Origin of the sequence: Microbacterium sp. MRS-1 (assembly GCF_000585455.1) — a bacterium.
Taxonomy (GTDB): Bacteria; Actinomycetota; Actinomycetes; order Actinomycetales; family Microbacteriaceae; genus Microbacterium; species Microbacterium laevaniformans.
Genome location: NZ_JAUF01000001.1, coordinates 1 through 42,389, shown reverse-complemented (window position 1 = coordinate 42,389; position 42,389 = coordinate 1). Strand labels below are relative to the sequence as shown.

The window sequence follows — 42,389 nt, the reverse complement described above, 5'->3', positions numbered from 1 at the left end:
TGTCGCGTCACCGTTCAAGACTCACCCACCGAGGAGCGGAACCTCTTGATCAACACGCCCTAGTATGTTCACCTCGCCGGTGTCCTGCGCCACACCCGGCGCCGCGGTCTGCCCCGTGCCGGCGGGCATCGCGATCGCGGACCGGTGGATGCCCGTGTTCAGACTCACCAAGTTGACGACCACGACTGCGACCCCGGCGAGCAGGACGATGACGACCGCCCCGGCGATCAGAGCGACAAGACGTCGCCGGTTGCGGCGGACACGGGCGGAACGAACGACACGACGCGACACCCACCGATCATGCAGACATGAACCTGTGAGGAAGTCGAATGTTTCCGGCACTGGACGGGCTGGCTCCAATCGGCACCCGATCAGCGCGCCGTCAGCGCGTCCTGGCCCGCATCCATCGATCGAACGCGTACACCACGGCGTCGCCCCCGGTGATCGTGCCCTCCAGGCGGGCGGGCGCGATGATCCGCAGGAAGGCGTCGAGCAGTTCGGCGGGCGCGACGATCAGGATGTGGGTGCGGCTGAGCAGGAGGGGTGTGAGGTACTCGGTGAAGTAGTCGCCGGCCTCCTTCATTTCGTTGAGCGAGTTCTGGATGCGGGTTCCCTCGACGGTGGTCGTGATGACCTCGTCGGGGAGGTGGTGCAGGCCCGACATGAGGGTCTTCGCGGTCACATCCGACGGTATCCGGTCGGCCACGATGATGAGGTCCGGTGAGATGCGGCCGGCAAGAGCCTTGATCGCGGCCTCGCCGGCTCCCTCGGCGAGGAGGGCGAGCATCCCGAAGTCACTCATCGCGCGTCCTCCTCGTGATCGCCCGCAGGGCGCTGCCGCGCGTCGGTCGCCCGTTCCCCTCGTCATCGCCGATCGGAGCTGGATCTTCCGACCGCCATGACAGCCCGCGCACCCCGGGCTCGAGCGACAGGCGCGTCACGATGCCGTCGAGGAGCGTGGCGGCGTGGCCTTCGACGAGCAGTTCAGCCTCGAGCTCCTCGATCTCCTGCCCCTTCCCGCCGCTGTCGTCGAGGTGGCTCGTCATGCCGTGCACGACGACGTCGGGCGAGTCGAGAGCGGCGGACAGGCGGGCGCGCAGTTCGGCTTCCCTCCGCTCCACGACCCGGACGGTCAGCCTGTACGCACCCACCGTCTCGCTCTTGGCTGCGGGGGCGCGGTCGACGAGTCGGCCGAGCGGGCGCAGCAGCAGGTGGATCGCCAGCACGAGGCCGGTCGTGGCGAGGGCGGGGATGACGTGTCCTCCCGCGGCCTGGCAGCCGACCGCGGCGGAGCACCAGAGGGTGGCGGCGGTGTTCAGCCCCTGCACGGTGAACCCTTGCCGGAGGATCACCCCGCCACCGAGGAAGCCGACGCCGGAGACGACGTAGGCGGTGATCTGCAAGGACGCCTGGGGCACGCCGACTTGGATGCCGTAGAGGACGAACGCGGCGGCGCCGAGGGCGACGAGCGCTTGGGTGCGCAGACCCGCGGTGCGGGACCGGTACTGCCGTTCCAGTCCGATGAGCATGCCGCACCCGCCGGCGAGGAGGAGGCGGAGGATGAAGTCGAGGTTGGTCAGCGTCATGGGACGCTCCTTCAGGGTCGTCGAAGTCAGCCCCGACCTGATCCAGGCAGGGCCGGGGGTGACTTCGGAATGATGATGCCGGTGGAGGCCGGGCGGGTCAGCTGCTGCGGGTGCGGCGTTCGCGCTGCCGCCAGTCCTCGGGGATCGCCTCCTCGAGCGCGTCGTCGACGGTGATGACGCCGAGGATGTGCTCAGTGTCGTCGACGACGGGGACAGACAGCAGGTTGTAGTCGGCCATGACGTTGACGACCTCGATGATGTCGTCCGTGGGCACGAGGCTCACCGGCTCGGCCTCCGCCACGTCGCGCAGGAGTGCGGCGGGGTCGGCGCGCAGGAGTGCGACCAGGTCGACCGACCCTGCGAGGCGCCCGGTGTCGTCGACGACGTAGACGACCGCGAGGGACTGCGGCTGCTGTGCGTCCGCGGCGCGGACGGCGCTCCTCGCTTCCTGGACAGTGACGTCCTCGCCGAGGGCGAGGTATTCGACGCCCATGAGGCCGCCGGCTGTCTTGTCCTGGTAGGTCATCAGGCGGAGCACGTCCCGTCTTTGCGTGGGCGGCAGCGCGTCGAGGACCGGCTGGCGGCGTTCTTGCGGAAGGTCGAGGATCGCGTCGACGACGTCGTCGGCGTGCATGCGGCTGAGCACGGCGGCGATGTCGGCCGTGTCGCGGGCTTTCAGGACTTGCGCCTGGTCGTTGTCGTCGAGTTCCTCGATGACGTCGGCCTCGAGCTCGGGGTCGGTGTGCAGGTGCTCGAACAGATCGTCTCGCTCCCGGGATGACGCGTCCTCGATGAGGTCGGCGATCTGCGCGGGCCGCAGACCGCGCAGCCGCTTGAAGCGGGAGCGTGCCGCGGCGGACGGCTCGTGGCCGATGAGCGCCTCGAACGACTTCCAGTCCCGGAAGGCGTGGGCGCCGTGCCCGCGGCGCGAATACCAGGGCCGTGCGTGCACGTCGAGCGCGGCGGCGACCCACCCGCCGGGAATGCTGTCGATCGCGACATCGTAGGCGCGTACCAGCCGGGCGTTGTCGACGTCGATGAGCCGGTGGCCGAGCACCGCCTCTTTGAGGAGGACCTCGCCGTCGCGGCGTTCGAACGGGCGCAGGTCGAGCTTCGCCGTATCGAGCACGACCCGGTCGTCGTCGAGGGCTTCGATGTTCACCGCGGGGACGAACACGGCGGTCGACCCGACCCGGGCCACCAGCCCGGTCACCGCCGGGTAGCCTTCCGGGCCGAGGCGGACGATCACGTCGGCGAGAACGCCGATCTGGTTGCCTTTGGCGTCCTGGATCGGCTGTCGCAGCATGCCCGACAGGAGCGTCCGGGGACGGGTGGTGGTCATGATTGCATCGTTCATCTGTCTCACCGTTCTTTCAAGACCAGCAGTTCAGTGCCCGAGGGCGAGTTGGATGACACGGACGATGACGAGGATCATCGCGATCAGCAGGTAGATGCGCAGCACGCTCAGCCCGAGCCGCCGCCCGGTGGACAGCTTCGGCGGGTTCAGCAGCGCGATAGGAGGCATCCGCCACGAGGCGCGCGCGCTGCGCGGAACCTCGTCCGGGTCGCTGCGCGCGGGGCGACGGACCCGGGCGACTGCGAACCCGACACCGGTCAGCATCGAGAGCACGGCGCCGGCGACGAGGATCATGATGATCTGGTCACCGCTGATGTCCGGGAAGATGACACTCGCCGTCAGCACCAGGGAGAGGATGACGAGCACCGCGATCACGGCGGAGGTGAAGATGTTCAGCCGCCGCCCGTTCACCCATGGGCCGAGCACCTCCTTGTCGTTGCACAGCAGCAGCAGAAAGACGGTGGCCGAGGGCAGCAGCACCCCGGCGAGGACCTGCACCCCGACCGTGATCAGACCCAGCGGGCTGCCCGGGATGACGACGATGATAGCGGAGACGATGAGCAGCCCGGCGAACGCGGCGTAGAAGCCCTTCGCATCCGACACCTTGCGGTGCAGCGAGTGCTTCAACCCGAGCGTGTCGCCGAGTGCGTACGAGGTGGAAAGGCCCACCGCGGCCGCACCGATGATGGATGCGTCGATCAGGGCGATGGCGAACAGGATGCCGGCGACCCGGCCCACATACTTTCCGATGCCGGCGGCGACCCCGCCGGCGTCGGTGAAGTTCCCGAACTCGGGGGTGCCGGCGAACACCGCGGCGGACACCGCGATGAGGATCGTCGCCCCCACGATGACGATCACGATGCCGATCCACAGGTCGGCCTTCTCGTAGTTCATGAACCGCGGCGTGATCCGCTTGTCGATGATGTACGACTGCTGGAAGAACAGCTGCCACGGCGCCACGGTGGTGCCCACGATCCCGATGATCAGCAGCATCACCGTCGACAGCTCGGCGCCGGGCGGGAAGCCGGGGATGAACCCGTGCGCGACCTCCGCTGCGGAGGGGTGTGCCAGGAATGCGAGCGGGACGAGAATGAGGGACCCGAAGATGAGGAACATGCACAGCCGCTCGAACCGGCGGAACGACCCGGTGCTCACGGCGGCGACGATCACGACCGCGGCGATGATCACGCCCGGCACCTCGGGAAGTCCCAGATAGCTCAGCCCCAGGCTGATGCCGATGAACTCGGTGATGATCGTCAGCGCGTTCAGGATGAACAGGTCGATGACACTGAACGCGCCCCAGAACTTCCCGAACCGCTCGAGGATCAGCCGGGCATGCCCGACCCCGGTCACCGCGCCCAGGCGCAGAACCATCTCCTGGTTCACGTAGAGGACCGGCACCAGCAGCAGCAGCACCCACAGCAGTGCGGTGCCGTAGTTCTGCCCCGCCTGCGTATACGTGCCGAACGCGCCGGCGTCGTTATCGCCGACCATGACGATCAGGCCCGGCCCGACGATCGCCACGAGGGTGCGCAGCTTCGCGGACAGCTTCGTGCGGGGCGCCGTGTCATCGAGCTGGATCGTGCCGAACGCGCCCTCGATGTTCCCCACGTGGGCGGAGTCGAGCACCGCGTGCTGCTGCGTCGGTGGAGTGTTGGTGGTCGTCATGATGCATCGCTTTCTCACCCCGAGTCGGGTGGGCATGGAAGCGGACCCCCAGGCACGGTCGATCAACGACCGCACGGAGGGCACGGAAGAAGACGGCAGGCGAAGAGCCCCGCCCAGGTAGCCCGAGTGGGCGTCTAGAGGAAGAAGGGGGGCGTGCGGAACGCCCAACTATCGTGATCGCTCATCGCTCACCTCCCCGATCGGATTCCTCGCACCTTGAGGCTCGTCGATACGACTCAGCCTCTCCACGTAAGACCTTTGGCACTTCGTGACGTCACCCGGGAGCGGGAGCCAATCGGGGCGACCCCTTAAGCCGGGGAAGCCTGTCCTGACCCGGAGCGTCTCTCGACGTATGGGGTCGCTGGCGTGTGTTCACGAAGGAGCCTCAGCTAACGATCGGCGCCTAACGCGTCAAGTGTAGGCCACGGACGGCGCGACTTCGTCCCCGAAGGCCGAATCCGGTGCCCCGAAATTCTGGGAACCACTGAGCGGCGGACACGCAACCCGCAGCTGCGGGGCCGACGGATGGGCCCCTCCCCCCGCTCGGGCCGGCGCTCAGGATTTCCGGTTCTCCAGCTCGTCGAGGATCTTCACCTGGTTGGCGAGGATCGTCATCTGCTGATCCTGCAGATTCGCCAGATACGTCAACGTCCGATGATCCGCCTCCGCCTTCGCATCCTGCTGCGCCTGGATGACGTTCTGACCGACCATGATCACCGGCAGCAGCACCAGCTGCAGGAAGTTCTGCGAGATCCACGCCACCAGCGTGATCATGCTCGGCGCGATGATCCACGCCGGGAAGTAGTGCTTCAAATCTGGATTGATGGACACCAGGATCGCCGGCAGCGACAACAGCGACAACAGCGCGAACAGGTACGCACTCCACATCGAGCCCACACTGTTCGTGATCTTCAACGCCAGGCTGTCGTTGAACCGTGCCACAGCCGACCGCTCTGTGCGCAACAGCTCCCGCGGGTGCTGAACATTCACATTCCGCTGCTGATCACTCATTGCCGCATCGTACGACCCGAACGCCCCGCATACCTTGTGGCCTGCGCGGCTCGCGAGTTATGCGGACCTAGAGTCGTTCCCGATATTGCCCTGGGTGACGGGTCGCCGATCAAGCCGACGACAGCCGCGCGCTGAACGCACGTTGTCAGCTTCCCTGTTGGCGGGTGTGGTTGAGACGGTAGGAGTCGGTGCCGGTTTCGATGATGGTGCCGTGGAAGGTGAGCCGGTCGACGATCGCCGCGCACAGCCGCGGGTCGGTGAAGGTGCGGGTCCATTCGCTGAACGACTGATTCGTCGCGATGGCCACGGACGCCTTCTCTTCACGTTCGGTGAGGACCTGGAACAGGAGCTCGGCGCCGCGTTTGTCGAGTTCCATGTAGCCGAGCTCGTCGATGATGAGCAGGTCCACGCGCCCATAGCGTGCGATCGTCCGGGCCAGTTGCATGTCGTCGGCGGCTTCGACGAGTTCGTTCACGAGCCGGGTGGCGAGGGTGTATTTCACGCGGAATCCTTTCTCCGCGGCGGCGGTGCCGAGCCCGATCAGCAGATGGGACTTCCCCGTGCCGCTATCGCCGATCAGGCAGAGCGGGTCGCCGCGGCGCACCCAGTCTCCGCCGGCGAGGGTGTTGATCGTGGCGGAGGTGACGTTGGGGTTCTGGTCGTAGTCGAAGTCGTCGAGGAACTTCGGCCGCGGGAACCCCGCGGACTGCACGCGGCGGATCGTGGACCGGCGGTCCCGATCGTCGACCTCGGCGAGCAGCAGCTCAGCGAGGAATCCGATGTAGGATAGCTGTCCCTTCTCCGCCGCAGTCGCCGCCTCGGCCAGCACCGCCCGCATGGTCGGCAGCCGCAACCGGCGCAGGGCGCTGTCGACCGCGGCGGCGGCGGCCTCGTCGGTCATCGGGCGCCGGCGGCGCAGGACCGGGGACACAGACGTGGTGGTGGTCATGCGGGGTGTGCTCCTTCAGTCGTTTCATGCGCTGTGGTCTTCGCGATGCGGCGTTTCAGCAACTCGTTGTACCCGGCGACCGAGGGCGCAGGGCGCCGATCTGCGCGTAGCCCGGCGATCACAGCGAGCGGGTCCATCAGACGGCGCTGCGTGAGTGACACGACGTTCGCCGTCACCGTCGATGCGCGTGCCGCATCGGTGCGGACCGTCATCGTGGGGTCAGCCGCCGCGGCACGGCGGGCTTCGATCGCGACGACCTCGGCAAGCACCGACCCGACGTTCAACGCTGCGCGGATCCCGGCGACGACCGCCGCAGCGGGAATGTGGCGGTGCAGGAGGAGCACGTCGATCAGCTCCCGGGTGCCGAGCCCGTCGCCGTTGACCCGGCGCGACGCGTCCCAGAACGCCTCATGCTCGGCCGTGAGCGCACCTGATGCGCGGGCGTGGGCGAGGACGGTGGAGCCGGCGAGAGCGCCGGGTTTGAGTTTGAGGACCTCCAGGTAGTGGTCCAAGACCACGGCCTGACCGTTGCGGACCGCGACGCGTTCGTGCCGAGCGACCAGGCGGTGCCCGTCGAAGATGAGCACCTCCGACGCCCGCAGGATCGCCCGCACCCGCCTCCCGATCAGCGACACGGGCACGGAGTACTTCGCCTGCCGGATCGTGACCAGGGCCGCATGATCGACCATCGGCGACAATGGCTGCCCAGGCTCGAACCCGTCCACCGGCAACGGTGTCAACCGCGGCCGTTCACGTTCCCAGTCCTGCCCCACCGTGGTCAGCCGGCCGGTGATCCGACGGCCGCTATCACGCGCGTCGCAGCGGCGGATGTACTCGTTGAGCTCGTCGAACGACTTCACCTTCGGAACCGGGGTCAGCCAGGTGCGACGGAACCGACCGACCTCGCCCTCGACCCCGCCCTTCTCGTGCGCACCGTCGATGCCGGGTTCGCAGTAGAACGCGTCGAACCCGTAGTGCGAGCGGAACAGCGCCCACCGCTCGTTCTCCTCCCGGCGGCGGCCGACGCTGAGAACCTTCTTCACCGCCTGCCCCAAGTTGTCGTACTTGATCTGCATCGTCGGCACCCCGCCGAGTTCCTCGAACGCGGTCACGTGGCCTTCGAGGAACGCTTCCTGCGACAGCGTCGGGTAGACCCGGTGAATGGCCTTCCCGGAGTGCGACATCCGGAACACGAACAGGAACGCCTTCGTCCGCACCCCCGCGAGGTCGATCCACAGCTCCCCGAAATCGACCTCGGCTTCCGCGCCTGGAGCGTGCTCCTGCGGGATGATCGCCGCGCCGGCCAGGCGCCCGGCTTCGATCTCGATCTGCGGGCGCCGAATTCGCACGTAGTCCCGCACCGACGGGTAACCGACATCGGCGTCGTGCTCGTCGATGAGCCGGTTCCAGATCCGTGTCGCCGTGTGACGCTGCTTGCGCGGCGCGGTCAGATCTTCCCGCAGCATCTCGCCGATCACCGTCTTGAAAGGGCCGAGCTTCGGCGCGACGCGCTCGGGGACCTTCCTCGTCGGTGGCACCGCGGACACCAGCGCCTGCCGCACCGTGTTCCGGCCGACGCCATACCTGGCGGCAAGCTTCCGCGTTCCTAGCCCCTCGAGGCGATGATCACGCCTGATCCGCGCGAACAAATCCACCCGACTCCCCACCCGACCACCTCCGTCTCCGTGCTCCCAGCGAGCACGAGACAAGCGATACAGGCGGTCCCGAATCAGACCGACACGACGCTCCGACAACGCGCGGGGTGGTCCCGAATCAGAGTGACAAGGCGGTCCCCAACCACGCTGACACACTCAGCTGCGACCCGAACTACGCCGACGCCTGCGTGCCCATCGCGAGCGACGTCGACTGCGCGGGCGGAAAGGGCAACGGTCCCGCCTACTTCGACGGCGTCGCCCGCGTCGTCGGCCGCGACATCTACAAGCTCGACGGTGACGGAGACGGCTGGGCCTGCAACGGCTGACGCGTCGCCAGCTGCCAGGCGGTGCCGTCACATCGAGAAGGCGCCCGCCCTTCCCGAGGAGTCTCTTCATTCGAATAAATGTCCGAAGGTGTCGCTACACTGGAGGCATGGAAGAGATCGCGCCGATGAGCGAAGACAGCGACCAGCTGTCCGCGCTCGCGTCTCTCGTCGCCGACACCGAGACGGTGCTGGCGGCGGTCTCGGCGGCGCAGGTGGCTGAAGTGAAGCTGCTGGCGCGAGCCGGGCAACTCGCCGAGCGTCAGGCTGCCACCCAGCGGGGCTCGGTGCGCGTGCACGACATGGCCCTGCGTTCGATCGCCGCCGAACTCGGGGGAGTGATGCGAGTGACCGACCGCACCGTGCAGCAGCGCATCGGCGAGGCGCGTGAGCTCGTCGAGAGCTACCCCGCCACCCTCGACGCCTGGGAGAGCGGGCGCCTCACTCGCGCTCACGTACGGGTGATCATGGATGCCGGGGCGCCCGTGCCTGCCGATCGCCGGGCCGAGTTCGAGGCGGAGGCGATCCGGCTGTGCGCCGGCGACACGCCCAACCGCGTGCGTTCTGCCGTCGAGATCCTCGCCGAACGCTGCGCCGAGCGCTCGTTCACCGAACGGCACGCAGAAGCGAGCCGCGGCCGACGGGTGCGCGTGGTGCCGGGCGCCCAGGGCATGTCCGACCTCATCGCGACGGTTCCGACCGTCATTGCGGAGGGGGTCATGGACCGCCTCACGCAGCAGGCGACGGTCATCATCGATGCGCGCACCCCCGACGACGACGACCCGCGCACGACCGATCAGGTGCGTGCCGACGTGCTCAGCGACCTTCTCCTGACGGGCGCGCCGGCGCTCGATCCGACCGCCTCCGGCGACGGGCCGGGAACGCTCGGTGCGATCCGCGCCCAGGTGCAGGTCATCGTGCCGGCCCTCATCCTCCTCGGCGCCGACGAGGGGCCCGTCGACCTGGTCGGGCGCGCACCCATCGACGCCGACACCGCGCGGTGCCTCGCTGCCGAGACCCACTCGCTCGCGCGCGTGCTCACCGATCCCGTCGACGGCACCGTCATCGCGGTCGACAGGTACCGCACCGCGGGACCGCAGCGGCGATTCCTGCGCGCCCGCGACCAGCACTGCCGCTTTCCCGGATGCCGCCGCGCGGCCATCCGCTGCGAGATCGACCACACCATCGACCACGCCCGGGGCGGACCCACCGCCCTGGGGAACCTCGCCCACCTGTGCCAGCGACATCATTCGATGAAGCAGTTCACCGCCTGGACGGTGCGACAACACCCCGGGGGAGTCCTGGAGTGGACCTCGCCGACCGGTCGCCTCTACCGCGAGGACGCACCCATCCCACCGGTCACGTTCGTCATGAGTCCCGCGCCACCGCCGGCGATGGCCGATTCCGTACCGCCGTTCTGATCCGCGCACGTCCGTCCGGCGTTCCCGCGCGGTCCGGTCGCCTCAGGAGTGCGGCGCGGCCGCCTCCGACGAACCCGGCGCCACCACGCCCGGCACATCCTCGAGGGCGTAATACACCGGCAGCCCGCGCGACTCGGCGATCGCGACATCCTGATCCGCACCGCGCGACTCTCCCGGCAGACGCAGCACCGCGTCGCAGCGCTGCAACAGGCGCTCCGCCGTCGGATACATGACCTCCGCGGCCAGCGGATCGGTCGGGCCCGTCGCCCCCGCACTCTCGAGCACCGGAAGCGCCACCCATTCGCCGATCATGGGCACATGGCCGGCCCGAAACAGCGGCCACGCCGCCGTCTCCAGCCGCTTCAGGTTCTGCGCCATCAGCGCGGGGTCACCATCGGTGCCAGACGCGTAGGGCCCGGCGATCAAAATCATCAAAGACGCGGTCATGTCGGTTACACTACGACATAACGTGCAAAAACAAGAAAGAACGTGAATGCTCGCCGCTGCTCGCAAAGACCTCCTCCTCGACCGCCTCCGCCGCGATGGTCGCATCGTCGCCAAAGAGATCGCCGCCGAACTCGGCCTCTCCGAAGACAGCATCCGTCGCGACCTCCGCGACCTCGATGCCGCCGGTCTCGCCGTACGCGTCTACGGCGGCGCCCTGCCGGCCTCGCCCGCGGTCGTCGACTACGCCGCCCGCACCGCCGTCGCCCCCGACAGCAAACGTCGTGTCGCCGCCGTCGCCGCATCCCTCATCGAGCCCGGCGCCACCGTCATCCTCGACGGCGGCACCACGAGCCTCGCCCTCGTCGACGCGCTCCCGCGCACCCAACCCGGCACGATCATCACCCACAGCCCCACGATCGCCGCTGCCCTCCTCGACCACGCCGTCGACGTCTTCCTCATCGGCGGCCAGCTGTTCAAGCACTCCGCCGTCGCCTGCGGAGCCGCTGCCGTCGAAGCCGCCGGCCGCATCAGTGCCGACCTCTTCTTCCTGGGCGTGACCGGCATCCATCCCACCGCCGGGCTCACCACCGGCGACGCCGACGAAGCCGCCATGAAACGTGCGCTCGCCGGCCGCGCCGCCGACACCTACGTGCTCGGCAGCGACGAGAAGATCGGCACCGCCTCTCGTTACGGTGTGCTCGACCTCGACGCCGTCACCGCGATCATCGCCGACGTCTCCGACGCCGACCCGACCGCGCGCGAACTCGCCGCGCGTGGCCTCACCCTGCTTCACGCGCGCTGACTCAGACGGCGATCATCACGAGGCTCGCGATCGTGCCGACCGGATGATCCGGCCGCACCGACAACGTCGCCTGATTCGCCCGCACGGCATGGCGAGGAGCCAACGCCGGGTCTCGCGTCGTCGTGCGGTGATCGTCCGCGCCCATGAGATGCGCCAGCTGGCGCCGTCGCTCGTCGTCGCTCGTGTGCACGCCGTCGTCGGCCACCGAGACCGTCGTGCGGTGATGATCGCGATGCGCTCGCACCACGATTCTGCCCGCCGTCCGGCAGTGACCGATGGCATACGACAGCAGGTCAGCGAGCACCTGACGCAGCTCGGTCTGTTCGAAGCGCACGCTGCCACAGCCCTCATCGATCACGTGCAGCGCCACGCCCCGCGCCGCCGCGACGCCGAGGAACACGCCGCACACGTCCGAGAGCGCCGCCGACACGTCGCTCGGGGGGATAGAGCGCGCGGTGTCTTCCCGTGCCGTCCGGAACAGATCATCGACCATGTCGACCAGCTGCTGCGTCGCCCGGCTCAGCCGTCCGCCGATCTCGCCGGCTCGGGTGTGCGACTCCAGAAGATCGGCATAGCCCGCCACCGTCGTCAGATGCCCGCGCAGGCGGTGCGCCGCATCGCGGAGGAAGTCGTCGCGGATCCGTGACGCCTCGAACACGGTCGTCATGTCCCGCGCCACGATCACCGCACCGCGCCGGGCCCCGCGCTGATCCCGGAACGGGCGGGCAGCGATCGACATCGCGCGCTGCTCCACCCCTTCACCCACCCACGTCGTGTACGGAATCGCATTGCCTTTCGAGGCCACCTCACGCAGCAGCTGCGGCCCCAGCGCGATGGGCGTGACCCGATCGGCGTGGAAGAAGCGCAGGTCACGGTACTCCGCGCCGGCGCTCAGCTTCTCGGGCAGACCGGCCCGTGCGAACGCCGCGCGCGCCGGATCGTTCAGGCGCCGGGGGATGCCGCGCTCATCGGTCACGATCACCGCTTCGCCGACGATCTCGTTCAGCGTCGACAGGACGAGCGGTCCGTCCTCGCAGGCACGGCGTGACCGGCGGCCCCAGCCGCGCGCCGCCGATCCGGTTCTCCTGCTCGCCATGCTCATGGGTCCTCGTTCCGTGCCCGCCACGGTGTGCTGCCCCCTCGACGGTTCTAGCAGACGGCGTCGCCGGCCCCCGAGCGCATCGGTGGCCACGGTAGGTGGAATCACCGACCCGTTGTGCGCTCCGGTGCGCGAAGTTGCCGTCTTCTTCGCCATTTGCGGACGGTGAGTCTGATAAGTGCGTGAAGATAGTCGTCGGCGGGGGGGCCACTCGACAGGAGAACGCACATGCCATGCCCGTGCCCCCGATCGCTCCGCCCCCACCCGACCCCGCGATCGTGACAGGGCAGCTCTCCATCCTCGACGTCATGATCGTCGAGGACCAGCCCCTCTTCCGCGAGATGCTCGCCGTGCTGCTGGCCGACCAGAACGGTTTGCGGGTCCGCGCTGTCGCCTCCTCGACGGAGAGTGCCCGTCACGTCGACGTGCGCACTCTCGACGTCGCCCTCATCGACCTTCGCCTGCCCGACGGCGACGGCATCCGGCTGGGCAGGGAACTCCGGCTGCGTCGCCCGGGTCTCGGCATCCTCGTGCTCTCCGCGTCCGACTCGATCAGCACCCTCCTCGACGTCCCCGGCAGTGAAGCCGCCGGGTGGGGCTTCCTCTCCAAGAACTCCTCGCTGTCGGCATCCGCACTCGTCTACGCCATCCGCGCCGTCGCGGCGGGGCGTACCGTGCTCGACCCGGCCATCCGGGCCCAGCGCGAGATCCGCCGCAACAGCCCGCTCACCCGGCTCAGCCGGCGACAGCGCGAAGTCGTCGCTCTCGTCGCCGACGGCTTGACCAACGCGGCGATCGCCGACCGACTGGGAATCTCTCCCCGCTCCGTCGACGCGCACCTCAACGCGGCCTACGGCCTGCTGGGCATCCCGGCCAGCCGTGAGCGCAACCCGCGCGTCGAAGCCGTACGCAGCTACCTGCAGCACACCACGTCGTCCTGGACCTCGGCGGGATGACCCGGTCGCGCCCCTCGCGCGACTCCCGCGCGGATGCCGGGACCGACCATCGGATCGTGCTGGTCGCGACCGCCGCCGCCACGCTCGCGGTCACGATATACACCAGCCTGCAGGCGTGGCTGCTCAACGGCTGCACTGCCGCCCAGGGTGTCGGTGTCGAGGTCTGGGCAGCGGTGGGCGCGGCCGTCGTCGCGCCCGTCGTCATGCTCTCCGCCGTCCACGTCCTGCGGCCCGAGCGCTACGGCTACCTCGCGCGGTTCCTGTCCGTCGTGGCGATCGCGGTCGGCGCGGCGCTCACACTCGCAGCCGCTCGAGCGGCGCTCGCGGCGCTTCTCGCCCCGGATGCCGTCGCGCCGGCCCGCATCGGCGAGTACATCAGCGCCACGGTGGCGGCGGCGTGCGCGGTCGGCCTCGGCCTCGTGCAGGTGGACGTGGCGCGACGCATCCGCCACGCCGAACGGGAGCAGTCGATCGCCCAGGCCCGGGCTGCCGGCCTGGTCGCCGAACTGCAGGAGGAGGAGTTGCGCCTGCGCTACGAGCTCGCCGAGACGATCCACGGCAGCGTACAGGGCACCTTCGTCGTCATGGAGGCGCGACTGCGGCATCTGGCACTGTCGGCGCAGCACGCCGATGCGGGCATCGCCGGCGAGCTCCACGCCGTCGCGGCCCAACTCGAACGGCTGCGCGAAAAGGAACTGCGCGCCCTCAGCGGAAGGCTCTACCCCGTCGACCTCGAGCGCGGACTTGCCTCGGCCGTTCGCGCGCTCGTCGTGCGTCTTCCGCCGTCGGTCGCCGTCACGGCGCCCGATGACGCCGTCTTCGCGGCTTTCGAGAGTCGCCTCTCCCACGAAGCGCGCGTTCTCGTGGTGCGTGTCATCGAGGACGCCTTCTCCAACGCACTGCGCCACGGTTCCGCCGACCACGTCATCATCACGGCGCGCGAGAGCGGCAGCACCCTGCACGTCGTGGTCAGCAACAACGGCTCAGCGCCCCCGGCGACACCGTCGCTGTCGGGGCTGGCGCGCCTCCGGCGACGCGCGCAGGTGCTCGGGGGAGAGCTGGTGCTCGCGCCGCGCCACGGGGGGCGTTCGCCCTCGGGAGCCCGTTTGGCGCTCACGCTCCCGATGCTGAGCGTGGAAAACGCCCGGCGGGCCGCGGCATCCGCCGGCGCCACAGCAGCACAGCGCACACCGCCCCCTGCACCATGACGACGGCGCTGATCGTCGACGCGATCACGCCCGCAGACTGATCCGCCGCGGTCAGCAGATCGAAGCCGGCGTGCCAGAGCACCACGGGGACGATGCTCCACCGTGCGCCGGCCGTCATCCACGACAAGACGAACGATCCGAGCACGAGGGCCAGCATCCAGCCGACGATGCCGGCGCCCATCGCCTGATACGTCGGGTTGAAGAAGAACGCCGGACCGTGCCACACGATCCAGACCGCGGCGACCAGCACCGACGCCCAGAACACCGATACGCGCTCCGCGAGCACGGGAAGCAGCCATCCGCGCCACCCGGCCTCCTCACCGAGGCCGAACGTCGCCGCCCAGACCAGTGCGACCAGCGGCCAGGCAAGGCCCGGCAGCTTGCCGGTGGTGCCGAAGGCGGCCGGGTCGGGCCAGCCGCGGCGGTGAAGAAGCCGATCAGGTAGTACAGCGCCGGCATCCCCAGCGCGGCGAACCACCAGAATCCGCCGAACCGCAGTCGCAGGATGCGTCGTGCCCACCGCGCCACGGCCGTCGGTCCCGCCGCGAACCAGGTCGCCGCCACTGCTCCGACCGCCGGTCCCACCGACGCGACGAAGAACGTGGCCGGCACGGTGTCGAGCGTGCCCGACGGCGCTGCGCGCGCGTCGACGAGAAGCGGCAGCCACAACCCCCAGGTGATGGCGAAGGTGACGCCCAGGAACACCGCCACGGTGCCGCGCCGTGCGGGCGCCGCGATCCCCGCCGGTGGGTACGCGCTCATGCGTCGAGTCAACTCCGCCCCTCGCGGCGCAGCCAGCGGCCGTGGCCGTGACAATCTGCCCAGGCGGGAACGCTCCCACGGCGACCAGCCGACCCCCCGGGCACCTTGCCGGTACGTGCTTTCGCGTAAAACTCTCGTGAAATCGCGGATATCGGACGATGCGCTCTTTCGCGCTGCGACACAATGATGCTGCGCCCGGTCTTGGGGCCGGCGCGACCCATCCGTTTCTGGGAACGGAGCACTTTCTGCAGCGCTGCGCCTCCCCCTCACAGGATGCGCTGGGCCTGCGGCGAGCGGGGTCGGATCCTGGGGAAAGAGGAATGACGATGAGTCGAGCCGGCGACGCTCGCATTGTGGAGATCTACGTCAACGCCCACTGGCAGCCAGCGCCCTCCCGCCGTTACCTCGACCCGCCCACGGCCCGCCAGTTGCGCGCCGAGGGGATCACGATGGTGCGTGTCGCTCCCAGCCTCTGGAGCCGCATCACCGGCCGCGCCGCCGGGCTTGCCGGCCGTGACATCTCCGTCGCCCGATACCTCGCGACCACCACGCACCGCGGCGGCGACGCCACCGCGCGGGCGTGATCGACCGGCCGCGCTCCGTGCGCGTCCTCGTCGTGGAAGGGCAACCCCTCCTTCGCGACCTGCTCGCACGCCTCATCGATCAGCAGTCGGGCATGCGTGCCGTCGCGCTCTGCGACTCTGCCCGCACGGCGATCGAGGCGACCGAACGGGCGATCGACGTGGCCCTCATCGGTCCGCACGTCCCGGGCGGGGGCGGTGTCCCGCTCGGTGAAGCACTGCGTGCCCGCTCGAGCCGGCTCGGCATCGTCGTGCTGGCGGCGCCCGAGGCGCGCGATCGTCTGCGTCATGGGCCGGCGGAGGACGCTGCCGGCTGGGCCGTGCTCTCCAAGAACCTCTCGCTGACATCCCCCGCTCTCATCTACGCCCTCAGGTCGGTCGCCGCCGGGCGTCGCGTACTCGACCCCGCCATCCGGGCGGAGAGCGTCGAATGGCGTGAGAGTCCCCTCTGCCGCCTCAGCGCCCGTCAGCGCGAGGTGCTCGCCCTCGTCGCCGAGGGGCTCAGCAACACGGCGATCGCCGGGCGGCTCGCCCTCTCGCCGCGCTCGGTCGAAGCGCACCTGCGGGCGGCCTACGCCGTGCTCGGCGTCGGGTCCGACTCCGCGCGCAACGCCCGACTGGATGCCGTGCGCGCGTATCTCGCGCACGGGGGATCGGAGTTCGCGAACGCGGTGGGTGAGATTCCTCTCATATAGCCCCACGAGTCGCCTCCGGTGGTCGATGATGGGCGTGCCCCATCCCCATGCGGTGACGAACCCCAGATGTCACCACGGGAAGGCGGTCGCCCTGCCCCTGCCGGGGGGCTGGCGCGGGGCGACCGCATCCCTCCGTCCGACGGTCGAGCACTTACGTCGTCGGACGGTCCGTCCGCGCCCCGGCGAGCGTCTCCGCGAAGACCGCGAGCACGATGCCCAGGCAGGCCCCGGCCGTGTTCGCGATGATGTCGAGCACGCTCGGCGTCCGCGCGGACAGCGCGATGGCCTGTCCGGTCTCGATCGTGACGGTCGTGAGGAAAGCGATCGGCATCACAAGCCAGCGGTCGCGCGCGAGGATGAGCGTCAAGAGGAACCCCAAGGGCACGAACAGCAGGATGTTCGCCCCGAACTCGATCCGCGCGTAGGTCAGGAGCGGGAAGACCCGCGTCACCGCCCGCAGCAGCGGCCCGGCGCCGGAGTCCACGGGCGCCGGCCAGAATGCGATCAGCGCGAGGGCGATCACGTATGCGGACAACCACGCCCGGGGGCTGCGTACCGACCGCGTCACCGTCGGGCGCCACCGCTGCACGTGAGGCGCCGACAGGGGTGGACGCCCGTGCGCTCTCGCCATGGCAGCTTCCCTTCTTTCGGGTCGCCCCTTCACGACGAAAATCCGTGCTGGATTATAAGAACAAACCTCTCCCCGATATGTAGACGAATGGCTACACTGACTACTACTTGGGGGTAGGAATGGTGGGGTGCAGCTGATGGCCCGCAGCGGTCCGCGCGCGGTCAACGTCGTGCCAGCGTACTGGGATACGGCAGGCAGTGGTCGCTTCTTCACGCGATGGAGCGCCGTCGCGTCGTTGCCGGTATCGACACTCCTGCTCGTCCCCGTCGTCCAGGGCACTCGTGACGGCTATGTGCAAGCCATCGCCGCGGCTCTGCTCAGTTGGGTCGTGCTCGCCCTTCCCGTTCTCGTTGTGGCCGGCGCAGAACGTCGAATGCGTGATCACCGCTCTCGTGCCATCCTCGTCGCCGTCACGCTCCTCGTCGTCGCCATCGTGCGCCCGATACTCAACGAGACGTTCGTCCACGTCCTCTTCGGTGGCCGCTCCGGCGGCGTGTGGGCAGCGCGCATCGGCACCAACATCATCGTGGCGTTCGGGCTGTTCACCCTCGTCGCGATCATCACGACCCAGTATCAGCAGACTCGTGCAACCGCCGACCGTCTCGCCCACGCCCTGGGTCGCCTGGAAGCCGCGACGGGGCAGGTCGTCACCGACGATCGCGACGCCCGGCTCGTCATCCGTGGCATCGTCGCGGAGCTTCGTGCCGAACGTGACGCGATGCTGGCGCGGGTCGTCGACTTCGACGCCGTGCGTGACTTCTCCGAACGCGTGCGCGCCGCGAGTCACCGGCTGGAGGAGATGGCCGCGGGCAGTGCACCGGTTCCCGCACTGTGGGCGCCCCTCTCGCGCACGGCGCGACGCCGTCACGGGCTCGAGCGCCTCCAGCCGACGCCGCTGCTGTGGGTCGGAGCGCTCTACCTCCTCATGAGCGCGCCGTATCTGCTGACGGTGGGAGACGTCTTCGACGTGGTCATCGCGGGCGTCGCCATCTTCCTGCTCGATCTCGCCGCCGGTGCCGTGCTTCGCGCATTGCCGGGCGACGTCCGCCGTGGCCGAGGAGCGATCTTCCTGCTCGTCTGGATGCTGGCCGGCATGACCGCCGCGGTCGTGGGGCGTCTCCTGCTGCCGGACACCGGAGCGCTGATGATCATCCCCGTGTTCGCGATGCCGCTGGCAGCCATCGTCCTCTCGCTCGCCATCGACACGTATCGCTGGGCTCGCACCGACGAGGTCGACGCCACCCGCGAACTCGCCCGTGCCGCGGTCGACTTCGCCGACCGTGTGCGTCGCGCGCAGGCGCCGTTGCACCACGCGGCATCCACCCTCCACGGGCGCGTGCAGGGGCGCTGCGTCATCTTCGCCGCCCGCGTCGACGAGCACGCGCCGACGGCGGACGACATCGCGCAGTTCCGTCTCGAGACCGACCGGGCGCTCGACGAGGTGCTCATCCCCGCGGGCACGTCGGAGATCGACACCGTCGGAGCGTTGCGGCGGATGCTCGCGGGATGGGAGCCGATCATGGCGCTGGAGACCCGCATCGACGACGCGGCCGCGTCGGCCGTGGACGGCGCCGACGCCGCGCCCATCGTCTCGGAGGTCGTCAACGAGGCCCTCGTCAACGCGGTCAAGCACTCCGGTGCGCGCGCCGCGCGGATCGACATCTCCACGGATGCCGGGGGAGACCTCCACGTGCGGGTTGCGTCGGCCGGAGAACTGCCGCGCGCCGTCATGCCCATACGACCGTTTGCGGGACGCACGCTTCTCTATCAGGACGGGGCGGAGGTCGTCCTCGAGTCGACCCTGCCGGCCGCCCTGATCGCCGCCCACGCCTGAGTCGGCACGTCATCGGGCCGTCGCTCGCGCGACACAGAGCGATCCTCTGCGGGCGCTATGATCGCCCCACGCGCGCGTCGCTGCACGCCTCGGAGCAGACCCCCCTTCACGCCCCGCAGGAGATCGCATGTCCCTTCGCTACAAAGCCGTCATCCCCGCTGCGGGTCTCGGCACGAGGTTTCTTCCCGCCACCAAGGCGATGCCGAAAGAGATGCTGCCGGTCGTCGACAAGCCCGCGATCCAGTACGTCGTCGAAGAGGCGGTCGCCGCCGGCATCCGCGACGTCCTCATCATCGTCGGACGCAACAAGAACAACATCGCCAACCACTTCGACTCCGTGCCCGAGCTCGAGACGGCACTCACGACGAAGGGCGACACCGCCAAGCTCGGCAAGGTCGCCCACTCTTCGCAGCTCGCCGACATCCACATCACCCGCCAGGGGGAGCCGCGCGGGCTCGGACACGCCGTGTCGCGAGCGGCGTCGTACGTCGGTGACTCCTCCTTCGTCGTGATGCTCGGCGACGACCTCATCGACGAGCGCGACCCGCTTCTTCCCGCCATGCTCGCAGTGCACGAGCGCACCGGCGGTGCCGTCGTCGCGCTCATGGAGGTCGAGCCCGAGCAGGTCCATCTCTACGGCGTCGCCACGGTCGGAGCGCGCAGCGACGATGGATCCGTCCGCATCCTGGATCTCATCGAGAAGCCGGCTCGTGAGGATGCCCCCTCCACTCTCGCCGTCATCGGTCGCTATGTGCTGGGTCCCGAGGTGTTCGGCGTGCTCGCGCACACCCCGCCCGGCAAGGGCGGCGAGATCCAGCTGACCGATGCGCTCCGCGAGCTCGCGGCCGATCCTGACGGCCCCGGCGTCTACGGCGTCGTCTTCAGCGGGCGCCGTTATGACACCGGTGACCGTGTCGACTACATCAAGGCGATCCTGCAGCTCGCGTGCGACCGCGACGACCTCGGTCCCGAGCTGCGCCCGTGGCTCAAGCAGTTCGCCGCGGGCTTGGATTCCGTGCCCGCTTCTCCGGCTCAACCTGCGGTGCAGACGGCATCCGACCGATAGTCTGGTGACAGACAACACAGGAACAGTGAGCCTCGCCCGCAGAGCCTGTCCCCCCAACCCCCGGTAGTGTCCCCACACGACCGGTTGGCGGTCGCCGACCCCCCGCGTGCGGCCGCCGCGACCGAGGAGCCGGAGTATCCCTTCGACTCCTCGGTCGCCCTTTTTTCACGGCAGGTTCCGGACCGTCCCGCCCGCGTCCTCTCGGCGGGTTTGGCTGTGATGAGCTCGTAGCGTAGACTTTCCCTTTGGTGCTCGTGCTGCCTGCGGCCGACACCACGAACGTGAGCCCTCCACTGGCGTGTTCACCTGCCCGTGTCTCGTATGCGCGCAGCGAACCACCCCGGAGCGGGATTCACGAACCTCTCCGTTCGAATCAAGAAAGCAGCACTACTGTGACGCGCACCTACACCCCCAAGGCCGGTGAAGTGACCCGCGAGTGGGTCGTCATCGACGCGACCGACGTCGTTCTCGGACGCCTCGCCTCGCACGCCGCCGCCATCCTCCGCGGCAAGCACAAGCCCACCTTCGCGAACCACATGGACACCGGTGACTTCGTCATCGTCGTCAACGCCGAGAAGGTCGCCCTCACGGGTCAGAAGCTCCAGAAGAAGATGGCCTACCGCCACTCGGGCTACCCGGGTGGGCTCACGACCACCTCCTACGCCGAGCTCCTCGAGAAGAACCCGGTCCGCGCCGTCGAGAAGGCGATCCGCGGCATGCTCCCCAAGAACAGCCTGGGCCGCCAGCAGCTGTCGAAGCTGAAGGTCTACGTGGGCGCCGAGCACCCGCACGCGGCCCAGCAGCCCACCCCGTACACCTTCGGCCAGGTCGCTCAGTAAGCGCGCCGAGAGACATAAGGACAACTCATGGCGAAGATCGCTGACTCCATCGAAGAGAACACCCTCGACAACGCGGAGAGCTACACCACCGAGAGCGCTCCGGTCGAGGCCGCTGCCGCGCCCCGTCCGGTGCTGTCGGTTCCCGGTGCCGCCGTCGGCCGCCGCAAGCAGGCCATCGCGCGCGTCCGCCTCATCCCGGGCTCCGGCACCATCACGGTGAACGGCCGCACGCTCGAGGACTACTTCCCCAACAAGCTGCACCAGCAGCTCATCAACGACCCGTTCACGGTGCTCGACCTGGCCGGCGGCTACGACGTCATCGCCCGCATCTCCGGCGGTGGCCCCTCGGGTCAGGCCGGTGCGCTGCGCCTCGGCATCGCCCGCGCGCTGAACGAGATCGACGCCGAGAACAACCGCCCGACCCTCAAGAAGGCCGGTTTCCTCTCGCGCGACGCCCGCGTCAAGGAGCGCAAGAAGGCCGGTCTCAAGAAGGCCCGCAAGGCTCCGCAGTACTCGAAGCGCTAAAGCGTCATGGCGCTGTTCGGGACGGACGGTGTGCGGGGCCTGGCCAATGGCCCCCTCACCGCCGACCTTGCGCTCACCCTGGCCCAGGCGACTGCCGTCGTCCTGGGCCAGGGCCGTATCGCCGAGGCGCGCAAGGCCGCGGGCAAGCGGCTCACCGCCGTCATCGCGCGCGACCCTCGCGTGTCGGGGCACTTCCTTTCGGCTGCGGTCGAAGCGGGTCTGGCGTCCTCCGGCGTCGACGTACTCGACGCGGGCACGCTGCCGACGCCCGCGGCGGCCTACCTCATCGGTGACATCGATGCCGACTTCGGCGTCATGATCTCGGCATCCCACAATCCTGCCCCCGACAACGGCATCAAGATCTTCGCCCGCGGCGGCGTCAAGCTCCCCGACGAGGTCGAGCGACGCATCGAAGAGGCGATGGTGGGGGAGAAGCTGCGTCCCACCGGCGGCGACGTCGGTCGGGTGGTCCGCTTCTCGGATGCCGAGGACCGCTACGCGATCCACCTGCTCGCGTCCCTGCCCCATCGCCTTGACGGGCTGCACGTCGTGCTCGACTGCGCGCACGGCGCGGCATCCGGCGTCTCCCCGGAGACCTTCCGCAACGCGGGAGCGAAGGTCACCGTCATCGGCGCCGACCCCGACGGCATCAACATCAACGACGGGTACGGATCGACGCACCTCGAGAAGCTGTCTGCGGAGGTCGTGCGCACCGGCGCCGACGTCGGGATCGCCCACGACGGCGACGCCGACCGGTGCCTGGCGGTGGATGCCGAGGGACGCGTGATCGACGGTGACCAGATCATGGCGATTCTCGCTGTCGCGATGAAACGCGACGGCCGGCTCAAGAACGACACGCTCGTCGCGACCGTCATGAGCAACCTCGGGCTGCACCGCGCGATGGCCGCGCAGGGCATCGCCGTGGAGCAGACCGCGGTCGGCGACCGCTACGTGCTGGAGCGGATGAACGAGGGCGGCTATTCGCTCGGCGGCGAGCAGAGCGGTCACGTCATCATGAGCCGCTACGCCACGACCGGCGACGGGGTGCTGACAGGACTGCACCTGTGTGCCGAGATGGCGCGGACCGGGCGCTCGCTGGCGGAGCTTGCGTCGGTCATGACGGTCTTCCCGCAGGTGCTCATCAACGTGCGCGGCGTCGAGCGCTCTCGCGCGACCGATGCCGACGTCCTCGCCGGAGTTCAGGTCGCCGAAGCGGCTCTCGGGGACAGCGGGCGGGTACTGCTGCGCCCGTCGGGGACCGAGCCGATGGTGCGGGTCATGGTGGAGGCGGCGTCGCACGACGACGCGCAACGCATCGCCGAGGAGCTCGCAGACATCGTCCGCGGCTGACGCGGACGGCGGTGCAGATTACGCGCCGGTAAAACGTTGCCGGCGCCGTAGCGTGTTGCTCGCGCGGCGCCCTAGCCTGAGCCTGCACTCATCACCCATCCCCGGCCCCCGACCCGACAGGATTGGGGCTCCACGGGTGTGACGACTGGGGTGCGCGGCCCCTCCGTCAGCGTCCCCCCGCATCCCCCTACGACGGAGGGGCTGCCCCCGCCCGCGCGGGTGACGACCTCGCTCAGGCCGGTTCCTGCCAGCTCAGCGACTCGATGTATCGCAACAGCACGCCTTCGCGCAGCGCCCAGGGGCTCACCTCGAGCTCGTCGACCTCGAGTGCCGTCATCGCCGTGTGCAGCACGACGGCGGCGGCGACGATCTGGAAGGTGCGGTCGGCCGTGATGCCCGGCAGCTCCTGGCGGGCGGATGCCGGGATGCGCGCGAGGCGCGGAATCCACGAGCCCAGCGCGCCGCGCGGCAGCAGCATGCGCTCGCTCCCGCTCCACCCGGGCGCGGGGTAGCCCGCGAGCTTCGCCAGCGACCGGATCGCCTTCGACGAGCCCACGACGTGGTTCGGCTGGGGCTGACCGGCCATGCCTGCGGCCACGGGCGCGAGCACGCCGCGCGCGTGCTCGCGCAGCACCTCCACGGCCTCCTCGCCGGGCGGGTCGTGGGGGAGGAACTCCACGGTGGTCCGTCCCGCGCCGAGCGGCACCGACGCGGCGACGTCGGGGAGCTCGTCCGCGCCGGCGGCGATCTCCAGCGATCCCCCGCCGATGTCGAACAGCAGGATCTGCCCCGCCGACCACCCGAACCAGCGGCGCACCGCGAGGAACGTGAACCGCGCCTCCGACTCGCCGCCGAGCACCTGCAGCTCCTGGCCGAGCGCGGCCTCGATGCGCGCGATCACCTCGGCGCCGTTCGCGGCCTCGCGCACCGCGCTGGTCGCGGTCGCCAGCAGCTCCACGACGTTCTCCGCCTGGGCGACGGCACGGGCCTGGGCGACGGCATCCACGAGCGCCTGAACGCCCGCCTCGCTGATCGCGCCGTCGGGTTCGAGATAGCGCATGAGACGCAGCACCGTGCGCTGGCTCGTCGTGGCCTGGGGACGTCCGCCGGGATGGACATCGGCGACGAGCAGGTGGACGGTGTTCGAGCCGATATCGAGGACTCCGAGACGCATGGGTTCAGAGTATCCACAGATAGAGTGGGCCCGATGTCCACCGAAGACGAGACGGCTATCGACTCGCTGTACCGCGAGATCGGGCGCGCAGACTGGGCACGCTTGGCTGCCGGCATTCCCGCCCCGCTCACCGAGACCGAGGTCGTGCAGCTGCGCGGCATCGGCGACCTGCTCGACCTCGCCGAGGTGCGCGAGGTGTATCTGCCGCTGAGCCGGCTGCTGAGCACCTACGCCGAGAACACCAAGCGGCTCGGCGCCGAGACGGCCGCCTTTCTCGGCGAACCCGACTCGACGACACCGTTCGTGGTCGCCGTCGCCGGTTCGGTCGCGGTCGGGAAGTCCACCATTGCGCGGTTGCTGCGGGAACTGATGAGCCGGTGGCCGGGAACGCCGCGTGTGGAGCTCGTCACCACCGACGGCTTCCTCTACACGAACGCCGAGCTCGAGCGCCGCGGCCTGATGGACCGCAAGGGCTTTCCGGAGTCGTACGACCGTCGCGCCCTGGTCAGCTTCCTCACCGAGGTCAAATCCGGCGCCGCGGAGGTACGTGCCCCGTTCTACTCCCACGTGCGCTACGACATCGTCCCCGATGCGCACGTCACCGTCCGCCGCCCCGACGTCGTCATCGTGGAGGGGCTCAACGTGCTCTCGCCGCCGCCGACGCCCAACGACGTCGCCGTCAGCGACCTCTTCGACTTCTCGATCTATGTGGATGCCGACGAAGCCGACATCGCCCAGTGGTACGTCGACCGGTTCCTGGCCCTGCGTCGTGGCGCGTTCAGCAACCCGAACTCGTTCTTCAAGGTCTTCGCCGAACTCTCCGACGAGGAGGCGGTCACGACGGCCCTCGGGTACTGGAACGAGATCAACCTACCCAATCTCCGTGAGAACGTCGCCCCCACGCGGCACCGCGCCCATCTCGTGCTGAAGAAGGCGGCTGCGCACGCGGTGGAGTCGGTGCGCCTGCGCAAACTCTGACGGGGACGTCCGCCGATTTCACGGCGTTTGTGAGGGCTCCGCGCAAATGGGCGCACCTAGCATGGAGCCCATGTGTGGAATCGTCGGATACGTGGGCCCTCGCGACAGCCAGGCCATCCTTCTCGCCGGGCTCGCCCGCCTGGAATACCGCGGCTACGACTCCGCCGGCATCGCCGTCATCGACGGTGCGGGGGAGCTGGACATGCGCAAGCGCGCCGGCAAGCTGCAGGTGCTGCGCGACGACCTCAGCGCCCACCCGATGCCCGACGGCACCACCGGCATCGGTCACACGCGCTGGGCCACGCACGGCGGTCCGACCGACGCGAACGCGCACCCGCACCTCGCCGACGACGACAAGCTCGCCGTCATCCACAACGGCATCATCGAGAACTTCTCCGAGCTGAAGGCCGAGCTGCTCAGCGAGGACTACACGTTCCGCTCCGAGACCGACACCGAAGTCGCCGCGGTGCTCCTCGGCCGCGAGTATCAGGCCTCCGGCGACCTCGTCGCCGCGTTCCGCACCGTCGTCTCGCGCCTGGACGGCGCTTTCACGCTCCTCGCGATGCACCGCGACCAGCCCGGACTGGTCGTCGGCGCCCGCCGCAACTCGCCCCTCGTGATCGGTCTCGGCGAGGGCGAGAACTTCCTCGGATCCGACGTCGCCGCCTTCGTCGAGCACACGCGCAACGCGCTCGCGATCGGACAGGACGAGATCGTCGCGATCACGCCCGCCGGCGTCGAGGTCACCGACTTCTCCGGTGCCCCCGTCGAGGTCGAGCCGTTCGAGGTCGTCTGGGACGCCTCGGCGGCTGAGAAGGGCGGCTGGTCTTCGTTCATGGCCAAGGAGGTCTCCGAGGAGCCCGAGGCCGTCGCGAACACGGTTCGCGGGCGCCTGCACGACGGCACGGTGACCATTCCCGAGCTCGACGGCATGGATGAGCTGTTCACCGGCATCCGTCGCATCGTCGTGATCGCCTGCGGCACCGCCGCCTACGCCGGTCAGACCGGCAAGTACGCGCTCGAGCAGTGGACCCGCATCCCCGTCGACGTGGAGCTCGCGCACGAGTTCCGCTACCGCGACCCGGTCATCGGCGAGGACACGCTGGTTGTCTCGATCAGCCAGTCGGGCGAGACCATGGACACGCTGATGGCCGTCAAGTACGCCCGCGAGCAGGGCGCCAAGACGCTGTCGATCTGCAACACGCAGGGCGCGACCATTCCCCGCGAGTCGGATGCCGTGATCTACACGCACGCAGGGCCCGAGGTGGCCGTGGCCTCCACGAAGGCCTTCGTCGCCCAGATCACCGCGCTGTATCTGCTGGCCCTCCACGTCGCGCGCCTGCGCGGCACGATCTCCGTGGCCGAGCAGGCGACGCACGTGCGCGAGCTCGAGGCGGTCCCCGCCAAGATCCAGCGCGTGCTCGAGGAGGAGCAGACGCACATCGAGCAGTTCTCGCACTGGATGGCCGACACCCAGTCGGTGCTGTTCCTGGGCCGTCACGTCGGCTACCCGATCGCCCTGGAGGGTGCGCTCAAGCTCAAGGAGATCAGCTACATCCATGCGGAGGGTTTCGCCGCCGGTGAGCTCAAGCACGGCCCTATCGCGCTGATCGAACCCGGTCAGCCGGTGTTCGTCATCGTGCCTTCTCCCCGCGAGTCGGCCGAGCTGCACAAGAAGGTCGTCTCCAACATCCAGGAGATCCGCGCCCGCGGCGCGCGCGTCATCGCCGTCGCCGAAGAGGGCGATGCCGCCGTGCTGCCGTTCGCCGACGAGGTGCTGCGCATCCCGCTGGCCGGCCCGCTGTTCGAGCCGCTGCTCGCGGTCGTGCCCTTGCACATCTTCGCCATGGGCCTCGCGACCGCGAAGGGCCTGGACGTCGACCAGCCGCGCAACCTCGCGAAGTCCGTCACCGTCGAGTAGCCCCGCGCCGCCGCCGGCGGGCCGCATCGCGCCGCGAGACGCATCTTGCATGCCGAGAAACCGCTCCGTGCCGGGTTTCTCGGAACGGGGGTGGTTTCTCGCGCGGGGGATCGTGGGCAGGCGGGCCACGGTGATCAGGGTGGGGCGCCGGTAGGCTGACGGGGGCGCGGGCGACGCGGCGTCGACCACGCCGTCGCCGAGCAGAACAGGGGAGGATGCCGTGATCATCGGAATCGGCGTCGATCTCGTCGACATCCCGCGCTTCGAGCGTTCGCTGCAGCGCACGCCCCGGCTGATCGAGCGTCTCTTCGCGCCGGGGGAGCGCGGCCTGAGGCCGCACTCCTTGGCCGCCCGCTACGCCGCCAAGGAGGCGCTGATCAAGGCGCTCGGCGGCTCGGACGGTGTGCACTGGACAGACATCGAGGTGGCGAGCGAGCCGTCGGGCCGACCCGTCTTCGCGCTGAGCGGCGAGACGGCGGCCACGGTCGCCGCGCGCGGCATCGGCGCCCTGCATCTGTCCCTCAGTCACGACGCGGGTTTGGCGACCGCGTACGTCATTGCCGAATCGCAGGAGAGCGCATGAGCAGACTTCCCGAGGGCGTGCTGCGCGAAGCCGTCATCGACACCGCGGCGATCACGGCGAACGTGCGGCACCTGCGACAGCTGACGGCATCCGAGGTCATCGCCGTCGTCAAGGCCGACGGCTACGGGCACGGCGCCGTGCGGGCGGCCCGCGCGGCACTGGAGGGCGGTGCGCGCCGCATCGGCGTCTCCGACATCGACGAGGCGCTGGCCCTGCGCCGTGCCGGCATCGATGCCCCCCTCGTCGCCTGGCTGCACGCACCCGGTGCCCGCTTCGCCGAAGCCGCCTCCCGCGGCATCGAGCTCGGCGTCTCCAGCCTCGACCAGCTGCAGGCCGCCGCCGCGGCGGCGACGGGGGATCGCCCCGTGGGCGTGCACCTGAAGATCGAGACGGGCCTCGGCCGCAACGGGCTCGCCCCCGCCGACTACGCGGTCGCCTTCGCCGAGGCCGCCCGTCTGGAGCGCATCGGGCGCCTGCGGGTCGTGGGCATCTTCAGCCATCTGTCGAACACGTCCGCCGCCGATGACCGCGCGGCGATCGAGCGTTTCAGCGACGGGCTCGCCCTCGCGGCATCCCATGGCCTCGCCCCGCAGCTGCGGCACATCGCCGCTTCGCACGCGGCCATCGCCCTGCCCGAATCGCGCTTCGGGTGCGTCCGGCTCGGCATTGCGATCTACGGGCTGTCGCCGTTCGCCGACCGCACGTCCGCCGATCTGGGCCTGCGACCCGCGATGACGCTTCGCGCCGCCGTCGCCGCTGTCCGGCGCGTGCCCGCCGGCCAGGGCGTCTCCTACGGCTACGGCTACCGCACGACGCGGGCGACCACGCTCGCGCTGATTCCGGCAGGGTATGCCGACGGTGTGCCGCGCGCGGCGTCGGGCGGCGGCGCCGTCCGCATCGACGGGGAGGTCTTCCCCGTCGCCGGCCGCATCGCGATGGACCAGTTCGTCGTCGACGTCGGCGATCACCCGGTGGCGGTGGGCGATGAGGCGGTGCTGTTCGGCGACCCGACGCTGGGGGCGCCGCCGGTGGAGGTGTGGGCGGATGCCGCGGGCACCATCAACTACGAGATCGTCACCCGCATCGGTGCGCGCGTGCCGCGGCGCGAGGGCGCGGCGTGAGCTCACCGATGCGCGCTGCGCCCGCGTCCCGCGGGAATCCGCGACCTGTCCGCGGCGTTGCAGCGGGCGGAGAGAAGACGAAACGGTGATCGCATGAGCGGATTGGATGAGTTCGTCGGGCAGCGCGAGATCGCCTCGCCCGCAGAGATGGAAGAACTGGGGCGGGCTTTCGGCCGCGCGCTGGGCGCCGGTGATCTGGTCGTGCTGACGGGGCCCCTCGGCGCGGGTAAGACGACGTTGACGCGCGGTATCGCCGCCGAGCTGGGGGTGCGCGGCCGCGTGCAGAGCCCGACCTTCGTCATCGCCCGCACCCACCCCTCGCTCGCCGATGGTCCCGCCCTCGTGCACGTCGACGCCTACCGGCTCGGCACCGACGGAGAGCTCGACGATCTCGACATCGATTTCGCCCATGCGGTCGTCGTCGCCGAGTGGGCGGCGCCGTTCGCGGATGCCGTCGCCGACCGCTGGTGGGAGGTCGAGATCGACCGGGGCTGGAGCGGCACCGGCGTCGACAACGCCTGCGGCACCGCCGGCCCCCACATGGCCGCGATGGAGGACGCCGCACCGCGGCGCGTGCGCATCACCCGGCACGGGTGAGCGCTCCGGCGGGCGCTGAGCGCGATTACCCTGGAAACGTGATCCTCGGCATCGACACCTCGCTCGGCACCGCCGTCGGCATCGTCGATCCCGACGGCGCGGTTCGCGCCGACCGCACCAGCGACAACCCGCTCGGTCACGCCGAAGTGATCGGCGACCTCCTGCGCGACGCGCTCGCCGACGCGGCCCGGGGCCCGGTCGGACAGACCGGGGTGGCAGAGCCGGTCAGCCTCACACACGTCGCGGCCGGGATGGGCCCGGGCCCCTTCACGGGGCTGCGGGTGGGTATCGCGGCCGCGCGCGCCTTCGCTCTCGCCCGGAACCTTCCCGTCGTCGCCGTGCCCAGTCACGACGCGGCGGCGCTCGCGATCCTCCTGGACGATGCGATCGCCGATCCCTACGCCGAGGCGCGCCGGTTCGCCGTCGTCACCGACGCCCGCCGGCGTGAGGTCGCGTATTCGGTGTACGAGGGCTTGGATGCCGACGGTCTTCCGATCCGCGCGACGGGACCGGCCCTGGCCCTACGCGCCGAGATCGACGCGGTGCTGTCCGCACACGAGGCGGACCGCGTCGAGGTGACGACGATCAGCGCGGCCATGCTCGCCGTCGTCGCGGCCCGCGCCGTCGCCGCGGGACGCGAACTCGCCGGTCCGGAGCCGTTGTACCTGCGTGCTCCCGACGTGACGCTGCCGAAGAGCGTCATCCGCCCGGGCGTCGAGGGGCGCGCATGACGCTGCGCGCCGCCACCGTCGACGACCTCGCGGAGATCATGGACCTCGAACGCGCGTCGTTTCCGACCGACGCGTGGAGCGAGCCCATGATGCGCGAGGAGCTCCTCTCCCCGCACGCGCACTACCTCGTTGACGTCGAGGCGGGTCGCCTGCTCGGCTACGGCGGGGTCCGTGCCGTCGCCCGCGCCGCAGACGCCGACATCCAGACGATCACGGTCTCCGCCTCCGCCCGGGGTCGGGGCCGGGGGCGGACGCTGCTGCGGGCGCTGCTGGAGGCGGCGCGGCAGCGCGGGGCGCGCGAGGTGTTCCTCGAGGTGCGTGCCGACAATCCGACCGCGTCCGCGCTGTACGTCTCGGAGGGATTCCTCGAGATCGCGCGTCGCCCCCGCTACTACCAGCCCGATGACGTGGATGCCGTCGTCATGAAGCTCGATCTCGTCGCCTGGGTCGCGGGCCACGGCGCGCAGACGCAGACCGGGGGAGTGTGCTCATGACCGCCAGCGAACCGCTCGTGCTCGGCATCGAGACCAGCTGCGACGAGACCGGCATCGGCATCGTCCGAGGCCGCACCCTCCTCAGCAACACCATCTCGAGCTCGATGGACGAGCACGCCCGCTTCGGCGGCGTCGTGCCCGAGGTCGCCGCCCGCGCGCACCTGGAGGCGCTGCAGCCGGCGATCGCCGCCGCCGTGGCCGAGGCCGGCATCGCCCTCACCGACGTGGATGCCGTCGCCGTCACGAGCGGGCCGGGGCTCGCCGGTGCGCTCATGGTCGGCATCGGCGCCGCCAAGGCCCTTGCGGTCGGTCTCGACAAGCCGCTGTACGCCGTCAACCATCTCGTCGGACACATCGCCGCCGACCTGCTCACCGGCGAGGACGTCGACTACCCGACGGTCGCGCTGCTGGTCAGCGGCGGACACACTTCGCTGCTTCTCGTGCGTGACCTCGTGAGCGACGTGGAGCTTCTCGGCGAGACCCTCGATGACGCCGCCGGAGAGGCCTTCGACAAGATCGCGCGCATCCTCGGGCTGCCCTACCCCGGAGGACCGGAGATCGACCGCGCCGCGGCGGGCGGCGACCCGTCGGCCATTCGCTTCCCGCGCGGGCTGTCCCGCGCGTCCGACATGGCGGCGCACCGCTACGATTTCTCTTTCTCCGGCCTGAAGACAGCCGTCGCGCGCTGGGTCGAGCAGGTCGACGCGTCGGGGCAGCAGGTCGCCGTGGCGGATGTCGCGGCATCCTTCCGCGAAGCGGTCGTCGACGTGCTCGTCACGAAGGCACTCGACGCCTGCGCTGAGCACGGCGTGCCGCGGCTGCTGCTCGGCGGCGGCGTCATCGCCAACCGGCGCCTGCGCGAGGTCGCGCTCGCGCGCGCGGCCGAGGCGGGGGTCGCCGTGCGCATCCCGCCGCTGAGTCTGTGCACCGACAACGGGGCCATGATCGCCGCGCTCGCGTCCGAGCTCATCGCGAGCGGACGCCAGCCCTCGCGCCTCGCGTTCGGCGCGGATTCGACGTTGCCGGTGACGCAGATCCAGGTCGCCGGGGAGGCCGTGGGATGAGTGACGACCGCCCCGGCCCCGCGCCCGACGTGCCCGTCCCGCGCGTCGACACGCGGCTGGACGCACCGTCGACCGACGTCGCCCCCGCCGACAGTGCGGCGCTCCCCGGGGCGCACCGCGGCGGCTTCCAGCGCGAGTTCACCGAGCCGGTACCCGTGCCGGCGCCGGTGAATGTGGATGCCGCGGCCGCTGCGTCGTGGACGCCCGAACCCGACGTGCGCTGGGCTCCGCCGCCGCCGGTGCTGCCCCGCAGCGCCCCGTGGGCCCTCACGTTCGCCGTCGTCGGACTGATCGTGTCGCTCGTGGTCGGCTGGGGCTTTCTCATCGGCATCGTGGGAGCGGTCTTCGCCGTCGTCGCACTGCGCCGCCCGTGGGAGAGCCGCGCCGTCGCGGTCTGGGCGCTGTGCCTGAGCCTGCTGTCGCTCGCCTACAGCGCCGGCTGGCTGTGGTGGGCGTCGACCCAGGGGCCGCTGTTCGGCTGAGCAGGCGCGCCGCGCCGACGTGATGCGCGTCAGCCGGTGACGCGCTCGGCGAGCAGGGCGATGCGCGAGGTCCCCGCACGCGTGAGGATGAGCGTCGCGGTGCGCGGACCCTTCAGCTTCAGTTGGGTGCGGAAGGTCGCGGGGTCGACATCGACGCCGCGCTTCTTGATCTCCAGTGTGCCGATCTCCCGCTCCCGGAGCGCCTGCCGGAGCGCCTTCAGATCGGTGGGCAGCTCCTCGAGGACGTGGAAGGACTGCACGAAGGGGCTCGTGATCTCGGCATCGGAGGTCAGGTAGGCGATGCCGGGGGCGAGCATTCCGGCGTCGAGACGGCGGGCCACCTCGCCGATCAGGCGTGCGCGGATGACGGCGCCCTCCGGCTCGTGGACGAAAGCGCCCAAGGGTCGGACCTCGGCATCCTCGGCGTCGGAGGACGCCGTCAGTTCGGCCGCACGGTCGGAGCGGACGACGAGCGCCGAGCGGCGGACACCGGCGCGGGCGAGCTTTCCGGTCCAGACGACGAGCTCGATGGTCGACCCGTCGACGCTGATCCACTGCGCCTCCGCAGTCTCGGGGATCCGCGCCCGGTCGAACGCCGGTCCGAGCTTGATGCCCGCGGGCATCCGCTCCGCCAGAGCGAAGACCCATTCCAGCGACGGCGACCAGTCGCCGGCGGCGACCCGCGCGGTCTCGGTGTGGCCGGCCGTGCGACGCGCCGGATCGAGCCACACCGCCTCGACGCCGTCGAGTGCGACGTCCTCGGCACGGGCATGGCGCACCGTCGCGGTGTCGCCGAACGCGGCGAGGTTGTACGCGGCCAGGGCGGCCGTGGTCTCGTCGGCGTCGACGGCCAGCACGTCGAGGCCGATCCCGGCGAAGGCGAGCGCATCGCCGCCGATGCCGCAGCCGAGGTCGGCGACGCGGTGCACGCCGGCGTCGCGGAACCGGCCCGCGTGGCGCGCGCCCACCGACAGGCGCGTGGCCTGTTCGAGGCCCGCGCGCGTGAACAGCATCCGGTCGGCGAACGCGCCGAACTTCGCCCGCGCGCGCGTCCGCAGCCGCGCCTGTCCGACGGCGGCGGAAACGAGTTCGGGTGACAGGCCCTGCGCCCGCAACCGCGACACGGTGCGCGCCACCTCATCGGAGGAGTCGATCGCGCCGAGCTCATCGACCAGCCGCAGCCCCTCGGAGGTGAGCAGGGCGGTGAGCTCGGCGCGTTCCATCCGGCCAGCCTATGCGGGGCGGGTCAGCACCCGCTCACCTTCGTCCAGCGCGACGCCGACGTCTGCCGCAGAATCGTCACGGTCGCATCCCCTCGCCCGAGGTAGAGCTGGCACTCGCGTTGCACGAGTGCCAGCCGCGCTCTAGACTTGCTGTTAGCACTCCACCCCTGTGGGTGCTAACGAGTCTTGAAGCATCACGCCCAGCAAGAAAGAGGTAGACCGTGTCGGTTTCCATCAAGCCGCTCGAGGACCGCATCGTCATCAAGCAGGTCGAGGCTGAGCAGGTCACGTCCAGTGGCCTCGTCATCCCTGACACCGCCAAGGAGAAGCCCCAGGAGGGCGAGGTCGTCGCCGTGGGCCCCGGCCGCATCGACGACAACGGCAACCGTGTGCCGCTCGACGTCGCCGTCGGCGACCGCGTCATCTACAGCAAGTACGGCGGCACCGAGGTGAAGTTCGGCGGCGACGAGTTCCTCGTCCTGTCGGCCCGCGACGTTCTGGCGGTCGTCGTCCGCTGACGATCGCATTCGACGATGGCCCCCGGGATATCCCGGGGGCCATCGTCGTTAACGCGGATTGGCGGAGGAACGACGACCAACGGCAGAATGCCGCGGCATCCGTCGCCCCGCGCATGTCACGACCGTCGTAGGCTTTGTCTCATGACACCCGCCGAGTCCGCCCGCGACGAACGGCGCGGGGGGATCTACGCCTTCGCGGCGTACTTCCTCTGGGGCTTCATGCCCCTCTACTTCCTGCTGCTGGCGCCCATCGGGCCGTGGGAGATCGTCGGCTGGCGCATCCTCTTCTCCCTCGCCTTCTGCGCGGTCCTGCTCACCGTCACCCGCACGTGGGGCAAGCTCTTCGCGATCCTGCGCGATCGGCGGCTCGTGTTCTGGACGATCGTCGCGGGCCTGCTGATCTACGTGAACTGGCAGGTGTTCCTCATCGGCATCCTGACCGGTCACGTCATCGAGGGCAGCCTCGGCTACTTCATCAACCCGATCGTGACCGTGCTGCTGGGTGTGATCGTGCTGAAGGAGCGCCTCCGGCTGGCACAGTGGATCGCGATCGGCTTCGCGGGCCTGGCCGTGGTCGTCATCATCGTGGCCTACGGATCCTTCCCCTGGATCGCACTGACCCTGGCGGCGAGCTTCGGCACCTACGGACTCGTGAAGAAGCAGATCGGTCCTCGGGTCGATGCCATCAGCGGCCTCACTCTCGAATCGCTGTGGCTGGCCCCCATCGCCCTGATCCAACTCGTCGTGGTCGCCGCCACCACCGGCCTCGTCTTCGGCACCCAGGGCGTCGGGCACACCGTGCTGGTCACCCTCGCGGGCGTCGTCACCGCTGTTCCGCTGCTGCTGTTCGCCGCGGGGGCGCGCCGGGCGCCGCTCACCGTGATCGGCCTGCTGCAGTTCGTCGCCCCGATCCTGCAGTTCATCACCGGGGCGTGGATCCTGCACGAGCCGATGCCGCTCGAACGCTGGATCGGGTTCGCGCTCGTGTGGGTTGCGCTGGTCGTGCTGAGCGTCGATTCCGTGGTGTCGTCGCGGCGGTCCCGGAGCATCTCCGACGTCGCCGATCTGGTCTGAGACCCTCCCGGCGGTGCTCCCGCGCGCACGGCGAGGTTCATAACGATTGCGTCGCGGTGCTTTTCTTCGATGCGTGCGCGAAACATCCTGGTGACACAGCAGGTTTAGCGTTCAAGCCAGACCGCGGAGCCCGTGCACCGCGCGATGTCATCGAAGAAAGGGAAGAACCCATGGTTCATCGCAACAAGGCGCTCATCGCCGCGTTTGCGCTCGCGGGCGCCGCGTCGCTCGCCCTCGCAGGGTGTTCGAGCTCGGGCGGGGGCGCCGCCACGACGGCTCCCACGGCAACCTCGACGGGGTCGGCGGACCCTGCCGCCGCCTGCAAGCCCGGCACGCCTTCGACCGGACCGTTCACGCTCGCGACGATCCTGCCGCAGACCGGTTCGCTGGCCTACCTCAACCCGCCCGCCGAGGCCGGCTACGGCCTCGCCGTCGAAGACATCGACGCCGCCGGCGGCGTGCTCGGCCAGCCGATCAAGGTCGGCCCCATCACCGACTCCGGCGCCTCGTCGGACCTGTCGGTCTCCACCGCCTCGGCTGCGCAGATCGCGTCGTCGGACGCGCAGGTCGTGCTCGGCGCCGAGTCCTCGAGCGTCAGCCTCAACTTCGTCGACACCATCGTCTCGAAGTGCAAGGTGCAGATCTCGCCCGCGAACACCGCGACCGAGCTGTCCGGCTACTCCAGCTACTACTTCCGCACCGCCCCGCCGGACACGGTGCAGGGCTCGGCGCTGGGCAACCTCGTCATCGGTGACGGCGTCCAGAAGGTCGCGTTCATCGTCTTCAACGACGCGTACGGCACCGGCCTGCGCGATGTCGTCGAAGACACCGTCACCAAGGCGGGCGGCGAAGTCGTCTACGGCGCCAAGGGCAAGGGCCAGGAGTTCGCTCCCGGGCAGAAGACCTTCTCGTCCGAGGTGTCGGCGGCTCTGGCGGCCAAGCCCGACGCGATCGTGATCCTCGCCTTCGACGAGACCAAGCAGATCGTCCCCGAGCTGAAGGCTCAGGGCTGGGATCTGTCGAAGACGTACCTCGTCGACGGCAACACGGCCGATTACAGCAGGGACTTCGAGGCGGGCACGCTCACCGGCGCCCAGGGCACCATTCCCGGCGCCCAGCCCGACCCCGAGTTCAAGCAGCGCCTCGTGGACTTCTACAAGAAGAGCGCGAACGCCGACCTGAAGGACTTCTCCTACGCTCCCGAGTCCTACGACGCCATCGTGCTCGCCGCGCTGGCTGCCGAGAAGGGCAAGGGCACCGACGGTCCGACGATCCAGGCGAACCTCGCCGCGGTCTCGGGCACCACCAACGGTGAGAAGTGCTCCGACTACGCCTCGTGCCTCGCGCTCATCAAGAGCGGCAAGGACATCACGTACACGGGTAAGGCGGGCATCGGTCCCTTCAACTCCCAGAACGACCCGTCGAGCGCCTACATCGGCATCTATAAGTTCGACACCAACAACACTCCCGTCTTCCAGAAGTCCATCCAGGGCTCCGTGAACTGACACCCGCACGAAAGAAGGGGCGGATGCCGCGGCATCCGCCCCTTCTTTCCCTTGAGCGGTCAGTCCGAGTGCGACGCCTCGACATCCGCGGCGAGCGTGCCGAGGTACAGCTCGATGACCTTCGGGTCCTTCGCGAGTTCGCGACCCGCGCCCTCGTAGGCGTTGCGGCCCTGGTCGAGGACGTAGGCGCGGTCGCAGATCTGCAGGCAGCGGCGGGCGTTCTGCTCCACCATGATGATGGTCACGCCGGTCTTGTTGATCTCCCGCGTGCGGATGAACGTCTCGTCCTGCCGAACGGGCGACAGGCCGGCGCTGGGCTCGTCCAACAGCAGCACCTTCGGCTTCATCATGAGGGCGCGCGCCATGGCAACCGATTGGCGCTCGCCGCCGGAGAGCGAGCCGGCACGCTGCTTGCGACGCTCGCCCAGCACGGGAAAGAGCTCCCAGATCTCGGCGACGCGGCTCTGGAACTCCTTGGGTCGCAAGAACATGCCCATCTGCATGTTCTCCTCGATCGTCAGGGACGGAAAGACGTTGTTCGTCTGCGGGACGAAGCCGATTCCGGCCTGCACGAGCTGGTTGGCCTTCTGGTTGGTGATGTCCTCGCCTTCCAGCGTGACGGCGCCGGAGCGGACGTTCACGAGCCCGAAGAGAGCCTTCAGCAGCGTCGACTTGCCGGCACCGTTGGGACCGATGATCCCGACGAGCTCACCGGGAAACGCCTCCAGCGTGCAGTCGTTGAGGATGTTGACGCCCGGCAGGTACCCGGCGACGAGGCTGTCGGCTTTGACGACGGGCGTCGCCGTCGGCGCCTCGGGCGCCGCAGCGGCGGATGGCATGCTCATTTGTGGTCGTCCTCCTGCTCGGCCTCGGCTTCGACCTCGGCCTCGATCTGGGTGATGAGGCCGGTGTTCACGGCGGCATCGTCGCCGAGATCGGTGTCGTGGTACGCGCCCAGGTAGGCGTCGATCACGGCCGGGTTCTTCATGACGCGCTCCGGATCGCCCTCGGCGACCACCTCGCCCTGGGCCATGACGACCACCCAGTCGGAGATGTGGCGCACCATGTGCATGTCGTGCTCGACGAACAGCACGGTCGTGCCGTCGTTGCGCAGCGCCTGGATGTGCTCGAGCAGGCTCTGCGTCAGCGCGGGGTTGACGCCGGCCATGGGCTCGTCGAGCATGATCATCTTCGGATCGCTCATGAGGGCCCGAGCCATCTCGAGAAGCTTCTTCTGCCCGCCGGAGAGGCTTCCGGCCATGTCGTCGCGCTTGGTGTCGAGCTTGAAGCGCTGCAGCAGCTCCTCGGCTTTGGCGATGTTCGCCTTCTCGGCGCCGCCCCACAGTGGCTTGATGAGGCCGACCGCCAGGTTCTCGCCGGGGTTGTCCTTCGCGCCGATCAGCATGTTGTCCAGCACCGTCATGCGCGACAGCGCCTTCGTCAGCTGGAACGTGCGCACCATGCCGGCGCGGGCCACCTTGGATGCCGCGGTGTTGCCGAGCGTGCGCCCGTCGAACGACCACTTGGCAGCCTCGGCCGGTGAAGGCCCCCCGAAGAGCTTCTTCGCCGACGACGGCTTGTCGAAGCCGGTGATGAGGTTGAAGAACGTGGTCTTGCCGGCGCCGTTCGGGCCGATCAGCGCCGTGATCGCGCCGCGCTGCACCTCGAGGTGATCGACGTCGACGGCCGTCATCCCGCCGAAGCGTCGGACGATGTTGTCGACCACGAGGATGGGATCGGGCTTGGCCGAGCCGGGCGTCTCCGCGACGTTCAGCAGCGTGGAGCGGATGGCCTGTGTGATCGCGCCGGGCTCCTGCGAGACCGTAACGGCGCGGTCGGCGGTCTGGTCAGGCATTGAAGCTCAACTCCTTCTTATTGCCGAGGATGCCCTGTGGTCGGAAGATCACCAGCAGCATGAGAGCGATGCCGATCAGCACCCACGACAGCCACTGCGTCTGCTGCGTGTTGAGGATCGACGCCGGGATGTACTCGCCGGCGATCTGCACGATCGCGATGCGCACGACGAAGAAGATGATCGATCCCAGCAGCGGGCCGAAGATCGTGGCGGCGCCGCCCAGCAGCATGATCGTCCACAGGTTGAACGTGAGCGGGCGGCCGAAGCCGTCGGGCTGCACGGAGGCCGGCAGCACCACCAGGATGCCGGCGATGCCGCCGAGCACACCGCCGATGATGAGCGCCTGCATCTTGTAGGAGTACGAGCTCTTGCCGAGGCTGCGCACGGCGTCCTCGTCCTCGCGGATGCCCTTGAGCACGCGACCCCACGGGCTGCGCATGGCCAGCCAGGTGAACAGCAGGGCGATGGCGACGAGGGCCCAGGCGACCAGGCGCGTCCACCAGTCGTTGCCCGACCCCGGGTCGGTGTTGGGGTACGAGAACCACAGGATCTGCGTGGTGCCCGGCGGCAGGATCGACAGGCTCGTGAACGCCCCGCGGTATTCGGGTCCGACGAGGCCCGTCGATCCGCCGGTCACGCCGGCGAGGGCGGACAGGCGTCCGACCATGCGCACGATCTCGGCCGCACAGATCGTGACGATTGCGAGGTAGTCGCCGCGCAGTCGCAGGGTCGGGATGCCGAGCACGAACGCGAACACGACGCAGGCCACGATCGCGACGAGAACGCCGAGCCAGAAGCCGCCGCCGTTGATGACGGTGATCGCGAACCCGTAGGCGCCGAGGAGCATGAAGCCCGCCTGCCCCATGTTCATGAGGCCCGTGTATCCGAAGTGGATGTTGAGGCCGATCGCCGCGATGACGTACGCGGCGGTGATCGGTGCGATCGCGGTCTCGGTGAGCTGCTGCAGCAGCGTGATCCAGAAGTCCATGGCCCTCTCCTTAGCCGACTCGCTCGGCGCGGCCGAAGATGCCCTGCGGCCGGAACAGCAGGATGACGATGAGCAGTGCGAGCGCCGTGGCGTATTTCAGATCCCCCGGCAGCCAGATGTTCGTGAGTTCGACGATGAGGCCGATGACCATTGCACCGGCGAACGCGCCGAACGCGGTGCCGAGCCCGCCGAGCGTGACGGCGGCGAACAGCAGCAGCAGCAGTTGGCCGCCGGTCTCCCAGCCGATGCCGTTGAGCACGAGGCCGAGCAGCACGCCGGCGAGACCCGCGAGGCCCGAGGCGAGGATCCACACGCCACGGATCACCTTGTCGACGTCGATGCCGGATGCCGAGGCCAGCGCCGGGTTGTCGGAGACCGCGCGGGTGGCGCGGCCGAAGCGCGTGTACATCAGGCCGAGCCCGACCGCCGCGATGGCGACGATCGCGATCCCCATCGCGACGTACGACTGGATGGTCAGGGTGACGCCGAAGATCGTCACCGTGGCCGGGTTCGACTTGTCGATGCGCACCGTTCCCGCGCCGATCCACAGCTGCACGACGTACTGCAGGGCGATCGACAGGCCGATCGACACGATCATCATCTGGGTCAGGCTCAGCCGGCGCCGCCGCAGCGGCTTCCACAGCCCGGCATCCTGCACCCATCCCAGCGCCGCCATGACGACGACGGCGAGGCCGCCACCGAGCCAGAGGTTGCCGGTGAGCGAGGTGAGGAACCAGGCGAGTACCCCGCCGATGGTGACGAGCTCGCCGTGGGCGAAGTTGCTGAGGCCCGTCGTGCCGAAGATGAGCGACAGCCCGAGCGAGGCGAGGGCCAGGAGCAGACCGAGACGGATGCCCTGCACCGCCTGCTGCCAGAACCTCGGCCAGTCGAACGCGCTCGCGCTGGCGGCGGCGCCGTCGGGGCTGTCGGAGAGCTTGAAGATCGCGGAGACGTCGGAGTGCAGCGTCACGCTGACCTCGCGGGAGTCGGCGCCGTCGAGGTACTGGCCCTGGGCGAGGGTCGCGGCATCCACCTTCACCGTGTAGGTGCCGTCCTTCGTGACGGCGAACACCCACCGCCCGGCGCTGTCGGTCGTCGTGGTCGGGCTGGTCCCGACGCCGGGACCCGAGATCGTCAGTCCCACGCCGACCGCCGGAGAACCGTCGCTCTGGCGGATCGTGCCCTGCACGCATGCGGTCGACGCGTCGGCCGAGCACGAGGGCGAGGCGGCCGCGGCGGGTTGCGCCGGCAGGAGCACCGCCAGCAGCGTGATCGCGGCGAACACAAGGGAGACGAGGAGGGCGACGCGTCGTCGCTGATGGACCTCGAGTCTCGCTGAGGACACGAGCATGGCACTCCACTCTGAAATCGACGGCGGCCATCCGGACGGTCGCTCGTTGGTGGGTCGAGGCTACGACCCGGATGTGTCACGCGTGTTTCGCACAAGAACGTCGTTGCTTCGTCGTCGGAGCTTCGTCGGGGTGCGCATCGTCGCGTGAAGAAACGCTCCCTCAGATGCCGCCCCGCGTCAAGAGGCGAAACGTTCACGTGCACGTATCGAGATGTGACGTGCACGGCGGAACCGGATGAGCCGGGAGTATCGGCGGAATGCGCGCAGGCCGCCGCGACTTACAATCGGTACACCCGCCTTTCGCGCGCGCGAGACACACGCGAGCCGCGCGCGACGCACATGCCAGACACAGGAGAGCACGTGGAGCACAACGACCCGTTCGGTTTCGTCGGACTGACCTATGACGACGTGCTGCTGCTGCCCGGGCACACCGACGTCATCCCCTCCGAGGCCGACACGTCGTCGCGTGTCACCCGCCGCATCACGGTCGCGACCCCGCTGCTGTCGGCGGCGATGGACACCGTCAGCGAGGCGCGGATGGCCATCGCGATGGCCCGCGAGGGCGGACTCGGCATCCTGCACCGCAACCTCGCCATCGCCGAGCAGGCCGCCATGGTCGACCAGGTCAAGCGCAGCGAGTCGGGCATGATCACCGACCCGATCACGACGACCCCCGACGCGACGATCGAAGAGGTCGACACCTTGTGCGGCCAGTACCGCATCTCGGGCCTTCCCGTCGTGGACGAGGACGGTCGCCTCCTCGGCATCATCACCAACCGCGACATGCGCTTCGTCTCGGGCTTCGAGCGCCAGACGACCAAGGTGCGTGACGTCATGACGAGCGAGGGCCTCGTGACCGGGCGCGTCGGCATCGGCGCCAACGAGGTCATCGCCCTGTTCGCGCAGCACCGCGTCGAGAAGCTGCCGCTCATCGACGACGACGGCAAGCTGGCGGGCCTCATCACGATCAAGGACTTCGACAAGAGCGAGAAGTACCCCCTCGCCACGAAGGACGACCACGGGCGTCTGCGCGTCGGTGCGGCGATCGGCTTCTTCGGCGACGCGTGGGAGCGCGCCGAGGCCCTGCGCGACGCGGGTGTCGACGTCATCGTCGTCGATACCGCCAACGGGCAGTCTCAGGGTGTCATCGACATGGTCCGTCGCCTGAAGGCCGACGAGTCGTTCGCGCACATCGACGTCATCGGCGGCAACGTCGCCACCCGCGAGGGTGCGCAGGCGCTCATCGACGCCGGGGTGGATGCCGTCAAGGTCGGCGTCGGCCCGGGCTCGATCTGCACGACGCGCATCGTCGCGGGCGTGGGAGTTCCTCAGGTGACCGCGATCTGGGAGGCTTACCAGGCCGCGCGCGAGGCCGGCATCCCCGTCATCGCCGACGGCGGCCTGCAGTACTCCGGCGACATCGCGAAGGCTCTCGTCGCCGGCGCCGACACCGTCATGCTGGGATCGCTCCTGGCCGGCACCGACGAGTCGCCGGGTGAGATCGTCTTCCAGGGCGGCAAGCAGTTCAAGCTCTACCGCGGCATGGGCTCGCTCGGGGCCATGCAGACGCGCGGCAAGAAGACCTCGTACTCGAAGGACCGCTACTTCCAGGCCGATATCCCGAGCGACGACAAGCTGATCCCCGAGGGCATCGAGGGGCAGGTCGCCTACCGCGGACCGGTCTCGGCGGTGGCCTACCAGCTCGTCGGCGGCCTGCGCCAGTCGATGTTCTACGTCGGTGCGCGCACGATCGAGGAGCTCAAGGCTCGCGGCAAGTTCGTCCGCATCACGGCGGCCGGGCTCAAGGAGAGCCACCCCCACGACGTGCAGATCGTCGTCGAGGCGCCCAACTACAAGCGCTGAGCGCGGCCCGCCGCATCCGCGGCCGCCGCATCCGTGGTGTCACGAACTCCGCAGATTCGCACGAACTCCGCATCCATTCGCGTTATCGGGTGCGGAGTTCGT

General features: G+C 69.6%; 43 protein-coding genes and 1 riboswitch. Of the genes, 25 read left to right on the top strand and 18 right to left on the bottom strand.

The genetic code is table 11. The features are described 5' to 3' along the window. Positions 1-21: 21 nt before the first annotated feature. The 8 genes from AS96_RS00215 to istA all read right to left on the bottom strand — a co-directional run bounded on the left by AS96_RS00215 (position 22) and on the right by istA (position 8,238). A complete protein-coding gene (locus tag AS96_RS00215; protein WP_036284300.1) occupies positions 22-291 on the bottom strand; it encodes a hypothetical protein in 270 nt (89 codons plus the stop codon). Between the two features lie 91 nt (positions 292-382). Next, entirely contained in the window at positions 383-802 is a 420-nt protein-coding gene (locus tag AS96_RS00210) for a hypothetical protein (RefSeq protein WP_036284297.1), read from the bottom strand. Then, the gene (locus tag AS96_RS00205; protein ID WP_005050431.1) at positions 795-1,586 is read right to left on the bottom strand and encodes an MgtC/SapB family protein; all 792 of its coding nucleotides are present in this window, start codon (positions 1,584-1,586) and stop codon (positions 795-797) included. The genes AS96_RS00210 and AS96_RS00205 overlap by 8 nt, the downstream gene beginning before the upstream one ends. 97 nt (positions 1,587-1,683) lie before the next feature. After that, positions 1,684-2,928 carry a magnesium transporter MgtE N-terminal domain-containing protein gene (locus AS96_RS00200; RefSeq protein WP_231477018.1) on the bottom strand — a complete coding sequence of 415 codons (1,245 nt, stop codon included), beginning with the start codon at positions 2,926-2,928 and terminating at the stop codon, positions 1,684-1,686. A gap of 45 nt (positions 2,929-2,973) precedes the next feature. After that, positions 2,974-4,611, bottom strand: coding sequence for an Nramp family divalent metal transporter (locus AS96_RS00195; RefSeq protein ID WP_005050429.1), 1,638 nt, complete (start codon positions 4,609-4,611; stop codon positions 2,974-2,976). 236 nt (positions 4,612-4,847) lie between these two features. Next, positions 4,848-5,015: riboswitch (M-box (ykoK) riboswitch) on the bottom strand. Between the two features lie 151 nt (positions 5,016-5,166). Further along, a complete protein-coding gene (locus AS96_RS00190; RefSeq protein ID WP_005050428.1) occupies positions 5,167-5,553 on the bottom strand; it encodes a hypothetical protein in 387 nt (128 codons plus the stop codon). Between the two features lie 214 nt (positions 5,554-5,767). After that, positions 5,768-6,571 (bottom strand): IS21-like element helper ATPase IstB, encoded by an 804-nt coding sequence (istB, locus tag AS96_RS00185; protein WP_016463549.1) that lies wholly within the window; start codon positions 6,569-6,571, stop codon positions 5,768-5,770. Continuing rightward, on the bottom strand, positions 6,568-8,238 hold the full coding sequence (gene istA / locus AS96_RS00180; RefSeq protein ID WP_036284292.1) for an IS21 family transposase: 1,671 nt from the start codon (positions 8,236-8,238) through the stop codon (positions 6,568-6,570). The genes istB and istA overlap by 4 nt, the downstream gene beginning before the upstream one ends. A 176-nt stretch (positions 8,239-8,414) precedes the next feature. Between istA and AS96_RS15555 the strand changes: the two genes are divergently transcribed. Together AS96_RS15555 and AS96_RS00170 are read left to right on the top strand one after the other, a co-directional pair. Then, positions 8,415-8,552 (top strand): hypothetical protein, encoded by a 138-nt coding sequence (locus tag AS96_RS15555; RefSeq protein ID WP_231477017.1) that lies wholly within the window; start codon positions 8,415-8,417, stop codon positions 8,550-8,552. A 107-nt stretch (positions 8,553-8,659) separates the two neighbouring features. Beyond that, entirely contained in the window at positions 8,660-9,970 is a 1,311-nt protein-coding gene (locus tag AS96_RS00170; RefSeq protein WP_005050423.1) for an HNH endonuclease signature motif containing protein, read from the top strand. Positions 9,971-10,012: 42 nt separating this feature from the next. On the opposite strand, the gene AS96_RS00165 is transcribed toward AS96_RS00170, so the two are convergent. Then, complete coding sequence (locus AS96_RS00165) at positions 10,013-10,417, bottom strand: DUF4406 domain-containing protein (protein WP_231477016.1); 405 nt, start codon at positions 10,415-10,417, stop codon at positions 10,013-10,015. 46 nt (positions 10,418-10,463) lie between these two features. On the opposite strand from AS96_RS00165, the gene AS96_RS00160 reads away from it, so the two are divergent. After that, positions 10,464-11,219 (top strand): DeoR/GlpR family DNA-binding transcription regulator, encoded by a 756-nt coding sequence (locus AS96_RS00160; RefSeq protein ID WP_005050420.1) that lies wholly within the window; start codon positions 10,464-10,466, stop codon positions 11,217-11,219. Position 11,220: 1 nt separating this feature from the next. Here the strand turns inward: AS96_RS00160 and AS96_RS00155 are convergent, their stop codons facing one another. Beyond that, positions 11,221-12,321: a sensor histidine kinase gene (locus AS96_RS00155; protein WP_231477015.1), complete on the bottom strand. Its 1,101-nt coding sequence runs from the start codon at positions 12,319-12,321 to the stop codon at positions 11,221-11,223. 230 nt (positions 12,322-12,551) lie between these two features. Between AS96_RS00155 and AS96_RS00150 the strand changes: the two genes are divergently transcribed. Both AS96_RS00150 and AS96_RS00145 read left to right on the top strand, forming a co-directional pair. After that, positions 12,552-13,274 carry a response regulator gene (locus AS96_RS00150; protein WP_036284290.1) on the top strand — a complete coding sequence of 241 codons (723 nt, stop codon included), beginning with the start codon at positions 12,552-12,554 and terminating at the stop codon, positions 13,272-13,274. A 56-nt stretch (positions 13,275-13,330) separates the two neighbouring features. Continuing rightward, positions 13,331-14,482: a sensor histidine kinase gene (locus AS96_RS00145; RefSeq protein ID WP_231477014.1), complete on the top strand. Its 1,152-nt coding sequence runs from the start codon at positions 13,331-13,333 to the stop codon at positions 14,480-14,482. On the opposite strand, the gene AS96_RS00140 is transcribed toward AS96_RS00145, so the two are convergent. Further along, complete coding sequence (locus AS96_RS00140; protein WP_036284283.1) at positions 14,388-14,960, bottom strand: CPBP family intramembrane glutamic endopeptidase; 573 nt, start codon at positions 14,958-14,960, stop codon at positions 14,388-14,390. The genes AS96_RS00145 and AS96_RS00140 overlap by 95 nt on opposite strands. A gap of 610 nt (positions 14,961-15,570) precedes the next feature. Here AS96_RS00140 and AS96_RS00135 point away from each other — a divergent pair. After that, positions 15,571-15,828, top strand: a complete 258-nt coding sequence (locus AS96_RS00135) for a hypothetical protein (RefSeq protein WP_016463544.1) — start codon at positions 15,571-15,573, stop codon at positions 15,826-15,828. Beyond that, the gene (locus AS96_RS00130; protein WP_036284281.1) at positions 15,825-16,520 is read left to right on the top strand and encodes a response regulator transcription factor; all 696 of its coding nucleotides are present in this window, start codon (positions 15,825-15,827) and stop codon (positions 16,518-16,520) included. Before AS96_RS00135 ends, AS96_RS00130 begins: the two co-directional genes overlap by 4 nt. Before the next feature lie 151 nt (positions 16,521-16,671). Here AS96_RS00130 and AS96_RS00125 read toward each other — a convergent pair whose 3' ends face one another. Beyond that, positions 16,672-17,151: a VanZ family protein gene (locus tag AS96_RS00125; protein ID WP_016463542.1), complete on the bottom strand. Its 480-nt coding sequence runs from the start codon at positions 17,149-17,151 to the stop codon at positions 16,672-16,674. Between the two features lie 136 nt (positions 17,152-17,287). On the opposite strand from AS96_RS00125, the gene AS96_RS00120 reads away from it, so the two are divergent. The 5 genes from AS96_RS00120 (at position 17,288) to glmM (ending at position 22,765) form a co-directional block, all read left to right on the top strand. Further along, positions 17,288-18,985, top strand: a complete 1,698-nt coding sequence (locus AS96_RS00120) for an ATPase (RefSeq protein WP_231477019.1) — start codon at positions 17,288-17,290, stop codon at positions 18,983-18,985. Positions 18,986-19,112: 127 nt separating this feature from the next. Beyond that, positions 19,113-20,051, top strand: a complete 939-nt coding sequence (locus AS96_RS00115; protein WP_036284277.1) for a UTP--glucose-1-phosphate uridylyltransferase — start codon at positions 19,113-19,115, stop codon at positions 20,049-20,051. Between the two features lie 392 nt (positions 20,052-20,443). Next, the gene (gene rplM, locus AS96_RS00110) at positions 20,444-20,890 is read left to right on the top strand and encodes a 50S ribosomal protein L13 (RefSeq protein WP_036284266.1); all 447 of its coding nucleotides are present in this window, start codon (positions 20,444-20,446) and stop codon (positions 20,888-20,890) included. A gap of 27 nt (positions 20,891-20,917) precedes the next feature. After that, positions 20,918-21,415 carry a 30S ribosomal protein S9 gene (gene rpsI / locus AS96_RS00105; protein ID WP_005050408.1) on the top strand — a complete coding sequence of 166 codons (498 nt, stop codon included), beginning with the start codon at positions 20,918-20,920 and terminating at the stop codon, positions 21,413-21,415. Between the two features lie 6 nt (positions 21,416-21,421). Beyond that, positions 21,422-22,765 carry a phosphoglucosamine mutase gene (gene glmM / locus AS96_RS00100; protein ID WP_036284262.1) on the top strand — a complete coding sequence of 448 codons (1,344 nt, stop codon included), beginning with the start codon at positions 21,422-21,424 and terminating at the stop codon, positions 22,763-22,765. A gap of 232 nt (positions 22,766-22,997) precedes the next feature. Here glmM and AS96_RS00095 read toward each other — a convergent pair whose 3' ends face one another. Then, the gene (locus AS96_RS00095; RefSeq protein ID WP_016463538.1) at positions 22,998-23,939 is read right to left on the bottom strand and encodes a Ppx/GppA phosphatase family protein; all 942 of its coding nucleotides are present in this window, start codon (positions 23,937-23,939) and stop codon (positions 22,998-23,000) included. Between the two features lie 33 nt (positions 23,940-23,972). On the opposite strand from AS96_RS00095, the gene coaA reads away from it, so the two are divergent. The 9 genes from coaA (at position 23,973) to AS96_RS00050 (ending at position 31,910) form a co-directional block, all read left to right on the top strand. Next, positions 23,973-24,917, top strand: a complete 945-nt coding sequence (gene coaA / locus AS96_RS00090) for a type I pantothenate kinase (RefSeq protein WP_016463537.1) — start codon at positions 23,973-23,975, stop codon at positions 24,915-24,917. 70 nt (positions 24,918-24,987) lie between these two features. Continuing rightward, positions 24,988-26,838 carry a glutamine--fructose-6-phosphate transaminase (isomerizing) gene (gene glmS, locus AS96_RS00085; RefSeq protein WP_036284259.1) on the top strand — a complete coding sequence of 617 codons (1,851 nt, stop codon included), beginning with the start codon at positions 24,988-24,990 and terminating at the stop codon, positions 26,836-26,838. 220 nt (positions 26,839-27,058) lie between these two features. Then, on the top strand, positions 27,059-27,421 hold the full coding sequence (locus AS96_RS00080; RefSeq protein WP_005050400.1) for a holo-ACP synthase: 363 nt from the start codon (positions 27,059-27,061) through the stop codon (positions 27,419-27,421). Next, positions 27,418-28,542 carry an alanine racemase gene (gene alr / locus AS96_RS00075; protein WP_036284257.1) on the top strand — a complete coding sequence of 375 codons (1,125 nt, stop codon included), beginning with the start codon at positions 27,418-27,420 and terminating at the stop codon, positions 28,540-28,542. Before AS96_RS00080 ends, alr begins: the two co-directional genes overlap by 4 nt. A gap of 93 nt (positions 28,543-28,635) precedes the next feature. Further along, positions 28,636-29,139 (top strand): tRNA (adenosine(37)-N6)-threonylcarbamoyltransferase complex ATPase subunit type 1 TsaE, encoded by a 504-nt coding sequence (tsaE, locus tag AS96_RS15395; protein WP_005050398.1) that lies wholly within the window; start codon positions 28,636-28,638, stop codon positions 29,137-29,139. A gap of 38 nt (positions 29,140-29,177) precedes the next feature. Continuing rightward, a complete protein-coding gene (gene tsaB / locus AS96_RS00065; RefSeq protein ID WP_036284255.1) occupies positions 29,178-29,870 on the top strand; it encodes a tRNA (adenosine(37)-N6)-threonylcarbamoyltransferase complex dimerization subunit type 1 TsaB in 693 nt (230 codons plus the stop codon). Then, on the top strand, positions 29,867-30,364 hold the full coding sequence (rimI, locus tag AS96_RS00060; RefSeq protein ID WP_036284253.1) for a ribosomal protein S18-alanine N-acetyltransferase: 498 nt from the start codon (positions 29,867-29,869) through the stop codon (positions 30,362-30,364). Before tsaB ends, rimI begins: the two co-directional genes overlap by 4 nt. Further along, positions 30,361-31,428, top strand: a complete 1,068-nt coding sequence (gene tsaD / locus AS96_RS00055; RefSeq protein WP_036284303.1) for a tRNA (adenosine(37)-N6)-threonylcarbamoyltransferase complex transferase subunit TsaD — start codon at positions 30,361-30,363, stop codon at positions 31,426-31,428. The genes rimI and tsaD overlap by 4 nt, the downstream gene beginning before the upstream one ends. Beyond that, entirely contained in the window at positions 31,425-31,910 is a 486-nt protein-coding gene (locus AS96_RS00050; RefSeq protein WP_036284251.1) for a hypothetical protein, read from the top strand. The genes tsaD and AS96_RS00050 overlap by 4 nt, the downstream gene beginning before the upstream one ends. Before the next feature lie 29 nt (positions 31,911-31,939). Here AS96_RS00050 and AS96_RS00045 read toward each other — a convergent pair whose 3' ends face one another. Continuing rightward, the gene (locus AS96_RS00045; protein WP_036284244.1) at positions 31,940-33,133 is read right to left on the bottom strand and encodes a class I SAM-dependent methyltransferase; all 1,194 of its coding nucleotides are present in this window, start codon (positions 33,131-33,133) and stop codon (positions 31,940-31,942) included. A gap of 221 nt (positions 33,134-33,354) precedes the next feature. On the opposite strand from AS96_RS00045, the gene groES reads away from it, so the two are divergent. From groES to AS96_RS00030, 3 genes are all read left to right on the top strand, one after another. Further along, a complete protein-coding gene (groES, locus tag AS96_RS00040) occupies positions 33,355-33,651 on the top strand; it encodes a co-chaperone GroES (protein WP_005050391.1) in 297 nt (98 codons plus the stop codon). A 141-nt stretch (positions 33,652-33,792) separates the two neighbouring features. Beyond that, the gene (gene rarD, locus AS96_RS00035) at positions 33,793-34,725 is read left to right on the top strand and encodes an EamA family transporter RarD (RefSeq protein ID WP_036284242.1); all 933 of its coding nucleotides are present in this window, start codon (positions 33,793-33,795) and stop codon (positions 34,723-34,725) included. A gap of 170 nt (positions 34,726-34,895) precedes the next feature. Next, entirely contained in the window at positions 34,896-36,230 is a 1,335-nt protein-coding gene (locus AS96_RS00030) for an ABC transporter substrate-binding protein (protein WP_036284241.1), read from the top strand. Between the two features lie 59 nt (positions 36,231-36,289). Here AS96_RS00030 and AS96_RS00025 read toward each other — a convergent pair whose 3' ends face one another. Genes AS96_RS00025 through AS96_RS00010 form a run of 4 tightly spaced genes read right to left on the bottom strand, consistent with a single transcriptional unit; the run spans position 36,290 to position 40,424 of the window. Beyond that, positions 36,290-37,075, bottom strand: coding sequence for an ABC transporter ATP-binding protein (locus AS96_RS00025; RefSeq protein WP_005050387.1), 786 nt, complete (start codon positions 37,073-37,075; stop codon positions 36,290-36,292). Beyond that, positions 37,072-38,085, bottom strand: a complete 1,014-nt coding sequence (locus AS96_RS00020) for an ABC transporter ATP-binding protein (RefSeq protein WP_036284239.1) — start codon at positions 38,083-38,085, stop codon at positions 37,072-37,074. Before AS96_RS00020 ends, AS96_RS00025 begins: the two co-directional genes overlap by 4 nt. After that, complete coding sequence (locus AS96_RS00015) at positions 38,078-39,073, bottom strand: branched-chain amino acid ABC transporter permease (protein WP_036284236.1); 996 nt, start codon at positions 39,071-39,073, stop codon at positions 38,078-38,080. Before AS96_RS00015 ends, AS96_RS00020 begins: the two co-directional genes overlap by 8 nt. 10 nt (positions 39,074-39,083) lie before the next feature. Then, positions 39,084-40,424, bottom strand: coding sequence for a branched-chain amino acid ABC transporter permease (locus AS96_RS00010; protein WP_036284232.1), 1,341 nt, complete (start codon positions 40,422-40,424; stop codon positions 39,084-39,086). Between the two features lie 360 nt (positions 40,425-40,784). Here AS96_RS00010 and guaB point away from each other — a divergent pair, with 360 nt between their 5' ends. Continuing rightward, entirely contained in the window at positions 40,785-42,287 is a 1,503-nt protein-coding gene (guaB, locus tag AS96_RS00005; protein ID WP_036284229.1) for an IMP dehydrogenase, read from the top strand. Positions 42,288-42,389 lie beyond the last annotated feature (102 nt).

Excerpts from the sequence above, each read along its gene's own strand:
- rpsI (WP_005050408.1), top strand. The coding sequence starts at position 20,918 with ATGGCGAAGATCGCTGACTCCATCGAAGAGAACACCCTCGACAACGCG.
- tsaE (WP_005050398.1), top strand. The coding sequence starts at position 28,636 with ATGAGCGGATTGGATGAGTTCGTCGGGCAGCGCGAGATCGCCTCGCCC.
- AS96_RS00050 (WP_036284251.1), top strand. The coding sequence starts at position 31,425 with ATGAGTGACGACCGCCCCGGCCCCGCGCCCGACGTGCCCGTCCCGCGC.
- AS96_RS00160 (WP_005050420.1), top strand. The coding sequence starts at position 10,464 with ATGCTCGCCGCTGCTCGCAAAGACCTCCTCCTCGACCGCCTCCGCCGC.
- tsaD (WP_036284303.1), top strand. The coding sequence starts at position 30,361 with ATGACCGCCAGCGAACCGCTCGTGCTCGGCATCGAGACCAGCTGCGAC.
- rimI (WP_036284253.1), top strand. The coding sequence starts at position 29,867 with ATGACGCTGCGCGCCGCCACCGTCGACGACCTCGCGGAGATCATGGAC.
- AS96_RS00195 (WP_005050429.1), bottom strand. The coding sequence starts at position 4,611 with ATGACGACCACCAACACTCCACCGACGCAGCAGCACGCGGTGCTCGAC.
- AS96_RS00165 (WP_231477016.1), bottom strand. The coding sequence starts at position 10,417 with ATGACCGCGTCTTTGATGATTTTGATCGCCGGGCCCTACGCGTCTGGC.
- AS96_RS00125 (WP_016463542.1), bottom strand. The coding sequence starts at position 17,151 with ATGGCGAGAGCGCACGGGCGTCCACCCCTGTCGGCGCCTCACGTGCAG.
- AS96_RS00025 (WP_005050387.1), bottom strand. The coding sequence starts at position 37,075 with ATGAGCATGCCATCCGCCGCTGCGGCGCCCGAGGCGCCGACGGCGACG.
- glmM (WP_036284262.1), top strand. The coding sequence starts at position 21,422 with ATGGCGCTGTTCGGGACGGACGGTGTGCGGGGCCTGGCCAATGGCCCC.
- rarD (WP_036284242.1), top strand. The coding sequence starts at position 33,793 with ATGACACCCGCCGAGTCCGCCCGCGACGAACGGCGCGGGGGGATCTAC.
- AS96_RS00015 (WP_036284236.1), bottom strand. The coding sequence starts at position 39,073 with ATGGACTTCTGGATCACGCTGCTGCAGCAGCTCACCGAGACCGCGATC.
- AS96_RS00200 (WP_231477018.1), bottom strand. The coding sequence starts at position 2,928 with ATGACCACCACCCGTCCCCGGACGCTCCTGTCGGGCATGCTGCGACAG.
- AS96_RS00170 (WP_005050423.1), top strand. The coding sequence starts at position 8,660 with ATGGAAGAGATCGCGCCGATGAGCGAAGACAGCGACCAGCTGTCCGCG.
- glmS (WP_036284259.1), top strand. The coding sequence starts at position 24,988 with ATGTGTGGAATCGTCGGATACGTGGGCCCTCGCGACAGCCAGGCCATC.
- AS96_RS00155 (WP_231477015.1), bottom strand. The coding sequence starts at position 12,321 with ATGAGCATGGCGAGCAGGAGAACCGGATCGGCGGCGCGCGGCTGGGGC.
- AS96_RS00030 (WP_036284241.1), top strand. The coding sequence starts at position 34,896 with ATGGTTCATCGCAACAAGGCGCTCATCGCCGCGTTTGCGCTCGCGGGC.
- AS96_RS00045 (WP_036284244.1), bottom strand. The coding sequence starts at position 33,133 with ATGGAACGCGCCGAGCTCACCGCCCTGCTCACCTCCGAGGGGCTGCGG.
- alr (WP_036284257.1), top strand. The coding sequence starts at position 27,418 with ATGAGCAGACTTCCCGAGGGCGTGCTGCGCGAAGCCGTCATCGACACC.
- AS96_RS00150 (WP_036284290.1), top strand. The coding sequence starts at position 12,552 with ATGCCCGTGCCCCCGATCGCTCCGCCCCCACCCGACCCCGCGATCGTG.
- coaA (WP_016463537.1), top strand. The coding sequence starts at position 23,973 with ATGTCCACCGAAGACGAGACGGCTATCGACTCGCTGTACCGCGAGATC.
- AS96_RS00120 (WP_231477019.1), top strand. The coding sequence starts at position 17,288 with ATGGCCCGCAGCGGTCCGCGCGCGGTCAACGTCGTGCCAGCGTACTGG.
- AS96_RS00210 (WP_036284297.1), bottom strand. The coding sequence starts at position 802 with ATGAGTGACTTCGGGATGCTCGCCCTCCTCGCCGAGGGAGCCGGCGAG.
- istB (WP_016463549.1), bottom strand. The coding sequence starts at position 6,571 with ATGACCACCACCACGTCTGTGTCCCCGGTCCTGCGCCGCCGGCGCCCG.
- AS96_RS00020 (WP_036284239.1), bottom strand. The coding sequence starts at position 38,085 with ATGCCTGACCAGACCGCCGACCGCGCCGTTACGGTCTCGCAGGAGCCC.
- AS96_RS00010 (WP_036284232.1), bottom strand. The coding sequence starts at position 40,424 with ATGCTCGTGTCCTCAGCGAGACTCGAGGTCCATCAGCGACGACGCGTC.
- AS96_RS00135 (WP_016463544.1), top strand. The coding sequence starts at position 15,571 with ATGAGTCGAGCCGGCGACGCTCGCATTGTGGAGATCTACGTCAACGCC.
- AS96_RS00205 (WP_005050431.1), bottom strand. The coding sequence starts at position 1,586 with ATGACGCTGACCAACCTCGACTTCATCCTCCGCCTCCTCCTCGCCGGC.
- AS96_RS00115 (WP_036284277.1), top strand. The coding sequence starts at position 19,113 with ATGTCCCTTCGCTACAAAGCCGTCATCCCCGCTGCGGGTCTCGGCACG.
- AS96_RS00095 (WP_016463538.1), bottom strand. The coding sequence starts at position 23,939 with ATGCGTCTCGGAGTCCTCGATATCGGCTCGAACACCGTCCACCTGCTC.